Source organism: Citrobacter sp. 506, assembly GCF_050434985.1.
Classification (GTDB): Bacteria; Pseudomonadota; Gammaproteobacteria; order Enterobacterales; family Enterobacteriaceae; genus Citrobacter; species Citrobacter braakii.
Map to the genome: position 1 here is coordinate 285812 of NZ_JBNDJN010000004.1, position 56981 is coordinate 342792.

Annotated in this window: 60 protein-coding genes, 1 other RNA gene and 1 pseudogene (2 of these 62 running past the window's edge); 33 read left to right on the forward strand and 29 right to left on the reverse strand. The window is 51.6% G+C overall.

From position 1 onward, the window contains the following. Positions 1-849: the 3' portion of a serine/threonine transporter SstT gene (gene sstT / locus ABIE10_RS16875; RefSeq protein WP_049283300.1), read on the forward strand. Its footprint begins 396 nt before the window's first position; only the last 849 of its 1245 coding nucleotides appear in the window; its start codon lies off the left edge, out of view; it ends in the stop codon at positions 847-849. 14 nt (positions 850-863) lie between these two features. Here the strand turns inward: sstT and ABIE10_RS16880 are convergent, their stop codons facing one another. The 3 genes from ABIE10_RS16880 to uxaC form a co-directional block, all read right to left on the reverse strand. Beyond that, positions 864-1418, reverse strand: coding sequence for a YgjV family protein (locus tag ABIE10_RS16880; protein WP_016154613.1), 555 nt, complete (start codon positions 1416-1418; stop codon positions 864-866). Between the two features lie 206 nt (positions 1419-1624). Continuing rightward, a complete protein-coding gene (locus ABIE10_RS16885; protein WP_016154614.1) occupies positions 1625-3112 on the reverse strand; it encodes a UxaA family hydrolase in 1488 nt (495 codons plus the stop codon). Positions 3113-3127: 15 nt separating this feature from the next. Continuing rightward, positions 3128-4540, reverse strand: a complete 1413-nt coding sequence (gene uxaC, locus ABIE10_RS16890; protein ID WP_047499643.1) for a glucuronate isomerase — start codon at positions 4538-4540, stop codon at positions 3128-3130. Positions 4541-5012: 472 nt separating this feature from the next. Between uxaC and ABIE10_RS16895 the strand changes: the two genes are divergently transcribed. The 11 genes from ABIE10_RS16895 (at position 5013) to ABIE10_RS16945 (ending at position 12291) form a co-directional block, all read left to right on the forward strand. Then, positions 5013-6314: an MFS transporter gene (locus ABIE10_RS16895; RefSeq protein WP_016154616.1), complete on the forward strand. Its 1302-nt coding sequence runs from the start codon at positions 5013-5015 to the stop codon at positions 6312-6314. 134 nt (positions 6315-6448) lie between these two features. Further along, complete coding sequence (gene exuR, locus ABIE10_RS16900; RefSeq protein WP_047499647.1) at positions 6449-7225, forward strand: transcriptional regulator ExuR; 777 nt, start codon at positions 6449-6451, stop codon at positions 7223-7225. Between the two features lie 348 nt (positions 7226-7573). Beyond that, a complete protein-coding gene (gene yqjA, locus ABIE10_RS16905; RefSeq protein ID WP_216403290.1) occupies positions 7574-8236 on the forward strand; it encodes a DedA family general envelope maintenance protein YqjA in 663 nt (220 codons plus the stop codon). Between the two features lie 18 nt (positions 8237-8254). Further along, positions 8255-8623 (forward strand): EnvZ/OmpR regulon moderator MzrA, encoded by a 369-nt coding sequence (mzrA, locus tag ABIE10_RS16910; RefSeq protein WP_029139667.1) that lies wholly within the window; start codon positions 8255-8257, stop codon positions 8621-8623. Between the two features lie 147 nt (positions 8624-8770). After that, a complete protein-coding gene (locus ABIE10_RS16915; protein ID WP_016154619.1) occupies positions 8771-9139 on the forward strand; it encodes a DUF1090 domain-containing protein in 369 nt (122 codons plus the stop codon). Between the two features lie 33 nt (positions 9140-9172). Next, on the forward strand, positions 9173-9478 hold the full coding sequence (locus tag ABIE10_RS16920) for a DUF883 family protein (RefSeq protein WP_003024832.1): 306 nt from the start codon (positions 9173-9175) through the stop codon (positions 9476-9478). A 2-nt stretch (positions 9479-9480) separates the two neighbouring features. Further along, on the forward strand, positions 9481-9876 hold the full coding sequence (locus ABIE10_RS16925; RefSeq protein ID WP_016157537.1) for a phage holin family protein: 396 nt from the start codon (positions 9481-9483) through the stop codon (positions 9874-9876). Beyond that, the gene (locus ABIE10_RS16930) at positions 9876-10175 is read left to right on the forward strand and encodes a YqjK-like family protein (RefSeq protein WP_003024845.1); all 300 of its coding nucleotides are present in this window, start codon (positions 9876-9878) and stop codon (positions 10173-10175) included. Before ABIE10_RS16925 ends, ABIE10_RS16930 begins: the two co-directional genes overlap by 1 nt. Positions 10176-10349: 174 nt before the next feature. After that, the gene (locus ABIE10_RS16935) at positions 10350-10742 is read left to right on the forward strand and encodes a DoxX family protein (protein ID WP_003024847.1); all 393 of its coding nucleotides are present in this window, start codon (positions 10350-10352) and stop codon (positions 10740-10742) included. A 72-nt stretch (positions 10743-10814) separates the two neighbouring features. Next, positions 10815-11801, forward strand: coding sequence for a glutathionyl-hydroquinone reductase YqjG (gene yqjG, locus ABIE10_RS16940; protein ID WP_200047070.1), 987 nt, complete (start codon positions 10815-10817; stop codon positions 11799-11801). Between the two features lie 124 nt (positions 11802-11925). After that, positions 11926-12291: a DUF805 domain-containing protein gene (locus ABIE10_RS16945; protein WP_019077757.1), complete on the forward strand. Its 366-nt coding sequence runs from the start codon at positions 11926-11928 to the stop codon at positions 12289-12291. A gap of 64 nt (positions 12292-12355) precedes the next feature. Here ABIE10_RS16945 and yhaJ read toward each other — a convergent pair whose 3' ends face one another. Then, positions 12356-13252 (reverse strand): DNA-binding transcriptional regulator YhaJ, encoded by an 897-nt coding sequence (gene yhaJ / locus ABIE10_RS16950; RefSeq protein WP_016154624.1) that lies wholly within the window; start codon positions 13250-13252, stop codon positions 12356-12358. 104 nt (positions 13253-13356) lie between these two features. Between yhaJ and ABIE10_RS16955 the strand changes: the two genes are divergently transcribed. Both ABIE10_RS16955 and ABIE10_RS16960 read left to right on the forward strand, forming a co-directional pair. Beyond that, the gene (locus ABIE10_RS16955) at positions 13357-14058 is read left to right on the forward strand and encodes a pirin family protein (RefSeq protein WP_016157539.1); all 702 of its coding nucleotides are present in this window, start codon (positions 13357-13359) and stop codon (positions 14056-14058) included. A gap of 26 nt (positions 14059-14084) precedes the next feature. Next, positions 14085-14234, forward strand: coding sequence for a hypothetical protein (locus ABIE10_RS16960; protein ID WP_016157540.1), 150 nt, complete (start codon positions 14085-14087; stop codon positions 14232-14234). A 53-nt stretch (positions 14235-14287) separates the two neighbouring features. On the opposite strand, the gene ABIE10_RS16965 is transcribed toward ABIE10_RS16960, so the two are convergent. The 19 genes from ABIE10_RS16965 to garP all read right to left on the reverse strand — a co-directional run bounded on the left by ABIE10_RS16965 (position 14288) and on the right by garP (position 35249). Then, the gene (locus ABIE10_RS16965) at positions 14288-15598 is read right to left on the reverse strand and encodes a serine dehydratase subunit alpha family protein (protein WP_016154627.1); all 1311 of its coding nucleotides are present in this window, start codon (positions 15596-15598) and stop codon (positions 14288-14290) included. A gap of 24 nt (positions 15599-15622) precedes the next feature. Further along, positions 15623-16954: an amino acid permease gene (locus ABIE10_RS16970; RefSeq protein ID WP_016157542.1), complete on the reverse strand. Its 1332-nt coding sequence runs from the start codon at positions 16952-16954 to the stop codon at positions 15623-15625. An 854-nt stretch (positions 16955-17808) separates the two neighbouring features. Then, the gene (gene tdcG / locus ABIE10_RS16975) at positions 17809-19173 is read right to left on the reverse strand and encodes an L-serine ammonia-lyase (RefSeq protein ID WP_103767075.1); all 1365 of its coding nucleotides are present in this window, start codon (positions 19171-19173) and stop codon (positions 17809-17811) included. Positions 19174-19260: 87 nt separating this feature from the next. Further along, a complete protein-coding gene (locus ABIE10_RS16980) occupies positions 19261-19656 on the reverse strand; it encodes an enamine/imine deaminase (RefSeq protein ID WP_016157544.1) in 396 nt (131 codons plus the stop codon). A gap of 13 nt (positions 19657-19669) precedes the next feature. Continuing rightward, entirely contained in the window at positions 19670-21964 is a 2295-nt protein-coding gene (gene pflB, locus ABIE10_RS16985; protein ID WP_016154631.1) for a formate C-acetyltransferase, read from the reverse strand. A 28-nt stretch (positions 21965-21992) separates the two neighbouring features. Next, positions 21993-23201, reverse strand: coding sequence for a propionate kinase (gene tdcD / locus ABIE10_RS16990; protein ID WP_016154632.1), 1209 nt, complete (start codon positions 23199-23201; stop codon positions 21993-21995). A 31-nt stretch (positions 23202-23232) separates the two neighbouring features. Beyond that, a complete protein-coding gene (gene tdcC, locus ABIE10_RS16995; protein WP_016154633.1) occupies positions 23233-24564 on the reverse strand; it encodes a threonine/serine transporter TdcC in 1332 nt (443 codons plus the stop codon). Between the two features lie 22 nt (positions 24565-24586). Further along, positions 24587-25576, reverse strand: coding sequence for a bifunctional threonine ammonia-lyase/L-serine ammonia-lyase TdcB (gene tdcB / locus ABIE10_RS17000; RefSeq protein WP_003828594.1), 990 nt, complete (start codon positions 25574-25576; stop codon positions 24587-24589). A gap of 98 nt (positions 25577-25674) precedes the next feature. Next, positions 25675-26613 carry a transcriptional regulator TdcA gene (gene tdcA, locus ABIE10_RS17005; RefSeq protein ID WP_003828596.1) on the reverse strand — a complete coding sequence of 313 codons (939 nt, stop codon included), beginning with the start codon at positions 26611-26613 and terminating at the stop codon, positions 25675-25677. A 764-nt stretch (positions 26614-27377) separates the two neighbouring features. Continuing rightward, positions 27378-27572, reverse strand: a complete 195-nt coding sequence (locus tag ABIE10_RS17010; RefSeq protein ID WP_142418147.1) for a CPCC family cysteine-rich protein — start codon at positions 27570-27572, stop codon at positions 27378-27380. Positions 27573-27577: 5 nt separating this feature from the next. Next, positions 27578-27832 (reverse strand): pyocin S6 family toxin immunity protein, encoded by a 255-nt coding sequence (locus ABIE10_RS17015; protein WP_047358510.1) that lies wholly within the window; start codon positions 27830-27832, stop codon positions 27578-27580. Further along, positions 27829-28200, reverse strand: a complete 372-nt coding sequence (locus ABIE10_RS17020; RefSeq protein WP_429156375.1) for a colicin E3/pyocin S6 family cytotoxin — start codon at positions 28198-28200, stop codon at positions 27829-27831. Before ABIE10_RS17020 ends, ABIE10_RS17015 begins: the two co-directional genes overlap by 4 nt. Positions 28201-28373: 173 nt before the next feature. Then, on the reverse strand, positions 28374-28634 hold the full coding sequence (locus tag ABIE10_RS17025) for a bacteriocin immunity protein (protein ID WP_200108100.1): 261 nt from the start codon (positions 28632-28634) through the stop codon (positions 28374-28376). Position 28635: 1 nt separating this feature from the next. After that, positions 28636-30264 (reverse strand): S-type pyocin domain-containing protein, encoded by a 1629-nt coding sequence (locus tag ABIE10_RS17030; RefSeq protein ID WP_429156377.1) that lies wholly within the window; start codon positions 30262-30264, stop codon positions 28636-28638. A gap of 324 nt (positions 30265-30588) precedes the next feature. After that, positions 30589-30965: RNase P RNA component class A (gene rnpB / locus ABIE10_RS17035), an RNA gene on the reverse strand. 32 nt (positions 30966-30997) lie between these two features. Further along, positions 30998-32143, reverse strand: a complete 1146-nt coding sequence (garK, locus tag ABIE10_RS17040; protein WP_429156378.1) for a glycerate 2-kinase — start codon at positions 32141-32143, stop codon at positions 30998-31000. 65 nt (positions 32144-32208) lie between these two features. Next, positions 32209-33099 carry a 2-hydroxy-3-oxopropionate reductase gene (gene garR, locus ABIE10_RS17045; RefSeq protein ID WP_016154635.1) on the reverse strand — a complete coding sequence of 297 codons (891 nt, stop codon included), beginning with the start codon at positions 33097-33099 and terminating at the stop codon, positions 32209-32211. Positions 33100-33128: 29 nt separating this feature from the next. Further along, entirely contained in the window at positions 33129-33899 is a 771-nt protein-coding gene (gene garL / locus ABIE10_RS17050) for a 2-dehydro-3-deoxyglucarate aldolase (RefSeq protein ID WP_005131731.1), read from the reverse strand. Between the two features lie 15 nt (positions 33900-33914). Continuing rightward, a complete protein-coding gene (garP, locus tag ABIE10_RS17055; protein ID WP_003024898.1) occupies positions 33915-35249 on the reverse strand; it encodes a galactarate/glucarate/glycerate transporter GarP in 1335 nt (444 codons plus the stop codon). Between the two features lie 403 nt (positions 35250-35652). Here garP and garD point away from each other — a divergent pair, with 403 nt between their 5' ends. Next, entirely contained in the window at positions 35653-37224 is a 1572-nt protein-coding gene (gene garD / locus ABIE10_RS17060; RefSeq protein WP_429156381.1) for a galactarate dehydratase, read from the forward strand. A 59-nt stretch (positions 37225-37283) separates the two neighbouring features. On the opposite strand, the gene ABIE10_RS17065 is transcribed toward garD, so the two are convergent. After that, positions 37284-38093, reverse strand: coding sequence for a DeoR family transcriptional regulator (locus ABIE10_RS17065; protein WP_016157548.1), 810 nt, complete (start codon positions 38091-38093; stop codon positions 37284-37286). A 219-nt stretch (positions 38094-38312) separates the two neighbouring features. On the opposite strand from ABIE10_RS17065, the gene kbaZ reads away from it, so the two are divergent. The 12 genes from kbaZ to ABIE10_RS17125 all read left to right on the forward strand — a co-directional run bounded on the left by kbaZ (position 38313) and on the right by ABIE10_RS17125 (position 48784). Continuing rightward, positions 38313-39638, forward strand: coding sequence for a tagatose-bisphosphate aldolase subunit KbaZ (gene kbaZ, locus ABIE10_RS17070; RefSeq protein ID WP_115190130.1), 1326 nt, complete (start codon positions 38313-38315; stop codon positions 39636-39638). Positions 39639-39657: 19 nt separating this feature from the next. Then, positions 39658-40131, forward strand: a complete 474-nt coding sequence (gene agaV, locus ABIE10_RS17075) for a PTS N-acetylgalactosamine transporter subunit IIB (RefSeq protein ID WP_016157550.1) — start codon at positions 39658-39660, stop codon at positions 40129-40131. A 10-nt stretch (positions 40132-40141) separates the two neighbouring features. Next, positions 40142-40921 (forward strand): PTS N-acetylgalactosamine transporter subunit IIC, encoded by a 780-nt coding sequence (agaW, locus tag ABIE10_RS17080; RefSeq protein WP_003839998.1) that lies wholly within the window; start codon positions 40142-40144, stop codon positions 40919-40921. Continuing rightward, positions 40911-41789, forward strand: a complete 879-nt coding sequence (agaE, locus tag ABIE10_RS17085) for a PTS N-acetylgalactosamine transporter subunit IID (RefSeq protein WP_003024929.1) — start codon at positions 40911-40913, stop codon at positions 41787-41789. The genes agaW and agaE overlap by 11 nt, the downstream gene beginning before the upstream one ends. Positions 41790-41805: 16 nt before the next feature. After that, positions 41806-42240, forward strand: coding sequence for a PTS galactosamine/N-acetylgalactosamine transporter subunit IIA (gene agaF, locus ABIE10_RS17090; protein WP_065554769.1), 435 nt, complete (start codon positions 41806-41808; stop codon positions 42238-42240). Beyond that, positions 42237-43370: an N-acetylglucosamine-6-phosphate deacetylase gene (nagA, locus tag ABIE10_RS17095; RefSeq protein ID WP_429156383.1), complete on the forward strand. Its 1134-nt coding sequence runs from the start codon at positions 42237-42239 to the stop codon at positions 43368-43370. Before agaF ends, nagA begins: the two co-directional genes overlap by 4 nt. Positions 43371-43671: 301 nt before the next feature. Then, a complete protein-coding gene (locus tag ABIE10_RS17100; protein WP_016157554.1) occupies positions 43672-44826 on the forward strand; it encodes an AgaS family sugar isomerase in 1155 nt (384 codons plus the stop codon). 12 nt (positions 44827-44838) lie between these two features. After that, complete coding sequence (gene kbaY / locus ABIE10_RS17105) at positions 44839-45714, forward strand: tagatose-bisphosphate aldolase subunit KbaY (RefSeq protein ID WP_016157555.1); 876 nt, start codon at positions 44839-44841, stop codon at positions 45712-45714. A 184-nt stretch (positions 45715-45898) separates the two neighbouring features. Further along, a complete protein-coding gene (gene agaB, locus ABIE10_RS17110) occupies positions 45899-46375 on the forward strand; it encodes a PTS galactosamine transporter subunit IIB (RefSeq protein WP_047413959.1) in 477 nt (158 codons plus the stop codon). Between the two features lie 54 nt (positions 46376-46429). Continuing rightward, positions 46430-47230: a PTS galactosamine transporter subunit IIC gene (gene agaC / locus ABIE10_RS17115; RefSeq protein WP_049281849.1), complete on the forward strand. Its 801-nt coding sequence runs from the start codon at positions 46430-46432 to the stop codon at positions 47228-47230. Then, positions 47220-48011: a PTS galactosamine transporter subunit IID gene (gene agaD, locus ABIE10_RS17120; RefSeq protein ID WP_047499692.1), complete on the forward strand. Its 792-nt coding sequence runs from the start codon at positions 47220-47222 to the stop codon at positions 48009-48011. The genes agaC and agaD overlap by 11 nt, the downstream gene beginning before the upstream one ends. A gap of 53 nt (positions 48012-48064) precedes the next feature. Then, entirely contained in the window at positions 48065-48784 is a 720-nt protein-coding gene (locus ABIE10_RS17125) for a galactosamine-6-phosphate isomerase (RefSeq protein WP_016157559.1), read from the forward strand. 137 nt (positions 48785-48921) lie between these two features. Here ABIE10_RS17125 and rsmI read toward each other — a convergent pair whose 3' ends face one another. Further along, positions 48922-49785: a 16S rRNA (cytidine(1402)-2'-O)-methyltransferase gene (gene rsmI, locus ABIE10_RS17130; protein ID WP_016154652.1), complete on the reverse strand. Its 864-nt coding sequence runs from the start codon at positions 49783-49785 to the stop codon at positions 48922-48924. A gap of 63 nt (positions 49786-49848) precedes the next feature. Here rsmI and ABIE10_RS17135 point away from each other — a divergent pair, with 63 nt between their 5' ends. Genes ABIE10_RS17135 through dolP form a run of 4 tightly spaced genes read left to right on the forward strand, consistent with a single transcriptional unit; the run spans position 49849 to position 53463 of the window. Beyond that, complete coding sequence (locus ABIE10_RS17135) at positions 49849-51900, forward strand: penicillin-binding protein activator (protein WP_200047078.1); 2052 nt, start codon at positions 49849-49851, stop codon at positions 51898-51900. Beyond that, entirely contained in the window at positions 51858-52253 is a 396-nt protein-coding gene (locus tag ABIE10_RS17140) for a YraN family protein (RefSeq protein WP_019077774.1), read from the forward strand. Before ABIE10_RS17135 ends, ABIE10_RS17140 begins: the two co-directional genes overlap by 43 nt. Before the next feature lie 34 nt (positions 52254-52287). Continuing rightward, complete coding sequence (gene diaA, locus ABIE10_RS17145) at positions 52288-52878, forward strand: DnaA initiator-associating protein DiaA (RefSeq protein WP_003024948.1); 591 nt, start codon at positions 52288-52290, stop codon at positions 52876-52878. Positions 52879-52887: 9 nt separating this feature from the next. Then, the gene (dolP, locus tag ABIE10_RS17150; RefSeq protein ID WP_003024954.1) at positions 52888-53463 is read left to right on the forward strand and encodes a division/outer membrane stress-associated lipid-binding lipoprotein; all 576 of its coding nucleotides are present in this window, start codon (positions 52888-52890) and stop codon (positions 53461-53463) included. Positions 53464-53512: 49 nt separating this feature from the next. Here the strand turns inward: dolP and ABIE10_RS17155 are convergent, their stop codons facing one another. Both ABIE10_RS17155 and ABIE10_RS17160 read right to left on the reverse strand, forming a co-directional pair. Further along, positions 53513-54148 carry an NAD(P)H-binding protein gene (locus ABIE10_RS17155; RefSeq protein WP_016154656.1) on the reverse strand — a complete coding sequence of 212 codons (636 nt, stop codon included), beginning with the start codon at positions 54146-54148 and terminating at the stop codon, positions 53513-53515. A 37-nt stretch (positions 54149-54185) separates the two neighbouring features. Continuing rightward, on the reverse strand, positions 54186-54614 hold the full coding sequence (locus tag ABIE10_RS17160; protein WP_016157562.1) for a YhbP family protein: 429 nt from the start codon (positions 54612-54614) through the stop codon (positions 54186-54188). A gap of 43 nt (positions 54615-54657) precedes the next feature. On the opposite strand from ABIE10_RS17160, the pseudogene ABIE10_RS17165 reads away from it, so the two are divergent. Next, a pseudogene (locus ABIE10_RS17165) lies at positions 54658-54967 on the forward strand (GIY-YIG nuclease family protein). On the opposite strand, the gene ABIE10_RS17170 reads toward ABIE10_RS17165, so the two are convergent. After that, positions 54954-55457: a GNAT family N-acetyltransferase gene (locus tag ABIE10_RS17170; RefSeq protein ID WP_016157563.1), complete on the reverse strand. Its 504-nt coding sequence runs from the start codon at positions 55455-55457 to the stop codon at positions 54954-54956. The pseudogene ABIE10_RS17165 and the gene ABIE10_RS17170 sit on opposite strands and share 14 nt — an antisense overlap. Beyond that, positions 55451-55975, reverse strand: coding sequence for a ubiquinone anaerobic biosynthesis accessory factor UbiT (gene ubiT / locus ABIE10_RS17175; protein ID WP_016154660.1), 525 nt, complete (start codon positions 55973-55975; stop codon positions 55451-55453). The genes ABIE10_RS17170 and ubiT overlap by 7 nt, the downstream gene beginning before the upstream one ends. A gap of 219 nt (positions 55976-56194) precedes the next feature. Here ubiT and ubiU point away from each other — a divergent pair, with 219 nt between their 5' ends. Beyond that, positions 56195-56981, forward strand: partial view of a ubiquinone anaerobic biosynthesis protein UbiU gene (gene ubiU, locus ABIE10_RS17180; protein ID WP_016154661.1) — the 5' portion only. 209 nt of this gene lie beyond the right edge of the window; only the first 787 of its 996 coding nucleotides appear in the window; it begins with the start codon at positions 56195-56197; its stop codon lies off the right edge, out of view.

Here is a 56981-nt window from a genome sequence, read left to right on the forward strand (position 1 = left end):
CTAATGAGCATGGTTTCTAACCCAATTGATGCACTGCTTAACGCCAACTACATCGGCATCCTGGTTTGGGCCGTCGGTCTGGGCTTTGCGCTGCGTCACGGTAATGAAACGACCAAAAATCTGGTCAACGATATGTCCAACGCAGTCACCTTTATGGTGAAGCTGGTGATTCGTTTCGCGCCGATCGGTATCTTCGGCCTGGTCTCCTCCACGCTGGCAACCACCGGTTTCGCCACGCTTTGGGGCTACGCGCAGCTGCTGACCGTGCTGGTAGGCTGTATGCTGCTGGTAGCGTTGGTGGTCAACCCGCTGCTGGTATTCTGGAAAATTCGCCGCAACCCATATCCGTTAGTGCTGGCCTGTCTGCGTGAAAGCGGCGTGTACGCCTTCTTTACCCGTAGCTCCGCGGCAAACATTCCGGTGAATATGGCGCTGTGTGAGAAGCTGAACCTGGATCGTGATACCTATTCGGTTTCTATCCCGCTGGGAGCCACCATCAACATGGCTGGCGCGGCGATCACCATTACCGTGTTGACGCTGGCGGCGGTAAATACGTTGGGTATTCCGGTCGATTTACCGACGGCGCTGTTACTGAGCGTGGTGGCTTCGCTGTGTGCCTGCGGCGCATCGGGCGTGGCGGGAGGTTCTCTGCTGCTGATCCCACTGGCATGTAATATGTTCGGTATCCCGAATGACATCGCCATGCAGGTCGTTGCCGTTGGCTTTATCATCGGCGTATTGCAGGATTCCTGTGAAACGGCGCTGAACTCTTCTACAGACGTCCTGTTTACCGCTGCGGCCTGCCAGGCTGAAGACGAACGTCTGGCAAATAACGCCCTGCGCGGCTAATCTCTGCCCCTCCGTCACCGGACGGAGGGGTTCTCTTCTTGTACGCTTTTTTCAATTTTGAATGGATCAATTCCGCGTTTTTGCATCCGCCGGAAGCGAATAATGTTCAGGCCGTTCATCACCAGAAAACTACCTTCGATCATCGTCCCACCAATCGATCCCAACCAGAAATTATGGATAACCCAACAGGCGGTTGCGCACCACATTACGCAGCGCACGGTCAGCCCCTGGCAGCGAAACAGCGCCCAGGTGCTGGCCAGCGTGCCGATAATCGGCAACAGCTCCATCGCATGCTGTAATTTCGCCAGCCCAAGAACCAGGGTGAGGATAATAAAAACGGTCATTACCCACAGTTTGCGGGTATGCATCGAGACGAGTGTGCGGATGGTGTTTAGCTCTGCACTCATTCCCGCAGGCCAGGCGCCCATCAGAAAAAAATGCACGCCAATGGTGGCGCTGTAGACGGCAAGTTGCAGCCGGAACCGGCGCTCATCTCGATTGAAAAAGGTGGTAATGCCGATCAAAAAGGCGATGACACCTACGCCCTGGGCCAGCCAATACGCGGTCATGGGAGATCCTTGTGAGGAAACGCAAAAACAAACGGCGCTCCATATTATGAAACGCCGTTTTTAAAATCCACTCCATTTCGATTACCCAATAGATTTCGTGCTACCGCAAGGCGGTAAGTTCAGACATCCCCGGGAGCTTACTGGAGTAAGTGACCGGGGTGAATGGACGCAGCCAACGCGGCTGTCACGCGAAAGATGAAGGGTAATTACAATGTTACGCCGCTTTTAAAGATAGCCAGTTCCCGGAAATCGTTGCGCTCGTTGCAAGTTTGCTTGCCATTGGCGAACTCAACGATCGTATCGACAAACTCGCTCAGCAGCTGAGGCATCGCTTTACCGTGGATCAGCTGTCCGGCGTCAAAATCGATCCAGTGTTTTTTCTTGGCCGCCAGCTCGCTGTTGGTCGCAATTTTCACCGTCGGCACAAAACCGCCGTACGGCGTACCGCGGCCGGTGCTGAACAGCACCATATGACAGCCCGCGCCCGCGAGGGCACTGGTAGCAACCGCATCGTTACCCGGCGCGCTCAGTAAGTTCAGGCCGTGTGTCTTCAGGCGTTCGCCGTAGCGCAGTACGTCCACCACCTGGCTGGAGCCCGCTTTTTGCGTGCAGCCCAAAGATTTATCTTCCAGCGTGGTGATCCCGCCCGCTTTGTTGCCCGGCGATGGATTCTCGTAAATCGGCTGGTCGTGAGCAATGAAGTACTGCTTAAAGTCATTGACCATGGTCACCAGCTTGCCGAAGGTTTCTTCGTCACGGCAGTGGTCCATCAGCAACTGCTCGGCACCGAACATTTCCGGTACTTCAGTCAGCACGGTGGTGCCGCCGTTGGCAATCACGTAGTCGGAAAAACGCCCCAGCATCGGGTTGGCGGTAATACCAGACAGGCCGTCAGAGCCGCCGCATTCCAGACCAAACTTCAGCTCGCCCAGCTTACCCGGCTCACGCTTATCGTTACGCATCACGTTGTACAACTGATGGAGATGTTCAATCCCCGCTTCCACTTCGTCTTCCTGATGTTGGCAGACCATAAAGTGAACACGCTCAGGATCGTACTCGCCTAAGGTTTCGCGGAAGGCATCAACCTGGTTGTTTTCACAGCCCAGGCCGACCACCAGCACCGCACCCGCATTCGGGTGGCGCACCATATTTTGCAGCATGGTACGGGTGTTGATGTGGTCGTCACCCAGCTGTGAACAGCCGTAGGTGTGACTGAAAAGATGCACGCCGTCGATACCCTCGGCGTCGTTGGTCTCTTTCAGAAAGCGGGTCTGCATCTGACGCGCCATAGCGTTGACGCAGCCGACCGTCGGCAGGATCCACAGTTCGTTGCGCACGCCGACCTCGCCGTTGGCGCGACGGTAGATCTGTACGTCGCGATCGGCGGGTTGAACAAGCTCTGCCTGAAAATCAGGGTGGTAGCTATACGTGTCCAGGTCGCTCAGATTCGTGCGCGTGTTGTGAGCATGAATATGCTCACCCGCCGCCACGTCCACCAACGTATGACCGATTGGCAAACCGTATTTAATGACGTTTTCGCCTTGCGCAATATCGCATAAAGCGAATTTATGGCCACGAGAAACCGCTTGGCGCAGGATTACCGCTTGCCCATCAACGGTGACTTCGGTTCCTTCAGCCAAATCAGCGAGCGCTACCGCGACGTTATCCAGCGTATGGATCTTGATGTATTGCATACCTTCACCCAGGCCTTAGTTCAGTTCAATGGCGAAATAATCACGCGCATTGTTGAAGCAAATATTTCTGACCATTTCACCCAACAGCTGGATATCTGCCGGCGCTTCACCTGCAGCAACCCAACGGCCAATCATCTGGCACAGGATGCGACGGAAGTATTCATGGCGCGTGTATGACAGGAAGCTACGGCTATCGGTCAGCATGCCGACGAAACGGCTCAGCAGACCGAGCTGGGCCAGCTGCGTCATCTGACGTTCCATACCGTCTTTCTGATCGTTGAACCACCAGCCGGAACCGAACTGCATCTTGCCCGGCATACCTTCGCCCTGGAAGTTGCCGATCATGGTGCCCAGCACTTCGTTATCGCGCGGGTTCAGGCAGTAGAGAATGGTTTTCGGCAGCAGGTTCTGTTCGTTCTGCTTGCTCAGCAGTTTGGACAGCTCTTCGGCCATCGGGCGATCGTTGATGGAGTCGAAGCCGACATCCGCACCCAACAGTTTGAACTGACGCAGGTTGTTATTACGCAGCGCGCCGATGTGGTACTGCTGTACCCATTCACGACGCGCGTATTCCGCACCGAGGAACACCAGCACCGCGGTTTTAAACTGGGCAACTTCATGCTCGCTCAGCGTTTCACCCGCCAGGCGGCGTGCCAGAATGCTATCCAGTTCAGATTCGTTAGATTCAGCAAACAGCACCACGTCCAGCGCGTGGTCAGAGACTTTACAGCCGTGAGCCGCAAAGTGATCCAGACGTTTGGTCAGCGCAGCTTGCAGGTCGCTGAAGCGGCGGATATCCGTGTCAGACACCTCACCGAGCTTCGCCATATAGTCATTAAAGGTCGCCTGCTCAATGTTAAAGGCTTTATCCGGACGCCAGCTCGGCAGCACTTTCACATCAAAGCTTCCGTCTTTAGCAACGGCCGCGTGATGCTCCAGAGAGTCGATCGGGTCATCGGTAGTACCAACCATTTTCACATTCATCTGCTGCATGATGCCGCGCGCGGAGAATTTGTCCTGCGCCAGCAGTTCGTTGCACTGGTTCCAGATTTCGTCAGCCGTTGCCGGAGACAGCAGCTTACCTGTAATACCAAACGGGCGACGTAATTCGAGGTGGGTCCAATGGTACAGCGGGTTACCGATTGTGTGCGGAACCGTGGCGGCCCAGGCGTCAAACTTCTCGCGATCGGACGCATCGCCGGTACACAGGCGCTCAGCGACGCCGTTAGTACGCATCGCACGCCACTTGTAGTGGTCACCCTTCAGCCAGATGTCATACAGGTTATTAAAACGGTAGTTTTCCGCGATTTGTTGCGGTGGCAAATGGCAGTGGTAGTCGAAGATTGGCTGGTCTTTGGCGTAATCATGATACAGACGGCGGGCAAATTCGGTGTCCAACAGGAAATCTTCAGTCATAAACGGGGTCATTATCGTCTTCCTCTCAGCGAGTGCGTCAGATTGCTTATGTTTTGATGTTGACAAAGTTATCACACCAATTTCCATACACTGAAGATATTTTCGTGAGTTAGATCAACAAATGGCGACAAAAAAATTACTCTCAAAGAGGTAAACCACGCGCCAAGCCGCACCAGCACTGGCTTTGCTGAAGCGAAATAATGACCACACGAAGATTCACACTTTTGTGATGGCACTCACCTTTTAAAGCTGTATGACAAGTTATCTTTTTGCCGTCGCGATACATAAGCCGACGGAATGCAAATTACCGATGTATCACCATCGGATTAACCGGTACGGAAACCGAATTAGCACAAATATTGACATGGCAGAGTTCGGGGAGTACCGGCTTTTTTTCGGTTACCCCCTCGTAAAAGAACATCCTCCTCCCTGAACTGGAAGATGACCGCTCGTTCGCGGACATAACAAAACGATGAGGTTTTACATGCGTAAAATTAAAGGGTTACGTTGGTACATGATCGCACTGGTGACGCTTGGCACCGTGCTGGGTTATCTGACACGTAACACTGTGGCGGCAGCTGCGCCAACTCTGATGGAAGAGTTACACATCTCCACCCAACAGTATTCCTATATCATCGCAGCGTATTCTGCTGCTTACACCGTAATGCAACCTGTTGCCGGCTACGTGCTCGATGTGCTCGGCACAAAAATTGGTTACGCGATGTTCGCCGTTCTGTGGGCCGTCTTCTGTGGCGCGACCGCACTGGCTGGTAGCTGGGGTGGACTGGCGCTGGCGCGAGGTGCAGTCGGTGCCGCTGAAGCTGCGATGATCCCTGCGGGTCTGAAAGCCAGCTCTGAATGGTTCCCGGCAAAAGAACGTTCAATCGCCGTGGGTTACTTTAACGTCGGTTCCTCTATCGGCGCGATGATTGCTCCGCCGCTGGTCGTCTGGGCTATCGTCATGCACAGCTGGCAGATGGCCTTCATTATTTCTGGTGCCCTGAGCTTCATTTGGGCCATGTGCTGGTTGGTATTTTACAAACACCCACGCGACCAGAAAAAACTGTCTGATGAAGAACGTGATTACATTCTGAATGGTCAGGAATCACAGCATAAAAACAGCACCGCCAAGAAAATGTCTCTCGGTCAGATCCTGCGTAACCGCCAGTTCTGGGGCATCGCGCTGCCGCGTTTCCTGGCAGAGCCGGCCTGGGGTACCTTCAACGCCTGGATCCCGCTGTTCATGTTTAAAGTCTACGGCTTTAACCTGAAAGAGATTGCGATGTTTGCCTGGATGCCGATGCTGTTTGCTGACCTGGGCTGTATCGTAGGGGGTTACTTACCGCCGCTGTTCCAGCGCTGGTTCGGCGTTAACCTGATCGTTTCCCGTAAAATGGTCGTCACCATGGGCGCATTGCTGATGATTGGCCCAGGGATGATCGGTCTGTTCACCAGCCCGTACATTGCTATCGCCCTGCTGTGCGTCGGCGGCTTTGCTCACCAGGCGCTGTCCGGTGCGCTGATCACGCTCTCTTCTGACGTATTTGGTCGTAATGAAGTGGCAACCGCGAACGGTCTGACCGGTATGTCCGCATGGCTTGCAAGTACGCTGTTTGCGCTGGTCGTTGGCGCGCTGGCTGACACCATCGGCTTCAGCCCGCTGTTCGCCGTACTGGCGGTATTCGACCTGCTCGGCGCGTTAGTCATCTGGACGGTATTGCAGAACAAATCGGCCAGCGAGGTAGAGTCAGCTTCGCAAACTGGCGATCCCGCTGCGCAAAGTTAACCAGACACGATTTAACAAGGTTATGTAATGCTAAGCCGCCAGTCATCTGGCGGCTTTTTTATCGCCGCGAGTGGAGCCGTAATCGCAAAAGTGGTATAACAAATAGAGTCTGCCGTATCATGCCTGGAGCGCATATGGAAATCACCGAACCACGACGTTTGTACCAACAACTTGCCGCTGATCTGAAAGAACGCATTGAGCAGGGTGTCTACCTGGTGGGTGACAAACTCCCCGCCGAGCGCTTTATCGCCGATGAAAAAAATGTCAGCCGCACCGTGGTTCGTGAAGCGATTATCATGCTCGAGGTTGAGGGCTACGTTGAAGTGCGTAAAGGATCGGGGATCCACGTCATTTCAAACCAACCCAAACACTATGTCGCGCCAGATGAAAGTCTGGAGTTCGCCAGCTACGGTCCGTTTGAGCTGCTCCAGGCTCGCCAGCTCATAGAAAGCAACATTGCTGAGTTTGCCGCCACCCAGGTGACCAAACAGGACATCATGAAACTGATGGAAATTCAGGAGAAGTCGCGTAACGAAAAAAGCTTTCGTGACTCCGAGTGGGATCTCCTGTTCCATGTGCAGGTCGCGCTGGCAACACAGAACTCTGCCCTGGCCGCGATTGTTGAAAAAATGTGGACTCAGCGTATTCACAACCCCTACTGGAAGAAGCTGCACGACCACATCGACCTGCGCACGATAGATAACTGGTGCGACGACCATGACCAGATCCTGCGGGCGCTGATTCGCAAAGATCCACACGCCGCCAAACTGGCGATGTGGCAGCATCTTGAGAACACAAAGCAGATGCTGTTTAACGAAACCAGCGATGATTTTGAATTCAACGCAGACCGTTATCTTTTTACCGATAATCCCGTCATTCATCTCGATACGGCAGCTAACGGCGCAAAATAAACAATCTTAACGATGCAGGCGCGACAAAGCGCCTGTTTCTGACGCTTGGTAAGCATTAGGTATAAAGTGTCAGCCTGTGTAAATCCTCTCGCCTCCCTCCATTGCGATAAGCAAAATCACAGGACAACACCCGTAATTTCTATAACGGACTACGTTGACCTTTGTTACAATTAGTTGTTATTTGAATTTTTGTGTTTGAGAGCTTGCTTACTTCACAACTTTACAGGGAATAGTTCAGGCCGTGAATTTGTGTCAGACCGCGATCCATGTAAAAAACACCAATAAAATTGCGGCGTTACAAACTCCAGAATACCGGCATGACGACAACCGATTCTCCAGGAATATTGAATGGAACTACTGACTCAATTATTGAATGCTTTATGGGCTCAGGATTTTGAAACGCTGGCCAATCCCTCCATGATTGGCATGCTCTATTTCGTACTGTTTACCATTTTGTTTCTGGAAAACGGACTGCTGCCAGCAGCCTTTTTACCTGGCGACAGTCTACTGGTACTGGTCGGCGTACTTATCGCTAAAGGCGCGATGGGTTTTCCGCAAACGGTACTGCTGCTCACCACCGCGGCCAGCCTGGGTTGCTGGCTCAGCTATATCCAGGGGAAATGGCTGGGAAATACCCGCACCGTTCAAAACTGGCTGTCTCATCTACCCGCGCACTACCATCAGCGCGCACATCATCTGTTCCATAAGCATGGCTTGTCTGCCCTGTTGGTCGGTCGCTTTATCGCGTTTGTCAGAACATTACTGCCGACCATCGCAGGATTGTCCGGTCTGAACAATGCGCGCTTTCAGTTCTTTAACTGGATGAGCGGACTGCTTTGGGTTCTGATTCTCACAACGCTTGGCTATCTGCTGGGCAAAACGCCAGTGTTTCTCAAATATGAAGATCAGCTGATGTCTTGTCTGATGCTGCTTCCCGTGGTGTTACTGGTGTTTGGTCTGGCAGGTTCACTGGTTGTGCTTTGGAAAAAGAAATACGGGAACCGAGGGTAAATTATGCTGAAATCATGCATAACACTCCGACGACTGGCCTGGACGACTACTTTTATGCTGTTTATCGGCGCGCTGCTCCTGACCTGGTCGGTCATCCGCCAGCAGGAGTCAACGCTTGCCATTCGTGCTGTAAACCAGGGAGCCACCATGCCTGATGGCTTCTCTATCTGGCATCACCTGGACGCCAACGGCATTCGCTTTAAAAGCATTACTCCGCAAAATGACGCGCTGCTGATCACCTTTGATTCCAGCGCGCAAAGCGCAGCCGCAAAGGTCGTGCTGGACCGAACGTTACCGCACGGTTTCGTTATTGCTCAGCAGGATGATGATAATCAGGCGGTACAGTGGTTATCCCGCTTACGTGATACCCCGCACCGTTTTGGTTAATCTCCAGGAATCTGAATTAGATCACTCACTTTGGTGATTTCATCATTTAGCGCCTATGATTAATAAACTGGGTTTATGACCCATTGCTTTATTATTCTGGAGCATCGGCCAAAGCCACAAGGTCGAATCACAATGGAAGGTTCAAGAATGAAATACCGCATCGCTTTAGCAATTAGTCTTTTCGCTCTCAGTGCCGGCAGTTACGCCTCCACCCTCTGTCAGGAAAAAGAACAGGATATTCAGCGGGAGATAAGCTATGCCGAAAAGCACAACAATCAAAACCGCATCAATGGTCTGAACAAAGCGCTGAGCGAAGTTCGGGCAAATTGTACTGACAGCAAACTGCGCGCCGACCATCAGAAAAAAATCGCCGAGCAGAAAAATGAGATAGCCGAGCGTCAACGTGATTTGGCCGAGGCGAAGCAAAAAGGCGATGCGGATAAGATAGCCAAGCGCGAACATAAGCTTGCTGAAGCTCAGCAAGAGCTGAAAGAACTCGAGACACGCGATTACTAAGTACGGTAACTAGCCACTCAACTGGAGAAAACTATGTCGAAAGATAATGCTACGGAAAACCTGCGCGCTGAGCTGAAATCTCTTGCGGATACGCTTGAAGAAGTACTTAGCTCCTCTGGCGATAAGTCGAAGGAAGAGATGAGTAAAATTCGCAGTAAAGCCGAACATGCGTTACGCGAGAGCCGCCATCGTCTGAGCGAAACCAGCGATGTGATTGCTAAACAGACCCGTGAGGCCGCGGCAAAAGCCGATAACTACGTACGCGAAAACCCATGGACAGGCGTCGGCATTGGCGCTGCAGTCGGTGTGGTACTTGGTGTACTGCTGTCGCGCCGTTAATAATGGCAGACTCTCAACACGCACAAGGTCCAGGCAAAGGCGTACTGGGTATTGGACAGCGGATCCTGACGATTCTCGTTGAGATCGTAGAGACGCGGCTGCGGCTGGCCGTCGTTGAGCTGGAAGAGGAAAAAGCCAATCTCATCCAGATCCTGCTGATGCTTGGGCTGACCATGCTGTTCGCGGCGTTTGGTCTGATGAGCCTGATGGTGCTTATCATCTGGGCCATAGACCCGCAGTATCGCCTGAACGCCATGATTGCCACCACCGTTGTGCTGTTGCTTTTAGCGCTTATCGGCGGGCTATGGACGCTGAGTAAAGCGCGTAAAACAACGCTGCTACGCCATACGCGCAATGAACTCGCTAACGACAGGCAGGCCCTGGAGGATGATGCATAATGAGCAGTAAAGTCGAACGTCAACAACGTAAGGCGCAACTGCTTGGACAGATCCAGCAGCAACGGCTGGATCTGTCTGCCACTCGCCGCGACTGGCTTGAAGCCACCGAAGTTTACGATCGTGGCTGGAAGACGCTGCTGAACCTGCGTGGCTGGGTGTTGGTCGGAAGCAGTATTATGGCGGTTCGCACCATCCGTAACCCGAATCTGCTGGTACGCTGGGCTAAACGCGGCTTTAGCGTGTGGAGCATCTGGCGTCTGGTTAAATCGACCATCAGACAACAGCAACTGCGCGGCTAATCACCTCTTCTCCCCCTAACCTCAAATTTTTTGAAAATTTCTGACAGTTTTCCTTGCTAACAATTGTCATTAGCCGCGTTTATGATTCTCTCCATCGACAGCAACGACGCACTCTGCGACGTCGTTGCACAAAAAAACACAATAAGCCGCCTGAGTGGTTTCCTGGAGAGTATGATGAAGAAATTAGAAGATGTTGGTGTACTGGTAGCGCGCATTCTGATGCCAATCCTGTTTATTACCGCAGGTTGGGGAAAAATCACCGGATATGCGGGTACCCAACAGTACATGGAAGCCATGGGCGTCCCAGGATTTATGTTACCGCTGGTTATCCTGCTTGAGTTTGGCGGCGGTCTGGCCATCCTGTTTGGTTTCCTGACCCGTACTACTGCGCTGTTCACCGCGGGCTTCACGCTGCTGACGGCGTTCCTCTTCCACAGCAACTTTGCGGAAGGTGTGAACTCTCTGATGTTTATGAAAAACCTGACCATCGCAGGCGGCTTCCTGCTGCTGGCTATCACCGGTCCGGGCGCATTCAGCATCGACCGTGTACTGAATAAAAAATGGTAAGCGAGCTATACTAAACGCATCAAAAAGCGAGGAGACATCTCCTCGCTTTTGCTATCTGAGGAGGCGAAAATCATGGGACAACTCATTGACGGCGTATGGCATGACACCTGGTATGACACCAAATCAACCGGGGGAAAATTTCAACGCTCTGCATCAGCTTTCCGTAACTGGCTCACTGCGGATAGCGCACCCGGTCCAACGGGCGAAGGGGGTTTCGCCGCCGAAAAAGACCGCTATCATCTCTACGTTTCTCTGGCCTGTCCGTGGGCGCATCGCACGCTGATCTTGCGTAAACTCAAAGGGCTGGAACCGTTTATTTCCGTTTCCGTTGTGCATCCGCTGATGCTGGAAAACGGCTGGACCTTTGATGATAACTTCCCGGCGGCAACCGGCGATACCCTGTATCAGCACGAATTTCTTTATCAACTCTATTTACACGCCGATCCGCACTACAGCGGTCGGGTGACCGTTCCGGTGCTGTGGGACAAAAAGAACCACACCATTGTCAGCAACGAATCTGCAGATATCATCCGTATGTTTAACACTGCGTTTGATGCGCTGGGCGCGAAAGCCGGGGATTACTATCCACCCGCTCTGCAAACTAAAATCGACGAGCTGAACGGCTGGATTTATGACAACGTCAATAACGGCGTGTATAAAGCCGGATTTGCCACCAGTCAGGAAGCCTACGACGACGCCGTAGAAAAAGTCTTTCAATCTCTGGCGCGACTGGAGCAGATCCTTGGGCAACATCGCTACCTGACCGGGGACCAGTTAACAGAGGCCGATATTCGCCTGTGGACCACGCTGGTGCGCTTTGATCCTGTGTATGTGACGCACTTCAAGTGCGACAAACACCGGATTAGCGACTATCTGAACCTGTACGGTTTCCTGCGCGATATCTACCAGATGCCAGGCATTGCGGAGACCGTTAATTTCGATCACATCCGCAATCACTACTTCCGTAGCCACAAAACCATTAACCCGACCGGCATTATTTCTGTCGGACCATGGCAGGACCTCAACGAGCCCCACGGGCGTGATGACCGTTTTGCCTGATTTACACGGGTCCCCTTTGGGGGCCAAATAATTAATACTGCAAATATTTACCAGCATTCCATTCACAGCTATTCTTAATTTGATTGCTTTAAAAACAAGTAATTGAATACAGAACGAGGCAAAAATGGATTGGTATTTAAACGTATTAAAGAACTACTTTGGTTTTGGGGGCCGCGCGCGTCGTAAAGAATACTGGATGTTTGTGCTGGTCAACATCATCTTTACGTTCGTGCTGGGCATTCTGGACAGAATGCTTGGCTGGGAACGCGCCGGAGGGGAAGGCATATTAACGACGATTTATGGGGTTCTGGTCTTTATCCCGTGGTGGGCGGTGCAGTTCCGGCGTTTACATGACACCGACCGTTCGGCCTGGTGGCTACTGGTGCTGCTGATCCCGATCGTAGGCTGGTTGGTAATCATCATTTTCAACTGTCAAAATGGGACTCAGGGGAGCAACCGCTTCGGTGCTGACCCGAAAAAACTGTCCTGATGTAATACACCATCTTGTCGGCCGGATAAGGTGCATTTGCACCGCATCCGGCGTAACAGCCCTGCTATTTACCCGCAAACAGCTTGGGAATTTCCCGCAAACACCAGGATTTCGCTTCGCCCATGCTGTCTCGACGCCAGGCCATAATAATATCAATTTCGCTTGTCGATTCCGGGCTAACCACACGCAACCGACCCGCCGCAATGTCCTCTTCCACCAGCGGGTATGGCATCGTCGCCACGCCAAGACCGGCCAACAGCGCCTGGCGTTTATCTTCTATCGAACTCACCGTCAGACGCGGCTGTTTATCCAGCAGTTGAACCGTCAGCACCGGACGTTCGCGGGCCGTGTCCGCCACCGCGATTCCGCGGTACTTCACGCGGGTGACTTCCGATAACGGTTCCGGCTCCTGATGAATTGGATGATCCGGGGCCGCCACATATACGTTCATCAGCGAGTACAGCTTGCGCGAGTTGATTTCCGAAGATGAGCGAAAATGCATATCCGGCGCAATCACGATATCCGCCCGCCCCTGCTCCAGACGCTCCCACGCCCCGGCCAGAACTTCGGTAATAACGGAAAGCTGGGTATTGGCCTTCCCGGCAAGTCTGTCGATCAGCGGGAAAAACGCCGCCGTCGGCACCAGCGCTTCGGTGACGATGGTCAGATGCGTTTCCCAACCGCGAGCCAGCGCTTCGGCATCGGTGGTCAGCTTATCCGCAGCTTCCAACAGTACACGCCCACGTTCCAGCAGCATACGCCCGACGTTGGTGAATTTTGTGCGATGACCTGAACGGTCGAACAGCACGACGTCCAGCTCTTCCTCCAGCTTCTGCATGGTATAGCTGAGCGCGGAAGGAACGCGCCCCAGTTCGTCCGCCGCGGCGGCAAAGCTGCCACGCCGGTCTATTGCGTCCATGACGCGTAACGCCTCAAGCGTTAAAGCCCTTTCTTTGGCCATCTCGTTCTCATTCAGGAAATTTGAACATACCGGGCAGAATATCTGGCTAACAATGCAGCGTCTAGCCATTTAACATAAAAGGAAGTAAAGAGAGGTCAAGAACTATGATTACTACCCGTACAGCCAAACAATGCGGGCAAGCAGACTACGGCTGGCTGCAGGCCCGTTATACCTTCTCCTTTGGACACTATTTTGATCCTAAACTGCTGGGTTATGCCTCGCTGCGTGTTCTGAACCAGGAAGTTCTGGCACCGGGAGCCTCTTTCCAGCCACGTACCTATCCGAAGGTGGATATCGTCAATCTGATCCTCGAAGGGGAAGCGGAGTATCGCGACAGTGAAGGGAACCATATCCAGGCCAAGGCAGGAGAAGTTTTACTGCTCGCCACACAGCCGGGAATTAGCTACAGCGAACACAATATCAGCAAAGATAAACCGTTAACCCGAATGCAGCTCTGGCTGGATGCCTGCCCGCAGCGCGAAAACGCCTGCGTACAGAAAGCCACGCTGAGTGCCGGTAAGCATCAGTTGCTCGCCTCGCCGGATGGAGAACAAGGCAGCCTGCATCTGCGTCAACAGGTATGGGTGCACCACGTTGAACTGCAACAAGGTGAATCGCTGAGTTTTCAGTTACATGGGCCGCGGGCTTACTTACAGTCGATCCACGGCAGATTCCATGCGGTGACATCTGGCGCCGAAAAGGAAGCGCTCACCTGCGGCGATGGCGCATTTATTCGTGACGAAACTAACATAACGTTAGTCGCCGATACCGCGCTGCGCGCTTTGCTGATAGATTTGCCCGTATAGTCAGGGAAAACAATGGAGTACGACTATTGAGCAAGAAATCATCAAAAAAACGCCAGCCGCAGGTTGAGCCGAAAAAACAGGATACTGTGACCTTCGGCTATGAAGAAATGCTGACAGAGCTGGAAGCGATTGTGGCGGATGCCGAGCTACGGCTGGAAGACGAAGAAGCCGCCTGAAAAGGCGGCTTAGAGTTATGCCGGGGGCGATTCCGCCTTACCCGGCCTGCAGATTAATGTGCCTTACTGGCCATGATCTCAATGATCTGCTTGTCGGTTTCCTGCATCGAGCGACACGCCAGCGCACACAGGTTCGTGATCGATTGCTCCACGTTGTGCGCCACAATCCCTTCATTGCCGGTCACTGCGGTGTCATCCAGCGCCATCAGCACCGCTTTCCACGCCGCAGATGCGCTGGTTGAAACTTTCATCGCGCAGCTGTTTGAGGCGCCATCGCAAATCATTCCGCTCACGTCGCCAATCATGCTGCTGATTGCCATCGCGATAGTGTTGTAGCGACCATCAACAATCCACGCCATCCCCGCCGCGGCGCCCATCGCCGCCGTGGTTGCCGCACACAGTGCAGACAAACGCGGAAGCTGATGATGGATGTAGATAGCGCTCAGGTGAGACAACATCAGCGCACGCGCCAGTTTCTCTTCATCCGCACCAAAGTGCTCAGCCACCACCATTACCGGAACGGTCGCGGTAATCCCCTGATTTCCAGAGCCCGAGTTGCTCATTGCCGGAAGCGTCGCCCCGCCCATTCGCGCATCCGATGCCGCACTGGTGCGGATCAGAATAGAGGTGGAGAGATCGTTCGCCAGCAGGCCACGCGCGCACTGCTTCTCAAGCGTGGTTCCGATGTGCAAGCCCCAGTTACCGCGCAGCCCTTCCTGGGACAGCGCACCGTTCAGTTTCGCCGCATCGAGAATAAAGCGGATTGACTCAAACGGTACCGCGTTCACGAACGCCAGAATCTCTTCCAGCGACGTGTGGGACAATACCGCCAGCGGTGACTCCTGCTCCTCTTCCTGAGCGTTCTGTTCTGTCGTGAACACCACGCCCTTATTGGTCTCAATGTGCACAATGTTGGTATGACCACCAACAATCGTCACGCACGCCCATCCCTCAGCGCTATAAACCTTCGCACGGGAGAAGAGAATGTCCTCGCATGGCTCCTGCAGCATCACCGCGACCTTCCCGGCGGTAAGCATCGCTTTCGCATCGGCAATCGCTTGAGGCGAGGCGTCTTTCAGTACCTCTAAACCGGCGTGGGCATTTCCCCCCAGCGCACCCAGTGCCGCCGCGACAGGCAGCCCAACCATTCCGGTACCTGGCACGGTAACGCCCATGCCGTTTTTCATCAGGTTCGGTGAGACCCACGCATCAATGCGTTCAACCGCGCCGTCCAGCTCAGAGGAGGCGACCGCTGCCGCCAGAGCCAGAGAGATAGGTTCCGTGCAGCCCAGCGCAGGCTTAACTTCTTCCTGCACCGCGCGGATAAAACTATCCCATAATGGATTCAATGTAGTCTCAAACATAACAACAACCTTTGCTCAGATATCTCAGGAAAATGCCAGGAACGGAGAAACGCACAGCAGCAGGCCCGTGACAATAATCAGATACAGGGAAGCGCCTTTGTATTTGTGCAGTGCAGGAACTTTGTAGACCAACCAGGCCGGGATCAGACATCCCACCATGCCGAAGATAGGGCTACAAATAGAAGTGAAGCTCAGTACCGGCGCATTGAGCACAATGGCTCCCCACGCCAGCAGGATAGCGAAAACCATAATGCCGCGCTGAACCAGGGTCTCATTGATTTTCTCGGCTGGCATTTTGCGGCGCAGCACGTTCATCACGATCCCTTGAGTGGCTTCACGGAACCCTAAGTAAACGCCGAAGAAAGCGGTCATTACTGCAAAGATGTTCAGAATAACGCTGACGATTTTCACCCAGCCAGCACCCGCGCCGCTGATAAACTGCGCGGCAATCGCCAGAGCGGAAATGTTCTGCTCATAAGCTTTAACCGCTTCGTCATGGCCCATCGCCAGCGTGAAGGAAACGGCGTAGAAAAAGACGGTCACAAACAGAATACCGAACGCAATATTCATGGCTCGCAGGGCTTTATGGCGTGCCACTTCAATGGATTTATTGCGAGAACGATAGGAGATAACCATCGGGCTTAAGGTCTGAATAAACAGAATCGAGGTCAGGGTAAACGGCAGCGTGATAATCGCGTTTTTGATCAGCAGCGCCATCGGCGGCAGTGAACCTACGTTATATAAATGCCACATCCCAACCATCGACACGCCAAGCGCCGCCACCACCAGCAGCTTGGTCAGTACCATACCGGTGGAGATTTTAAACAGCAGTTTTTCCCCGCGGGACGAGATAGCCACCAGGATGCAAATCAGCACCAGGCCATAGAACGGGCTGTCGGACAGTAAACCTTCAGTAACGCCAAAAGTATGCAGGTAGGAGGCGCTATCGTTGGTGATGGCGGTGGAATAGACGAACATCCAGATAACCAGCATCACAAAATACAACGCACCTAACAGGATGCCCCAGTTCTTACCCAGATAGCCGCTGATTACGCTCGGGTAGTCTTTACACTCTGGGGACTCAGCCAGCGTATTAATAAACAGACGCTGGAACAGATACATGGCTGGGTAGCCGATGATAGAGGAGAGCAAAAACACCCACAGCCCCATCAAACCCACCTGGACGGGAAGAAAAACAATCCCCGCACCAATTGCCATACCGATACTCATAATGACCCAGCCGGTGTCCATGCTGTCGAATTTAATGGCTTCACGCCATTCACTTTCGGTCATTCCCGCCCGACGTGCCGGAGCAGATGCGTCGAGTATTACGCTGTTATTCGTTGCCGTTTCCATAATTTTCCGCTCAATGTGTAGGTAGAGGTTTTTATATTTTTTTCGTACTGCCTCAATGCGATACGCAGTACTACGGTGCAGGTGAGCTATTGGAGTAATGAGGAAATCATACGCGCAGGATCAGAGAAAAACTTCACAAACAAACCCCTGTAATTTCTAAAAGTTAAGAAATATTTTCTCTTTTATTTCCATATAAAGAATTTAATTTCTATATTTGAAGCCGATCACAACAAAAAAGGCGCACTAACATGTAATGCCAGTCAGTTAAGCATTATGGAGAACATGTGATTTCGGCTCAGGGTTCCGTTCACCTCAGTGGTATCACTTTTCTGAAACGCAGATACCCGTGAACGTGCACGGTGCACTGACTTCCAGTGAACTCTGTTTTGCTGTTCAGATAAAAAACGCAGGGGGTCAGGTGTGGGCTGGTCCGGCTGAAAATTGCCGACGTGTTTCCGTAAGGCCGGGAGAACCCGCAGGGATGCGGGTTCAGGGCGCGTTTTGCAGGGACGCTACCTCGCGCCCGGCCCGGTAGCCTGGAGGAATAAACGGAGGGGACCGCGGAGCGGCAATTTTCCCGCCGGGAGCCGGGATTGTTAAGGGTACGGCAATAGTACCCTTAACACGTTCACAGGTCGTATTGTCTCAGAGAAGTGATATCACTAAGGTGAACGTAGCAATACGCCGGAGGCAACAGATTCATTACCTCCGTATGTGCCACTTTCCATTATCGCTACGGCCACTCATCCTCGTTAACTGACAAGCATTACGCACTAACGTGCACCTTTTTTATCAGGTCATATTGATTAATTTATTGCTGAATAGCGCTGCGCTGACCAGGCACGGCTTTTACCTCAGGTACAAACCACTTTAATTGCCAGCCCACCGCGTGAGGTTTCACGGTATTTGTCGTTCATATCTTTGCCCGTTTCATACATGGTCTCGATCACTTTATCGAGCGAAACGCGTGGTTCTGACGTTCGACGTAGCGCCATGCGCGCGGCGTTGACGGCTTTTACTGCGTTGATCGCATTACGTTCAATGCACGGTATTTGCACCTGTCCGGCTACCGGATCGCAGGTCAGCCCCAGGTTATGCTCCATGGCGATTTCCGCTGCGATACAGACCTGCGACGGGCTACCGCCCAGCAGTTCTGTCAGACCGGCAGCCGCCATTGAACAGGCTACGCCAATCTCACCCTGGCAGCCCACCTCAGCACCAGAAATAGAGGCGTTCATCTTATACAGCGCGCCTATCGCCCCCGCGGCCAGCAAATAGCGGGCAATGGAGTTCGCATTCACCGGACGGCGGAACTTGTCGTAATAGGCCAATACGGCGGGAATAATCCCACATGCACCGTTGGTCGGCGCCGTCACAACCCGGCACCCGGCGGCGTTTTCTTCGCTCACGGCCAGCGCAAACATGTTGATCCAGTCAATAACGTTCATCGGATCGCTGGACAGATTATCGCTGGAAACCAGCAACCGACGTAACGCCACGGCGCGACGCGGAACGTTAAGCGGCCCCGGCAGGACGCCTTCGGTGTTCATGCCGCGCTCAATCCCGGCGTGCATGACGTCCCAAATGGCGGCAAAGCCAGCATCGATTTCCTCTTTGCTGCGCATCGCCAGCTCGTTTTGCATCATCAAGCCGGAAACAGACAGCCCATTGCGCTCGCACAGTTTCAGCAGTTCGCTGGCGGAATGAAAATTGTAGGGCACGTGTGCTTCAACATCATGCACCTGCCCAAATTGCTCCTCTTCAATGATAAAACCACCGCCGACGGAGTAATAGGTTTTGCTTAATAGCCTCTCGGTGCTGTTCCACGCGGTGATACGCATGCCATTTTCATGGCGTGGCAGCGTTTCGGTATGAAAGAGAATATTTTCATCTGGAGAGAAATCGACAACATGCGTGCCCTCAGCAACCGGCAAACGTCCGGTACGGGCCACTTCCTGAGTAAAACCAGCGATTGAGTCTATATTAACGTTTTGCGGACTGTTACCGGCCAGCCCCATCATGATCGCGACATCTGTCGCATGACCTTTCCCGGTCAGGGAAAGCGATCCGTAAAGATCGACCACAATATGCGTGGTTCTGGGGAGTTCTCCGCTGCTGACCAACAGATCGATAAAGCTTTTACCTGCGTTCATTGGCCCCACGGTATGGGAGCTGGAAGGTCCAATGCCAATCTTGAAAATATCGAATGCGCTAATCATATCCACACCCTCGGATTGCCGTTCAGTGAAGACCAGGTTTCACACTCATTAAGGATTGGGGCGATCCTGAGATCGCCCCGCAAGGGATTACAGCGTATCGCCACGTACGGCGATGGCTTCAATCTCCAGCTTCACATCCTTTGGTAAGCGGGCGACCTGTACGCAACTGCGCGTGGGGTAGATAGCCTGATGCTCATCAAAGAACTGCTGGTACACCTGGTTAATGGTGGCGAAGTCGTTCAGGTCGGATACGAAAACGGTAGTCTTCACGATATCGCTCACTTTCAAACCTGCGGACTCGACGATCGCTTTCACGTTTTCCAGGCTTTGACGTGCCTGATCGGCCACGTTTTCTGCCACTTCACCGGTCTGTGGACACACCGGGATTTGACCTGACGTCAACACCATGCTGCCCAGATCCACGCCCTGTACGTAAGGCCCAATCGCCCCTGGCGCACATTCGGTTGCAATAACTTTTCTCATAATCCCTCCGGCGTCAGAGCGCCTGGGTGAAAGTACGTGAAATAACATCCTGCTGCTGTTCACGGGTCAACGCGTTGAAGCGCACCGCATAGCCAGACACGCGGATCGTCAGGTTCGGATAGTTTTCCGGGTGCTCAATGGCATCCATCAACATTTCACGGTTCATAACGTTAACGTTCAGATGCTGCCCACCTTCCACATGTGCTTCATGGTGGAAGTAACCGTCCAGCAGACCAACCAGGTTGGTTTTACGCACCCCATCTTCTTTGCCCAGTGCAGCCGGCACAATGGAGAAGGTGTACGAGATACCGTCTTTGGCATAGGTAAACGGCAGTTTGGCCACCGAGGTTAATGACGCAACCGCGCCCTTACGATCGCGACCGTGCATCGGGTTAGCCCCCGGCGCAAACGGCGTACCTGCGCGACGTCCGTCCGGTGTGTTACCGGTTTTCTGTCCGTACACCACGTTGGAGGTGATGGTCAGGATGGACTGCGTCGGCACCGCGTTACGGTAGGTTGGCAACACCTTAATTTTCTTCATGAAACGTTCGACCAGGTCGCAAGCAATGCTGTCTACTCGCTCGTCGTTGTTGCCGTATTGCGGATAGTCGCCTTCGATTTCGAAATCGACAGCCAGACCGTTTTCATCACGAATCGGTTTCACGCGGGCGTATTTGATAGCCGACAGAGAATCCGCCGCCACGGACAGACCCGCCATACCACAAGCCATCGTGCGATAGACATCACGATCGTGCAGCGCCATCAGCGAAGCTTCATAGCTGTACTTGTCGTGCATATAGTGGATGATGTTCAGCGCGCTGATGTACTGCACGGCCAGCCAGTCCATAAAGTGGTCCAGGCTCTCCATCACCGTATCGTAATCCAGCACGTCATCCATCAGCGGTGCCGTTTTCGGCCCAACCTGAATTTTCAGCTTCTCATCCACGCCGCCGTTGATTGCGTACAGCAACGTTTTGGCGAGGTTGGCACGCGCACCGAAGAACTGCATTTGTTTGCCGATAACCATCGGGCTTACGCAGCAGGCAATGGCATAGTCATCGCTGTCAAAGTCGGCACGCATCAAATCGTCGTTTTCATACTGCAAAGACGAGGTGATGATAGACACCTGGGCGGCGTACTTTTTGAAGGCAATCGGCAGCGCTTCAGACCACAGCACCGTCAGGTTCGGCTCAGGCGCCGGTCCCATGGTGTGCAGCGTATGCAAGTAGCGGAACGAGTTTTTCGTCACCAGCGTGCGGCCATCCAGCCCCATGCCGCCGATAACTTCAGTCGCCCAGATAGGGTCGCCTGAGAACAGGGTGTCGAATTCCGGCGTGCGCAGGAAGCGCACCATACGGATCTTCATAATGAAGTGGTCGATCAGCTCCTGCGCCTGCTGCTCGTTTAAGATTCCCGCTTTAAAATCGCGCTCAATGTAGATGTCGAGGAACGATGCGGTACGGCCCAGCGACATTGCGCCGCCGTTCTGAGATTTCACCGCAGCCAGGTAAGCAAAGTAAACCCACTGCACCGCTTCCTGCGCATTACGCGCCGGACGGGAGATATCGCAGCCGTACTTCGCTGCCATTTCCTGCATCTGCAGCAGGGCGCGACGGTGCTCAGACAGCTCTTCGCGCAGGCGAATCGTGGCTTCAAGATTCTGGCCCCACTCCAGGTTCGACTGGAGATCGGCAAACTGCAGTTCACGCTCGCGTACCAGGTAGCGGATACCGTACAGCGCGACGCGGCGATAGTCGCCGATGATACGACCACGGCCATAGCCATCCGGCAGACCGGTCAGCACGCCGGATTTACGGCAGCGTAGCATATCCGGAGAGTAGGCGTCGAATACGCCCTGGTTATGGGTTTTACGCAGTTCAGTAAACTGGTATTCAAAATCAGCATCCATCTCACGACCATAAGCATCAAAAGAGCTTTTGATCATGTTGATGCCGCCAAACGGATGCAGAGCACGCTTGAGCGGCTTATCTGTTTGCAGACCAACGATTTTTTCCAGTTCTTGTTCAATATAACCCGCATCATGTGCGGTTATCGTGGTGGCAATATTGGTATCGAAATCAACCGGCGCGTGCGTCGAGTTTTCAATACGGATGCCCGCCATGACTTTTTCCCACAATGCAGTGGTCGCTGGCGTTGCTTCGGCGAGGAAAGATTCATCCCCTTCATAAGGCGTATAGTTGTGCTGAATAAAATCACGGACATTAATTTCTTCTTTCCAGTCCGTACCTTTAAAGCCATTCCAGGCTTCGGCATACAGCATATCGCTGGTATCGATATTTACCTTCATGAAAAATAATCTCTCTGCTGAAAATTAATTATGCAAATTCTACTGGTATATTAATTTTGCCTAACGCAATGGCATCACGCGCAATCATTTTCTCTTCATTTGTGGGAATAACCGCACAAATAACACGAGCATCTTTATTAGAGATAATTCTTTCGCCATGGGAATTTGGCAGGCTATTCATCTCGCTGTCGATATTCACCCCTAAAACGGCGAGATGCTCGATAACCAGACGACGAATTAATACCGAGTTCTCACCTATTCCACCGGTGAAAATAATCCCATCAAGACGATGCAGCGAAGCGGCATGTCCGGCGATATGGCGCGCGATACGATGCACAAACGTTTTAATCGCCAGCTGCGCACGCTCATGTCCCTCGTGCCAGGCTTTTTCTAACGTACGTAAGTCAGAGGACAAACCGGAAATACCCAGTAAACCGGACTCTTTATTCACAACGCGCTCAAGGTCGCTCAGCGTCTGGTTGGTTTCGCTGGCAATCCACGCCATGGCGCCGAAATCGACGTCACCGCTGCGTGTGCCCATCATCAGTCCTTCCAACGGCGTCATGCCCATTGAGGTATCAACGCTCTGCCCGTTACGCACCGCGCAGATTGACGCGCCGTTCCCCAGGTGAGCCACAACCAGACCGGAGTCATCACTCTGCAGCTCAAGAAGCTCATGCGCTCGCTGAGATACATAGCGGTGCGACGTACCGTGGAAGCCATAACGACGAACGCCTAACTCCTCAAAATATTTCCACGGTAGACCGTAAAGATAGGCCTCTGGGGCCATCGTCTGGTGGAAGCTGGTATCAAATACCGCAACCTGCTGCACGCCTGGGAAAAGGTGCTGTGCGGATTCAATCCCACTGAGGTTCGCATAATTATGTAACGGTGCTAAAGGCGATACCCGGCGAATATTATCGATAACGTCGTCAGTAATAATTGCTGATTCGGTAAAGATATTTCCACCGTGGGCAATGCGGTGGCCAATTAAGGCCACGCTGTCCATTAAATTACGTTTTTCCAGTTCAACGGCGATTGCTTTTAATGCGTCTTCGTAGCTGTGGTGAGCCAGCTTAGCTGGCTCTCCTCCATTAATTGCTATGAACGCATTTTCAGAGTTAATACCGTCCGCGATTCCCGCCATTAAAACTTCACAGTTCGCTGCATCCAGCACTGAGAATTTAATGGAAGACGAACCACAGTTAATAACCAGTACTACCGGAAACTCATTCATTTCACTACTCCGCTCATCCTGAGCTTAAGGATTAAAACAGTTTGTAGACAATGTTCAGGATAGTCAGCAGACCAATCACGGTAACAAACACGTTATCCAGACGGCCACGGTATTTCGCCAGTGACGGCGCTTTACGGATGGCATACATCGGCAGCAGGCAGAGCAGAGAGGCAATAATCGGCGCGCCCATTGCTTCAATCAGGTCCAGGATGTTCGGGTTGGCGTAAGCCACAACCCAGGTGGAGCCCATGATGAAGATCATGCTGATGGTATTAAGTTTGCCAGCGGAAACCTTAGTTTTATCGCCTTTGTAACCAAACTTCAGCACCAGACCGTTCAGACCTTCCAGCGTGCCCAGGTAGTGGCCGAAGAAAGATTTGAAGATAGCTACCAGTGCGATGATTGAAGCGCCGTACTCCAGAACGGTCGCGAAGGTGGACTTCGAACCGGACAGTGAAGCGAAGTGGTTCGCCAGGTAAGACAGTACTGGAATGTTCTGCGCTTTCGCATCCGCCATGTTTGCCGGAGAGAGCGTGAACAGGCAGCTAAAGGCAAAGAACATCACCACGGCAACCATCAGCATACTGGCGCGGGAGATGATTTTTGAACATTTCTGCTCGGTAAATTCGCGACCGTAATCTTTCTCATACTCTTCACGTTTAGAGACCACGAAGGAAGAAACGATTGGTGAGAAGTTGAAAGAGAACACCATGATGGAAATACCCAGCCACACGGTAACCAGGATGCCGTCATGGCCAGTCAGAGCGATATTGCTGAGATCAACCTGATCGATAACCGCAGAGTTCCAGTAAGGAATCAGAGACAGAGAGATCAGCACCAGGCTGGCAATAAACGGCCATACCAGGTAGCTCATCACTTTAACCATCAGATCCTTACCAAACCAGATGACGAATGCCATCAACAGCAGCAGGAACAGTGCCACGAAGCCACGGTTTAACGCTGGCATCTGCAACTGGTTTTCCCAAAAGGTCATAAAGGTGTTGGTAATGGTGACGCCATAAATCCACAGCAGCGGACAAATTGCAAAGAAGTAGAGGAACGTGATAACCACGCCGCCCGTTTTACCAAAGTGCTCTTCAACCGTTTCTGTGATGTTACCGGAAGGGTTAGAACCGGAAAGACACAGGCGTGCCAGCGCACGGTGGCAATAGAAGGCGATGGGGTATGCTAACACCAGCATTATCAGAATGGGGATCAGTCCGCCAAAACCTGCGCGGATAGGGAAGAACAGCACCCCGGCGCCGATGGCTGTACCAAATAAACCCAGTGTCCAGGTGGTGTCCGATTTGCGCCAGGACGACTGTTTTGTCTGGCTGGATACAATGCTATCAGTAGTACTCATATCCTATCCTCAACGAAGTATATTAAGCGTCAACTAAACCAGTAATTTGAGATACACGAGAAAGGTCGATATTACCGCCAGAAATAATGCTGACTGTTTTTCTGTTCTGGATATAGCTATCTAATTTCCCGCTTAATAATGCTGCGCAAGCCAGCGCGCCGGCACCTTCAGTCACAACTTTATTTCGCTGAATTAATGCCACCATGCTGTTGCGAATTTCATCTTCGCTGACCAGGACAATGTCATCCACCAACTCACGAACAATTTCATACGTTAAAGTACCCGGGCGGGAAACGTCACAACCATCCGCCAGGGTGCCGGTCGTTCGGTGCGTGGTTATTTCTCCAGCGTGGAAAGAAGCCGCCATGCCATGAACATTTTCAGACTGTACGCCAATAATTTTAATAGTCGGGTTAATAGATTTAATTGCCACTGCAATACCAGCAATCAGTCCGCCACCGCCAATTGGCACAATCACGTTATCGACATCGTACAGATCTTCCAGAATTTCCAGACCAATAGTGCCCTGACCAGCAATCACTTTCGGGTCATCATAGGGTGGAATAAAGATACGGCCTTCAGTTTCCACAATCTCGCTAACCTTAGCGATGGTGTCGTTGAAGTTGTCGCCGTGCAGCACAACCTCTGCGGAATAATCGCAGGTTGCAGCAACTTTAGACTTCGGCGCGCCTTTCGGCATGACCACTTTGCCGTCGATTCCGAGCATGGCGCAGGAGAGAGAAACCCCTTGCGCATGGTTACCTGCAGAGCAAGCCACCACGCCCTTACATCTTTCAGCTTCGGTTAATGAACTGAGCTTGTTAAACGCACCACGGATTTTAAATGAACCGGTACGCTGCATATTTTCAAACTTGAGGAAAATTTCCCCTTTGCAACGTTCACTAAAATAGTTAGAGCGAGGCATTCCCGTTTTATAAATTTTCCCCGCCAGTCTTTTTTTCGCTTCGAGGATATCTTCAATTGCAACTGGGAGATCGTATGTAATGTGCATTAGAACCTCTTACTAGGGTATTAAAGTAAATAGATAGCCGTGACCATTGTCAGAAATAGACAGATGGCGTTGATTTCGTGTTAAAACAAATTCAATCTTTAGTCAATTTCAATTAATTGCCTTCGTCTCCGACAATTATATGATGAATACTCTTTGGCTAATTCCACCAAAATAGATGCTGCTTTTTTAATTCGATAATTTTTCGACCATACGGCGGCATAACGCGCGACGGGTAAGGTTTCTTCTACCGGGATAGTAATAAACTGGTTTGAGCCAAATGGTGTGGTCATATCGCAGGGAATTACTGTTAAGAAATCAGCATTGAGAACAAGATTATAAATCGTAACGACGGAGTCTGTTTTAACGATGTTTTCACTGCTGATGCCATTATTTTGTAACGTGGTTAGAAGTTCACTGTAGTACCCCATATTCGTTTGTGGCAACACCCACTGTTCGTTTTTCAACGCGCTCAGCGAGGTGATGCCGGTGCATGTTCGGGACTTGCTGGCAACCAGGATGAAGTCTGACTCAAAGAGCGGTTCAACATGCAGATCGTGCAGTTTCATCTCATCACTCAGCGTACCGATCGCGAAGTCCAGACGCCCGTCACGAATCGCAGGTAAGAACGAGGAGAGCTGAGCTTCATACATGGAAACCTGCGCTTTCGGGAACACTTCTTTGAATTTTTTAATCATGCCGGACATGATGGTGAAGGCAATCAGTGAAGGAAAGCCAAACGACACATCAACGACCGCATTGCTCGTCATGCTGTTCATCTCATCAACCATGTTCTTCATTTCACGGGTAATAGATTCAGACCATGAGAGCATAACCTGACCTGCCTGAGTTAAAGTCACACCAGTATTTTTGCGTACGACTAACTCAATACCGAAATAAGCTTCTACATCATTAATGATTTTGCTGACAGCCGGTTGAGTTAAACCTAATTCTTTTGCAGCTGAGCCGATAGAACCACTTCTAATGACTTCCTGAAAGACCACTAAGTGCTGTGTTTTAGGGAGTGTAATAGTATTCATATCGACCTGCGCTAATTACTTTGTTGACGGCAGGAAGTGTACCAAATTAAGCGAACGAGGATATGTGCTACCACTCACAAATCCCCTTGACTTACATTTTGTAAGACTATTATTTAAATTGAAATCACTTAATAATCATATAGATATGAAATATCGATCTCACTTTATCCTGACTTTAATCAAAAAAAGATGGGGGGATAACGATTTTTTATGGCTATAACAACACCATTTCTCCTGCTATTTCTTAAAACCACGAAAGGCTATATTTCAATCAATTACAGAGTAATTACCAGGCAAAACAGCGCTTAAATTTAATAAGCAACTTATCAAATATAATTATATTTTATCGTTTATAGTGGTCAAATAACGTTATGCATCACGTTTTTTAGCCTTATTTGTTTGTAAAGAAACATTGCATTTATTAATATTTAAACCAAAACACACAAAGCACTATCAAATGCAACATTACATTAACAGTGGTTTTGTACGATTTATCAGCCAGTAATTTTGTGATGGCGATCGATTGCGTTCGATTATTCTCGATAAAAACGTATCGCGCAGCGTTTTGTGCTAGTCATCACAAAAAATGAAATATCCCGCAAGACATTGCCTTAGATAAAAGAAGTTCAGCGCGTAAATAAAGGTCAAATAACGATGAGATGAATGGGAAATAAAGGCCTGATTCGTGGTGAACCAACTACAACAAAGAAAGGCCAGGACAAAGCCCAGCCGATGGAATCTACATATTCATGCTCGAGGCAATGTTAACTTACTTTGCGGCCTTGTCGGAATGCTTCACGCGCTTCGTTCAAACTCATAACATTTGCTCCCCCTTTGTAGTCAGGCTCTTCTGTTTGAATAGGATCATCTTCCCATGTGCAAACGGGGCAAATCTCATAGCTCCCTTCTTCGGGAAATTCATATTTTCCACAGCAAGGGCAAGAGTGTGCCAGATCCATCATTTTCAAACCTCGCCACCTGAAATCTGGTAGTCAAGATCGTCCTGGTAGAATTCTTTACCTAAAATCCTTTCAATGGCTCTAACTTTTTGTTCGGTTAGATTCCATCCCCCAAGCCCAGCAACAAAGTCGTTATAGTCTTCTTCACTCCACTCCATAACGTGGCTAACTTCAGGAAGTTTTTCTTTAGGCACTTCAACCTCAAAAATAAGTAGCTCATCTACACGATCAAATGCATCAACAGTATAAATAATTGTCATTTTTCTACCCTTCTTGTTGGATCTGCTGGTTTCGTCTGCACCCCTGATACAGGATCAAATTCCCCGAGATGGTTACGACCTGAGCGATCATACATTTCAACTGTACCGTGCTGTGAATCCCACTCAAAAATACGCCCTTTAGAATCCTTCCATCTTGAACGTAACGTTCCCCCACCTTTTACTGGTGTTCTTTTCTTCGCCGTTTTAGCGTCCGGAAATGCGGGTAATGGCGGTTTACCACGTGGAGCCACGTGATACTTATGATCTGCATTCAGATAAACATAAATCGGGTCAAACTTCCCGGCAGGGTGTACCAGAATATAATCCCTGAATGGGCGTTCTCCCGGTGCTGGCGTTTCCGTTGACACGGGCTGTTGATTTCACTTTCAGGGTAAACCAACGCGTTCGGAGGGACGTATAGGTGGTCTTGATTACCGGTATTTGAAGGTGATACATATCACTCTTTGGGAGACAAATAAAGCAGGTTATCAGACAAAATAAAGGCCGGAACAAAGCCCAGCCATTCACTCGCAATAAGGATTTACTCATCGCGAAAACCGGGCTTGCCATTGGCTTTACGCCACATTTTGACCTGTTGGACTACACCCTCGGGGCTATCATCCTGCCCGTCTTCAGGGTAGAAGATAAGGTCAGATCCAGCGGGGTGCTCAGCCAACCTTCTGAATTCTCTTACCAGCTTGTTTCCTTCCTCCTCAGTTTCAGTATCGGCTAAGCAAATTTTACGCACTAATTCTAAAAACTCTCTTTCCGTGTAGTCTGAAATGGATTTCTGATCAAACACTTTATTCCCCTTTAGCTGATGAATGAATTTCAATATGGCGTTTTGACGTAGTTACTCCCATGTTATCTACATTGTACACTTCACCTCCTTGGCTTATCGGGGTGATATGGTGCAACTCGTAACGCTCTCGGCCTCCGACAGAATCTTGTTCCCTGGTAAATGGGGAGTTTCCTTTCTGGATATGTGTCAAGTTATTAGACCTAAATTGTCGGCTCAGTTCTGGATCTTTTGAAACCTCCAGCCAGAAAGCCTGCCTGAAGTCGTCAAAATTGGAGAAGGTGCGTCCACGCAGTTTGTCAGCAATCTGAGACGGGATAGGCGAACCGTTACCCTGACCCGCATCAGCTAACCAGGTGCCAGAAATCTTTTGCCCCTTGCCTGTGACTTGCCCTGGCAGATTGCGAATATAAACATAAATCGGGTCAAACGTCCCGGCAGGGTGTACCAGAATATAATCCCTGAATGGGCGTTCTCCCGGTGCTGGCGTTTCTGTTGACCACGGGCTGTTGATTTCACTTTCAGGGTAAACCAGCACACTCGGAGGGACGTATACATTGTCCCGATTCCCGGTATTGGAAGGAGATTCATACCCAGGATCGTCTGGTGTCCAAACAATCGTTGGCTTACTTGCGCCATCCTCCCAGAACTCATAGTTCCCGGTGGTACTGTTCTTCTGAAGCATTCGAACCGGAACTTTGTCCTGCCCACCTCCGGCGCTGACATGAAAACCTTTCGGCCTTATCATCCCGTTTTGCTCTGCTTCCCAGCGAAAGCGAACGCGCGTTGGAACATCTTCTTTATTCCGTGCGGCCTGCTCAAGCCGCATTTTATCGATGTAGTCCTGTTCGCCGCTGTTGAGTTTTGGCGAGTAGAATATGCCAAACAGAAAAACGGTGGTGGGGTTGGGGACTATCCAACGGCCAGCAGCAGAAAGATTTCCCCCGATTTTTTGCAATGCTGTATATCCGGCTTCGGTCGCTGCACCCGTAGTTATCCCGGTCGTTGTCGCTATTCCTGCCGCCGCTGCGGCTTTGGTTGTGTCCGGTGAGTTGAAGAGACGTTTGTACCAGGGGGGATTATCTTCCAGTGGTGGGGTTGGTTCGTCTGGTTTGTGTTTCTTTGCTACCTGCGCGTGCTGAACAGGCTCTTCCTTGGTTTGTTCTGTCTGAGGCGCAGCACGGTAATAGCCTGCATGACCAAAATTATCGAGTCGCTCTTGCTCTGTACCAGCATCGGTGCAGCCTTCACCACGAAGACAGGATTTCGCGTAAACAGCAACAGGCAATGGCGCAACAATGGCGGAAGATGACGGGGAGGATGAACTCGGTACAACTGCACCCATTGCTGTGTTCGATGTTCTGGTTCCAGCCCCTCTGCGTGTTTCGTAGGTTTGCACCATTATTTGCGGAATAATTTTTGCCTTGCAAGGGCAACTGCTGAAACTGTCCAGACTACCCGCAACCAGACGCCCCTCGGTGGTTATCCATGATATTCCACCAATAATGTGATAAGTATTGTCGTCTTTACCACACGTTACCTTGTCGCCCATACGGGCTACTGGCGTGCCGTTGGTTCGTCTGTTTGGCGCTCCCTCCAGAACCTTACCACCACAGGTGGTGGGATCGTACATGTGTAGAATGTATCCCTTTGCCATAAGTCCTTTTGCTTGTTATTCATTTCTTCCAGAACGGCCATTGTACGAATAACATTCATATTTCAGAAGTGGTTTTTCCTCAAAATGAAACTGTGTTCCACAATATTTATTGTTGTGAATAATTCGCTGATATTCATTCGGCTTGTGAACTGTCGAATGTTTTAATCGCTGCACATTTTTTTGACTTCGTGACGTAGGTAAATGTCGTTGCGGCGGAGCGTATGAGGGATGTTGCAACCGTTGGTGTATCCCATGTCAGCTTCTGAGCGTCTGAGATACACCAACGTATTGTTTTTAAAGAGGTGAAGCTGACCGATAAGCCGGGTTCTGTCGTGGACAGTCATTCATCTAGGCCAGCAATCGCTCACTGGCTCAAGCAGCCTACCCGGGTTCAGTACGGGCCGTACCTTGTGAACCCCTATTTGGCCTTGCTCCGGGTGGAGTTTACCGTGCCACGGACTGTTACCAGCCGCGCGGTGCGCTCTTACCGCACCCTTTCACCCTTACCTGATCCCACTTGCGTGGGCCATCGGCGGTTTGCTCTCTGTTGCACTGGTCGTGGGTTTCCCCCCCAGGCGTTACCTGGCACCCTGCCCTATGGAGCCCGGACTTTCCTCCCCTCCGCCCGTCTCCCCCGAAGAGGACGACGACGAAGCGGCGACTGTCTGGTCAGCTTCGGCGCGCAGTATAGAGGGTTTGCGGGGCATTGTCACCCCGCACTGTGCATTCCTATCGCCAACGTGGCGGCGATGTTTCTTGAAGCGCGATAAATATTATCAAATGCCCCACGAAAGGCCTCTTCCAGCGTGCTGATGGTGGTTAATACGCTAAACACCGCATCGATACCATATTGATGCACCACCTCCACATCGCGCGTCAGGCTGCCGCCAATACCAATTACCGGCTTGTGGTACTTCTTCGCGACATTCGCCACACCCACCGGCACTTTGCCGTGAATGCTCTGGCTGTCAATCCGCCCTTCTCCGGTCACCACCAGCGTACAGTCATGAATATGCTCTTCCAGATTGAGCGCCTGGGTCACAATCTCAATACCACTGCGCAGCTCCGCACCTAAAAAAGCCATTAATGCGGCACCCATTCCGCCAGCCGCACCAGAGCCAGGAACGTCTTTCACATCAACCCGCAGCGATTTTTTAATGATGTCGGCATAGTGAGACAGATTGCGGTCCAGTTCGATAATACGTTCTTCCGTCGCCCCTTTCTGCGGGCCAAAAATGCGCGAAGCGCCAGTATCACCGGTGAGTGGATTGGTCACATCGCAGGCCACGCGAATTGAGCAGTTTTTTAAGCGCGGATCCAGGCCCGATATATCGATGGTGTTCAGACTCCCCAGGCTTCCACCACCGCTGCCAATCTCTGTCCCGTTGGCGTCGCAGAGTTTCGCCCCCAGCGCCTGCACCATACCCGCGCCGCCGTCGTTGGTCGCACTACCGCCAATACCAATAATGATGCTCTGCGCACCGCTATCCAGCGCCTGCAAAATCAACTCCCCGGTGCCACGCGACGTGGTGACTAACGGGTTACGCTTTTCAGGTGGAACCAACGCCAGACCGCTGGCTGCCGCCATTTCGATAAACGCGGTTTTACCATCTCCAGACATGCCCCAGCAGGCATTCACTTTTTCGCCCAGCGGCCCTGTCACCCACGCTGAATGTTCACTCCCCTGCGTAGCGGCAATCATGGCTTCGACCGTTCCTTCACCACCATCGGCAACCGGGACAGAAACATATTGCGCATCGGGGAAAATTTCCCGAAATCCTTTTTCTATTGCCTGAGCTACCTCGGTGGCAGAAAGGCTTTCTTTATAAGAGTCTGGGGCAATTACGATTTTCATAGTTATGTAGCCTGACAGTGCCGCGCAAGGCAAGAAATACAGGGCGCGCATCCGCGCCCTTCTTGTTAGCGAGTGACTTCCACTTTCGCCAGTTTTTCGTAGTAGCATGCGAGTGCGCTATGATCGGCGGTGCCCAGCCCATCAGCGCGTAGCGCCTGCATCATCTCCATGACTGCAGCAGTCAGCGGTAACTGAGCGCCAACGCCATGAGAGGTATCCAGCGCGTTCGCCAGATCTTTAATATGCAGGTCGATACGGAAACCCGGCTTAAAGTTTCTGTCCATAACCATTGGCGCTTTCGCATCCAGTACGGTGCTTCCCGCCAGCCCACCACGAATCGCCTGATACACCAGATCCGGGTTTACGCCCGCTTTGGTTGCCAGCGTCAGCGCTTCGGACATCGCCGCAATGTTCAGCGCCACAATCACCTGATTCGCCAGCTTGGTGACGTTACCCGCGCCGATGTCACCAGTATGTACCACGGAACCTGCCATCGCCTTCATCAGATCGTAATATTTGTCAAAAATCGCTTTATCACCGCCAACCATCACCGACAGAGTACCGTCGATAGCTTTCGGTTCGCCGCCGCTTACCGGCGCGTCCAGCATATCCACGCCTTTCGCTTTCAGCGCGTCGCTGATTTCACGGCTGGCTAACGGCGCGATGGAGCTCATGTCGATCAGCACTGTCCCCGGTTTCGCCCCTTCAATAATGCCGCCCTCTCCCAGCGCCACTTCTTTCACATGCGGAGAATTCGGCAGCATGGTGATGATCACATCGCACTGCTCGGCAATATCTTTCGCCGTGGCGGCGGTTTCTGCGCCTGCGGCAATCACTTCCGCAATGGATTCCGGGTTACGGTCAGCAACCACCAGCGAGTAACCTGCCTTGAGGAGGTTTTTACTCATTGGTTTACCCATAATACCGAGGCCAATAAAACCAACTTTCATTGTCATGTCTTTATCTCTCTCTACTGTCGAGGGGGTTATTTCTTAAAAGAATCAGCCAATTTTTGCGTAGCTGAACGGAACACGCCAAGATCGCTGCCAACGGCAACAAACGTCGCGCCCCACTCCAGATAACGACGCGCATCCGCCTCTACCGGGGCCAGAATGCCGCTTGGTTTGCCGTGTGCTTTCGCGCGGGCAAAAATATGCTGAATAGCTTTCTGCACATCAGGATGTGACGCATTGCCGAGGTGGCCTAACGCCGCAGCCAGATCGCTTGGGCCGACGAAGACCCCGTCGACGCCTTCTGTCGCCGCGATTGCGTCAACGTTATCGACGCCCTGCTGACTTTCGATCTGCACGATGATGGTGATGTTCTTATTCGACTGCGCAAAATAGTCCGGTACGGTGCCAAACATATTGGCGCGATGGGATACGGACACGCCGCGAATACCTTCCGGCGGATAGCGGGTCGACGCCACGGCGTTCACCGCCTCTTCTTCCGTCTCCACGAACGGGATCAGGAAGTTGTAAAATCCGATATCCAGCAGGCGTTTGATAATTACCGGCTCGTTGGTCGGTACGCGCACTACCGGCGCGCTGGCGCTGCCTTTCAGCGCCATCAATTGCGGGATAAACGTCGATATGTCGTTCGGCGCGTGTTCGCCGTCCAGCACCAGCCAGTCAAAACCCGCCAGGCCTAAAACTTCGGTACTGATTGGGCTGGCTAATGCAGACCAGCAGCCAATCTGAATCTGTTGCGCCGCGAGAGCCGCTTTAAACTTATTCGGAAAAATCGTGTTATTCATCGCTTACACCTTTGTTTATTTCTGCAATTCCATACGTTTAATGTCACCGACAATAAACAGGTAGCAAACCATTGCCATCAGCGCCGAACACCCTACAAACATCAGCGCAGCATTAAATGAGTGCAGCTCGCTCACCAGATACCCAATCACCAGCGGGGTGACGATGGAAGCCACATTGCCAAATACGTTAAATACCCCACCGCACAGACCGACAATCTCTTTCGGCGCAGTATCGGAAATCACCGGCCACCCCAGCGCCCCGAAGCCTTTACCGAAGAACGCCAGCGCCATCAGCGCCACCACCAGGGTGGTGTTATCAGTGTAGTTACACAGAATAATGGTCGAGGCGAGCAGCATTCCGAGCACAATCGGCAGCTTACGTGCCAGAGTGATGCTGAAGCCACGTTTAATCAGATAATCAGAGAACACGCCGCCGAGTACGCCACCGGCAAATCCGCACAGCGCAGGAATCGAAGCCACCAGGCCCACTTTCAGGATCGACATGCCTTTTTCCTGTACCAAGTAAATCGGGAACCAGGTGAGGAAAAACCAGGTAATTGTGTTGATAAAATACTGTCCGAAGAACACGCCGAGCATCATACGGTTAGTGAGCAACTGCTTGATATAATGCAGTTTAGGACCGCCTGACTTCACATCACCCGGCTTTTTATGGTCCATATCCACGACCGCGCCGTTTTCAGAGATAAACTTCAGCTCTTCTTGCGACATACGCGGGTGATCGGTTGGGTTATGAATAAACTTTACCCACAGTCCGGTGAGCACAAAACCAATCACGCCCATCACGGTAAAGACATGTTCCCAGCCCCAGGCGAAGGTCAGCCAGCCCAGCAGCGGTGAAAACAGCGCCAGAGAGAAATACTGTGCGGAGTTAAAAATTGCGGACGCAGTACCGCGCTCTTTCGTCGGGAACCAGGCCGCCACGATCCGGGCATTCGCCGGGAAGGACGGCGCTTCCGAGAAGCCCAGCATAAAGCGCATGATGAACATTGAAATACCCGCCCAGGCCAGCGGGAACATGTCGACAAAGCCCTGCAGGAAGGTAAACAGCGACCAGAAGAACAGGCTGTAGGTATAGACTTTCTTTGAACCGAACTTATCCAGCAGCCAGCCGCCGGGGATTTGCATTAACAGGTAAGCCCAGCCGAAAGCGGAGAAAATGTACCCCATTGAGATGGCACTGAGCTGTAACTCTTTCGCCACTTCCGTGCCGGCAATTGACAGCGTTGCACGGTCCGCATAGTTAACGGCTGTAACGATAAATATTATCAACAATATTAAGTAACGGGTGTGCGTGCCTTTCTTTTTCTCGACAACTGTATCCAGAATCATTCTAATTACCTCGGGTACATTAAATTTTTATTATTATTGGGTAGATATTCCTGGTGATAAATTACTGATAATAAGAATGCATAATAATTTATCAGACGCTATGAAACCGTGATTTAGTATAATCAGCAGCGCCACGTTAATCATTGTGCAAGCGCTCATTAAACATGCGTTATTTAAATAATGTTTTGGGCATATGCACATATGCATGGGCGCTAATGCACACATTTACGTATTGCTACCCCTGGTGGGGCGGCCTTGCTGAGTTTAAGTGATCATCATCACATTCTTGGCGATAAACTCCTGACATTCTTATTTCACGATACCGAATCTTTATTACTTATAATTAGATTCAAAATATAAATATCCACACTATTATCACCACCTTGTTGGAGAATACTGGACAATGGCCGACATCGAAATCAGACAAGAATCGCCAACGGCGTTTTATATTAAAGTTCACGAAACAGATAATGTGGCGATAATTGTCAATGACAATGGTCTGAAAGCTGGGACGCGTTTTCCAGACGGACTGGAACTCATTGAACATATTCCTCAGGGACATAAAGTGGCGCTCCTGGATATTCCTGTTCGCGGCGAAATCGTGCGTTATGGCGAAGTGATAGGCTATGCCGTTCGCGATATCCCACGCGGCAGTTGGATTGATGAATCAATGGTTGAGCTACCCAAGGCCCCGCCGCTGGAGACGCTGCCGCTGGCAACCAAAGTGCCAGAACCGCTGCCGCCTCTTGAAGGTTACACCTTCGAAGGTTATCGCAATGCAGACGGTAGTGTCGGCACCAAGAATCTGCTCGGTATTTCCACCAGTGTGCACTGCGTGGCGGGCGTGGTGGATTATGTGGTGAAAATCATTGAGCGCGATCTGCTGCCAAAATACCCGAACGTTGACGGCGTGGTCGGACTCAATCATCTGTACGGCTGCGGCGTGGCGATTAATGCCCCAGCCGCCATCGTGCCGATTCGTACCATTCACAATATTGCGCTAAATCCGAACTTTGGCGGTGAAGTGATGGTCATTGGACTCGGCTGCGAAAAACTGCAGCCAGAGCGCCTGCTGGAAGGCACGCACGACGTGAAAAGTATTCCGGTCGACAGCGCCAGCATCGTCAGCCTGCAGGATGAAAAACACGTTGGCTTTCAATCGATGGTTGCCGATATTTTGCAGGTGGCCGAACGCCATCTGGCAAAACTCAATCAACGCCAGCGTGAGACCTGCCCGGCGTCAGAACTGGTGGTCGGCATGCAGTGCGGCGGCAGCGATGCGTTTTCCGGCGTGACGGCCAACCCGGCGGTCGGTTATGCCTCCGACCTGTTAGTACGCTGCGGCGCCACCGTAATGTTCTCTGAGGTTACCGAAGTGCGCGATGCCATCCATCTTCTGACCCCACGTGCGATTAACGAAGAAGTAGGTAAACGCCTGCTCGAAGAGATGGCCTGGTACGATAACTACCTTGATATGGGCAAAACGGATCGCAGCGCCAACCCTTCTCCTGGCAACAAGAAAGGCGGTCTGGCAAACGTGGTGGAAAAAGCGCTGGGTTCTATTGCCAAGTCTGGCAAGAGCGCGATTGTCGAAGTCTTGTCGCCGGGTCAACGCCCAACCAAACGTGGCCTGATTTACGCGGCTACACCCGCCAGCGATTTTGTCTGCGGTACGCAGCAGGTCGCTTCCGGGATCACCGTGCAGGTGTTCACCACCGGTCGCGGTACGCCGTACGGCCTGATGGCCGTGCCGGTGATAAAAATGGCGACCCGAACCGAGCTGGCCAACCGTTGGTTTGACCTGATGGACATCAACGCAGGCACCATCGCCACCGGGGAAGAAAGCATTGAAGACGTGGGTCTGAAACTGTTCGAGTTTATTCTCGACGTCGCCAGTGGGCGTAAGAAAACCTTCTCGGATCAATGGGGACTGCATAACCAACTGGCGGTGTTTAACCCGGCGCCAGTGACCTGATTCCTGAAAGCTAAATTCGATTACAGGTCGGGGAGTTCGCAAACTTCCCGACTTTTTTATCAGATACTCACCAGAACAACCTCAATCCCATGTTTACGTAAACCTTCCAGACTATCCTCTGGAATACCTTCATCAACAATAATCATATCAATCCGCTGGGTATCAATGATCTTATGCAGGCTGGAGCGGTTAAACTTCGTCGAGTCAGTAACGACAATGATACGCTCAGCCACTTCACACATCCGACGGTTGAGACGCGCTTCATCTTCGTTGTGTGTGCTAACACCACGCTCTAAATCGATGGCATCAACGCCAAGAAACAGCATGTCGAAGTGATAATTTTGTAGCGATTGCTCTGCCTGATCGCCATAAAATGATTGCGACTGACGACGCAAATGGCCGCCGGTCATCAGCAGCTCAACCCCTTCGGCTTCCAGTAACGCATTGGCGACATTCATACCGTTGGTCATAGCAATGACGTTGGTTTGCTGGCGCATCAGGCGGGCAATTTCATACGTCGTGGTACCGGAGTCGAGAATCACGCGGTGCCCCGGTTTGATCAACTCCGCGGCGGCTCTGGCAATACTACGTTTTACCGCCGTATTGAGTGAGCTCTTATCTTCAACAGAAGGCTCCACAACAAGCGCATTGCTTTCGCAAATCAGCGCTCCACCATAGGCGCGTACCGCAATCCCCTGTTTTTCCAGAAAGGCGAGGTCGTTACGAATAGTGACCGTGGAGACGCCAAAAAATAAAGAAAGATCGTTAACCTGAACGCTTCCCTGCTGCCGTAATCGCTGGATGATCTGCTCACGTCTTTCGCTAGTGCCGATAACGCGCTTGTCTGCAGAGGACTCGGTGTTACTCATATGAAATCCTTTAGTTGAATCTTTCGTTTTATTTCGTTTTTTCTATTAACGCCTTTCTTTTACGTGAATGCAAGCCCCGTAAACGGGTAAGAGCCAGACAGACTTACGCTGAAACCTTTCATTGCGTTTCTTTTGTGAAACAGATCGGAAAACCATTATCTTTCGTTTTATTTTTATACCACCATGATGCAGTATTAAATGAAACAAAACGAAAGAGTGATGTCGCAGTTACCTGACCTGGAGAGGAAAGTGAAACATCTAACTAAAATGGTCGAGCAGCATAAATGGGGGAAGGCAAACGGGATTTATGCCGTTTGTTCCGCACATCCAATCGTACTGGAAGCCGCAATACGCTACGCCCATGCCAATCATACACCGCTGCTGATCGAAGCAACCTCTAATCAGGTTGACCAGTTTGGCGGCTATACGGGGATGACACCAGCCGATTTTCGCAGTTTTGTCTGCCGTTTAGCCGACTCGCTTAATTTTTCTCAGGATATGCTGATTTTCGGCGGGGACCATCTTGGGCCAAACCGTTGGCAAAATCTGCCAGCAGAAGAGGCAATGGCCAACGCTGACGATCTGATCAAGAGCTATGTCGCCGCAGGCTTTAAAAAGATCCACCTCGATTGCAGCATGTCGTGTACTAACGACCCGGTTCCCCTGACTGATGAAATCGTCGCCGAGCGCGCCGCACGCCTGGCAAAAGTAGCCGAAGAAACCTGTATGGCACATTTTGGTGAGTCTGACCTGGTCTATGTGATCGGCACAGAAGTTCCGGTTCCTGGTGGCGCTCACGAAGCGTTAACCGAACTGGCGGTAACAACGCCGGATGCCGCACGTGCAACGTTACAGGCCCATTATCACGCCTTTGAAAAGCGCGGGCTGGAAGGTATCTGGCCGCGTATTATCGCCCTGGTGGTACAACCTGGCGTTGAATTCGACCACACACACATCATTGATTATCAACCGCAGAAAGCCGTGGCACTCAGCAAAATGGTGGAAGACTACGACACGCTGGTTTTTGAAGCGCATTCTACCGATTACCAAACGCCACAGTCCTTGCGCCAACTGGTGATAGATCACTTCGCCATTCTGAAAGTGGGACCCGCGCTGACCTTCGCCCTACGTGAAGCACTGTTTTCGTTAGCCGCTATTGAAGAAGAATTGCTGCCAGCAAAAGCCAGTTCAGGCCTGCGACATGTGCTGGAAAGCGTGATGCTGGATCGACCAGAATACTGGCAGAGCCACTATCACGGCGATGGCAACGCGCGCCGTTTGGCCCGCGGTTATAGCTACTCCGATCGGGTTCGTTACTACTGGCCGGACAACCAGATTGATGAAGCATTCGAACGTCTGGTGCGTAATCTGGCGGATGACCCCATTCCACTGCCGCTAATTAGCCAGTATTTACCCTTGCAGTACGTAAAAGTGCGCGGGGGAGATCTCAGCGCCACACCGCGAGAACTCATCATTAACCATATTCAGGACATACTGCAGCAATATCACTGCGCCTGCCTGGGTGCTCCAGATCGTAACGAATAACAAAAAAGAGAAAAATACCATGCCAAACATTGTATTAAGTCGCATTGATGAACGTCTGATTCACGGTCAGGTTGGTGTGCAATGGGTCGGATTTGCGGGGGCAAATCTGGTGCTGGTCGCTAATGATGAAGTGGCTGAAGACCCAGTACAGCAAAACCTGATGGAAATGGTACTGGCAGAAGGGATCGCCGTACGCTTCTGGTCACTACAAAAAGTGATCGACAATATTCACCGTGCCGCCGATCGCCAGAAAATTCTGCTGGTTTGCAAATCGCCTGCGGATTTCTTCCGTCTGGTTGAAGGCGGTGTTCCTGTTAACCGTATCAACGTTGGCAATATGCACTATGCCAACGGCAAGCAACAAATCGCCAAAACGGTTTCTGTAGACGCTGCCGATATTACGGCGTTCAACGGGCTAAAAGCCGCTGGGGTGGAGTGCTTCGTTCAGGGCGTTCCAACAGAAGCCGCCCAGGACCTCTATAAACTTCTCTGAGGTATTCACAATGGAAATTAGTCTGTTGCAGGCTTTTGCGTTGGGTATTCTCGCCTTTATTGCAGGCCTGGATATGTTCAACGGGTTAACGCACATGCACCGCCCGGTTGTTCTCGGGCCGCTGGTCGGCCTGATTCTGGGCGATCTGCATACCGGTATTTTGACAGGTGGTACGCTGGAACTGGTGTGGATGGGCCTGGCCCCGCTGGCTGGGGCTCAGCCGCCAAACGTGATTATCGGCACTATCGTGGGAACCACGTTTGCCATAACGACAGGAGTAAAACCCGAAGTTGCCGTAGGAGTGGCGGTACCGTTCGCCGTAGCGGTACAGATGGGGATTACCTTCCTGTTCTCTGTGATGTCAGGGGTGATGGCTCGGTGCGATCGCATGGCAGCAAATGCCGATACCGCAGGAATTGAGCGGGTCAACTATTTGGCGTTGCTGGCGCTGGGGACCTTCTATTTTTTATGCGCGTTCCTGCCGATTTACTTTGGTGCGGAACATGCCAAAACCGCTATAGATGTTCTGCCGACTCGTCTGATTGACGGCCTCGGCGTGGCAGGCGGCATCATGCCAGCTATCGGCTTCGCCGTACTGCTGAAAATCATGATGAAAAACGTCTATATCCCCTACTTCATCCTGGGTTTTGTAGCCGCAGCCTGGCTCAAACTCCCTGTTCTGGCGATCGCAGCAGCAGCACTGGCAATGGCGCTGATCGATTTTCTGCGTAAATCACCTGAACCTACAGCTCCCGCAGCACAAAAAGAGGAATTCGAAGATGGCATCTAATCAAACGGCTCTGCCGAACGTTTCCGAAACCGAAGAAACGCTGCTGTCCGGCACCAATGAAAACGTCTACGAAGACCAGAATATCGGTGCTGAGCTGACGAAAAAAGATATCAACCGTGTTGCCTGGCGTTCAATGTTATTACAAGCCTCTTTTAACTACGAACGTATGCAGGCATCAGGATGGTTGTACGGCCTGTTACCTGCACTGAAAAAGATCCATACCAACAAGCGCGATCTGGCGCGTTCGATGAAAGGCCATATGGGCTTCTTCAACACGCACCCGTTCCTGGTCACGTTTGTTATCGGGATTATCCTTGCGATGGAACGCTCCAAGCAGGATGTCAACAGTATTCAAAGCACCAAGATTGCTGTAGGTGCTCCACTTGGCGGTATTGGTGATGCCATGTTCTGGTTAACGTTATTGCCTATTTGCGGTGGTATCGGGGCCAGTCTGGCGCTGCAAGGTTCTATTCTTGGCGCAGTTGTCTTTATTGTTATGTTTAACGTGGTTCATCTTGGTCTGCGCTTTGGGCTAGCACACTATGCTTATCGAATGGGCGTTGCTGCCATCCCGCTAATAAAAGCTAACACCAAAAAGGTTGGACATGCTGCATCCATCGTTGGGATGACGGTGATCGGCGCGCTGGTAGCGACCTATGTTCGCCTGAGCACTACGCTGGAAATTACTGCTGGCGACGCGGTTGTGAAACTGCAAACAGACGTTATAGACAAATTGATGCCAGCATTTTTACCGCTGGTCTACACATTGACTATGTTCTGGCTGGTCCGTCGTGGCTGGAGTCCTCTTCGTCTTATCGCCATTACCGTGGTGCTTGGCGTCGTAGGTAAGTTCTGTCACTTCCTGTAAATATAAGGGGTTGTAGATGTTAGGTATTATTTTGACGGGCCATGGCGGGTTTGCCAGCGGAATGGAAAAAGCGATGAAACAGATTTTGGGTGAACAGACTCAGTTCATCGCCATCGACTTTCCGGAAACCTCAACCACAGCCTTACTCACCTCGCAACTTGAACAGGCAGTGAGTGAACTGGATGCTCAGCAAGACATCGTGTTTCTAACAGACCTGTTGGGCGGGACGCCATTTCGCGTAGCTTCTACGCTGGCCATGCAAAGGCAAGGTACTGAAGTGATCACCGGTACCAATCTACAACTGCTACTGGAGATGGTGCTGGAGCGCGACGGCCTGAGCAGCGAAGCGTTTCGTGTGCAGGCGTTGGAGTGCGGACACAGGGGTTTAACCAGTCTGGTGGACGAGCTGGGACGCTGTCGCGAGGAAAAACCCGTTGAGGAAGGGATATGACAAAGCGATTGCGCGCCAGGCGTCTACTAACCGAACAGGGATGGCTGGATGATCATCAGTTACATATTGAAGACGGTATCATTGCAGCAATAGAGCCAATCCCATCCGGTGTTATGGAGCGCGACGCTGAACTGCTTTGTCCAGCTTACATTGATACCCACGTACATGGTGGTGCAGGCGTCGATGTGATGGATGAGGCACCGGATACGCTCGACAAACTGGCGATGCACAAAGCGCGTGAAGGGGTAGCCAACTGGCTACCCACTACCGTCACCGCTCCACTACCGGATATTCACAGTGCGCTGGAGCGTATTGCCCGTCGCTACCATTGCGGCGGGCCTGGCGCACAGGTGCTGGGCAGTTATCTTGAAGGCCCATATTTTACGCCGCAGAACAAAGGGGCGCACCCGCCTGAGCTTTTCAGGGAACTGGAGCTCAGTGAACTGGCTGAACTGATTACGGTTTCCCAGCACACATTGCGCGTCGTTGCGCTGGCACCAGAAAAAACTGGCGCATTGCAGGCTATCGAATATCTGAAGCGGCGTAACGTTCGAGTGATGCTGGGCCACAGCGCAGCCACCTGGGAACAAACCCGCGCGGCCTTTGATGCAGGTGCTGATGGATTGGTTCACTGCTATAACGGTATGACTGGGTTACATCACCGGGAGCCCGGTATGGTTGGCGCAGGGTTAACCGACCCTCGCGCCTGGCTGGAGCTTATCGCTGACGGACACCATGTCCACCCGGCGGCCATGAAGCTGTGCTGCTGTTGCGCGAAAGAGAGACTGGTGCTGATCACAGATGCCATGCAGGCAGCAGGAATGCCTGACGGGCGCTATTCGCTCTGCGGTGAGCAAGTGGAAATGCGCAGCGGAATTGTGCGTACCACGTCCGGTGGCCTGGCTGGCAGCACGCTCTCGGTTGATGCAGCCGTACGAAATATGATCGAGTTCACCGGGATAACGGCAGAAGAGGCAATTCATATGGCCTCTCTCCACCCTGCACGTCTGTTGGGAATCGATCGCCAACTGGGATCATTAGCTGTGGGTAAACGTGCCGACGCGATCGCGCTTAATAGCGGGCTGCATTTACAACAGATCTGGATTCAGGGTCAGGCTCTCCCCCTTTGACCTTTCATTTTGTCTTGTGTTGGCCTGCGATCCTTGATCGCAAGGCCTTTCTTTTCCTTTCGCTTAAGGAAATACTCAACCACCTTACAACAACTCTTATCTTTATAGATCAATAAGATAATTACATCCCTCGCTCTCACGATCACAGTTTTCTTTTTATTTCATTTCAGCTTATTGACCTTTCGATTTCTTTTCTATAGATTTTAATTAATAGATTAATTGAGCAAGTGAAACGAAACGAAAGATAGCGATATTTTCGCCAGCGTCTTATGTGGATTTTACAAGACTAAGGACTTAAGTTATGCCAGAAACCTATACCCCCGTTACTGCGGTAACGGGCACCTGGACCGAAGAAGAGATCCGTCAACAACCTGCCAGTTGGATCCGTTCTCTCACCAATATCGACAATATTCGATCCGCCATTGATAGCTTTCTTGCGCCATTGTTGCGCAAAAACGATCTGCGGATCGTACTAACCGGGGCCGGGACCTCAGCATTCATTGGCGACATCATCGCCCCGTGGCTGGCAAGCTACACCGGAAAAAACATCACTGCCGTTCCGACCACTGACCTGGTCACCAATCCGATGGATTATCTGAATCCCGCACATCCACTGCTGCTAGTTTCTTTCGCTCGCTCAGGTAACAGCCCAGAAAGCGTTGCTGCAGTAGAACTGGCTAATCAGTTTGTATCTGAGTGTTATCACCTGCCAATCACCTGTAACGAAGCTGGTTGCCTGTATCAAAACGCAGTCGCAAGCGACAATGCCTTTGCTCTGTTAATGCCCGCAGAGACACATGACCGTGGTTTTGCCATGACCAGCAGCATTACCACCATGATGGCCAGTTGCCTGGCAGTATTCGCCCCAGAGAAAATCAATAGTCAGACCTTCCGCGACGTAGCCGATCGGTGCCAGGCGATCCTGACTTCACTGGGCGATTTCAGCGACGGTGTGTTCGGCAATGATCCGTGGAAACGGATCGTCTACCTTGGTAGCGGTGGATTACAGGGAGCTGCGCGTGAATCGGCACTGAAAGTTCTGGAACTGACTGCGGGTAAACTGGCTGCATTTTATGACTCCCCGACTGGCTTTCGTCACGGTCCAAAGTCGCTGGTTGATAACGAAACGCTGGTAGTGGTTTTTGTTTCCAGCCACCCCTATACACGTCAGTACGATCTCGATCTGTTGGCAGAGTTACGCCGAGATCGTCAGGCGCTACGAGTTGTCGCAATTGCCGCACAAACCCATGAAGTGATTGAAGCTGGCCCACATATTCTGCTGCCGCCAGCACGCTCTTTCATTGATATGGAATTAGCGTTCTGCTTCCTGATCTACGCCCAGGTCTTTGCTTTGACGCAATCCATTAACATCGGCAATACACCGGATACGCCTTCTGCCAGCGGCACTGTGAACCGCGTTGTACAGGGCGTTGTTATTCATCCCTGGAACGCCTAAAAGGATCGTTATATGAGCATTATTTCCACAAAATATCTCCTGCTGGATGCACAAAAAAAAGGCTACGCCGTACCCGCCTTCAACATTCACAACGCCGAGACGATCCAGGCGATCCTTGAAGTATGCAATGAAATGCGATCGCCGGTGATCCTCGCCGGAACCCCAGGTACCTTTAAGCATATTGCACTGGAAGAGATCTATGCACTGTGCAGCGCTTATTCCACCAGCTACGACATGCCGCTGGCGTTACATCTCGATCATCATGAGTCTCTGGACGATATTCGCCGCAAAGTAAATGCAGGAGTACGCAGCGCAATGATCGACGGCAGCCATTTCCCGTTTGAAGAAAACGTGAAGCTGGTGAAATCCGTTGTAGATTTTTGCCATGCCAAAGATTGCAGCGTCGAAGCAGAGTTAGGTCGCCTCGGCGGTGTTGAAGATGACATGAGCGTGGATGCCGAAAGCGCCTTCCTCACCGATCCACAAGAAGCCAAACAGTTTGTTGAGCGTACCGGCGTAGACAGCCTTGCAGTCGCCATTGGTACGGCTCACGGCCTCTACACCAAAACGCCTAAAATCGATTTCCAACGGCTGGGTGAAATTCGTGAAGTAGTCGACGTTCCACTGGTACTACATGGCGCAAGCGATGTCCCTGACGAATACGTCCGCCGCACGATCGAACTTGGTGTGTGCAAAGTTAACGTTGCTACCGAGCTGAAGATTGCCTTTGCCGATGCAGTCAAAGCGTGGTTTGCGGAAAATCCACAAGGTAATGATCCCCGTTATTATATGCGGGTCGGTATGGATGCGATGAAAGAAGTGGTGCGTAGCAAAATTAATGTATGCGGCTCAGCAAACAAATTGATGGCTGTCCGCGAATTATCGTGACCATCGTTATATTTCTTTTTTATTCTTGAGTGCTATCTGCATAATGTCTGTTAGCACTCTTATTCGAATAATAGAGATATATAGCATTTAAATTACGCTGAATAAATTCATAAACTTGATACTGCAATAATAATATATTTCAATAATCAATGTAATTCAATCTTTTTATGGTGAGGATTAAAATATGAGTGGTCCAAAAATTCTGTTAACCCGCATTGATAACCGATTAGTACATGGACAGGTTGGCGTCACATGGACATCCACAATTGGTGCTAACTTGTTGGTCGTTATTGATGATGACGTTGCTCAAGATGAGATTCAGCAGAAATTAATGAGCATCACTGCTGAAACTTACGGTTTTGGCATCCGCTTTTTTTCCATAGATAAAACCATAAACGTTATCGGTAAGGCCGCACCACATCAGAAAATTTTTCTTATTTGTCGGACGCCACAAACAGTAAGAAGATTGCTCGAAGGAGGTATTCAACTGAACGATGTCAATGTCGGAAATATGCATTTCTCTGAAGGCAAAAAACAGATAAGCAGCAAAGTTTACGTTAATGAACAAGATCTTGATGACCTGCATTTTATAAAAAAACAGGGTGTTAATATTTTTATTCAGGATGTCCCCGGAGATCAAAAAGAACAGATTCCTGATTAAAAGGTTAAACAACTTTTTCATAATAAAAGGATTTATTTTCTTGAGGTGATATATATGCATGAAATAACCCTTATTCAGGGTATATCCCTGGCTGCATTAGTTTTCTTTCTTGGAATCGACTTTTGGCTGGAAGCCCTATTTTTGTTCAGGCCCATTATCGTATGTACGCTAACTGGTGCAATTCTCGGTGATATTCATATTGGCCTCATCACCGGTGGTTTGACCGAGCTGGCATTTGCTGGCCTGACGCCAGCGGGCGGCGTTCAGCCACCTAACCCGATAATGGCCGGTCTGATGACTACCGTTATCGCCTGGTCAACCGGCGTGGATGCCAAAACGGCCATCGGTCTTGGTTTGCCCTTCAGCCTTCTAATGCAATACGTAATATTGTTCTTTTACTCAGCATTCTCTCTGTTTATGGCAAAAGCCGATAACTGTGCGAAAGAAGCAAACACAAGCACATTTACGCGTCTGAACTGGCTGACAACACTGATTGTTGCTTCTTCATACGCCATCATCGCCTTCCTGTGTACGTATCTGGCACAGGGCGCTATGCAGTCACTGGTAAAAGCCATGCCCGCCTGGTTAACACATGGATTTGAAGTGGCGGGGGGCATTTTGCCTGCTGTTGGTTTTGGTTTGTTGCTCCGCGTGATGTTCAAAGCACAGTACATACCTTACCTGATTGCTGGCTTCCTCTTCGTCTGCTACATCCAGGTTAACAACCTACTGCCCGTCGCCGTATTGGGCGCAGGCTTTGCCGTATATGAATTTTTCAATGCGAAAGCCAAACAGCAGGCTCAACTTGCCACTAATAAAAACAATGAAGAAGGGGACTATAGCAATGGGATCTGAAATCAGTAAAAAAGACATTACTCGCCTTGGCTTTCGCTCGTCATTTCTTCAGGCCAGCTTTAACTATGAAAGGATGCAGGCAGGTGGTTTTACCTGGGCTATGCTCCCGGTACTAAAAAAAATTTATAAGGATGATAAAGCCGGTCTAAGCGCGGCGATGAAAGATCATTTAGAATTTATCAATACCCACCCTAATCTGGTCGGTTTTCTGATGGGATTATTGATCTCAATGGAAGAAAAGGGGGAAAACCGCGACACAATTAAAGGCTTGAAAGTGGCGCTATTTGGACCTATCGCCGGGATCGGCGATGCCATTTTCTGGTTCACCTTACTGCCTATTATGGCGGGGATATGTTCATCTTTCGCCAGCCAGGGAAACATACTGGGACCAATTTTGTTTTTCGCCGTTTATTTGATGATCTTTTTCTTGCGCGTCGGCTGGACGCATGTCGGTTACTCGGTAGGTGTTAAAGCTATCGACAAAGTACGAGAAAATTCGCAGATGATCGCCCGTTCAGCAACGATCCTCGGGATCACAGTTATTGGCGGACTTATCGCATCCTATGTGCACATTAACGTTGTAACTTCTTTTGCAATCGACAGTACCCACAGCGTGGCATTACAGCAGGATTTTTTCGATAAAGTATTCCCGAATATTTTACCGATGGGCTACACGTTACTGATGTACTACCTGTTGCGGGTGAAAAAAGCACATCCAGTACTGTTAATCGGCGTGACGTTTGTACTGTCAATTATCTCTTCAGCACTCGGCATACTTTAAACGAAATAAGGGTGAAGCAGCCTGCAACACCCTACTTCAAAAGGACTCGAAAAATGCAATATATTCAGTATTGCGACAATTATGACGTATTGAGCGATCGCGCCAGCGAACAGTTAATTACGCTGATACAGAATAAACCTGATGCAACTATCTGTCTGGCAACAGGAGGCACCCCCCTTCTCACATATCGCTACTTTGTCGAGAAAATTAACCAACGTAATATCGATTTTAATCGAGTGGTTTTCGTGAAATTGGATGAGTGGGTCGGTATTCCGTTGAACTCTCCTGCAACGTGTGAATCTTTCCTGCAACAACACATCGCTCAACCGCTGGGTTTACGAGCTGAACAGTTGGTTGGTTTTCAATCTGAAAATGTTAACGAGCAGGAGTGCGAGCGCATCACAGAGATAATTGCCAGCCGAGGCGGCCTCGATTTATGTCTGCTCGGAATAGGTAAAAATGGCCATTTGGGGTTGAATGAACCTACAGAGCTCCTGGAGCCGTTTTGCCATATCAGCGTACTTGAGGAGAAAACGCGCCATCATGACATGTTAAAAACAGCTGGTAGTCGTGTGACTCACGGCATTACGCTGGGATTGAAAGACATCCTGAATGCAAAAGAGATTTTGTTGCTGATAGCAGGTGAAGGGAAGCACGATGCGGTAGAAAAATACCTAGCCGCCTCCGTTACTACTACTATTCCTGCTTCATTTTTATGGTTGCACCGCAATGTCAGTTGCCTGATTGACGGCTCACAATATCCTGATAAATAAAATTTACAGCAACCGCCACATCCCCCTGACGCAGCAACGCGTTGCAGTTTGCCTTTTAACTGCAACGCTTTCAGCGATTTCTTCCGACATTTCTTCCGACATTTCTTCCGACAAGCCGGTGATTAATGCAGGCCTTCTTACTCCCCCTGCTGTTCCAGCGCGTACTTATACAGCGCATTCTTCTTCACGCCGTGGATCTCAGCGGCCAGTGCGGCGGCCTTTTTCAGCGGCAGCTCTGCCTGCAATAAGGCCAACGTACGCAGCGCATCAGCCGGAAGGTCGTCTTCTTGCGCTTTGTGTCCTTCGACAATCAGCACCATTTCGCCTTTTCGACGGTTTTCATCTTCCTTGACCCACGCCAGCAGTTCGCCGACCGGCGCACCGTGAATAGTTTCCCAGGTTTTGGTCAACTCACGCGCCAACACCACGTAGCGGGATTCGCCCCAGACAGCAACCATGTCTTCCAGGCTATCCAGCAAACGGTGGGTGGATTCATAAAAAATAAGCGTACGCGGTTCAGCCTCAATGGCTTTCATCGCATCACGACGCCCTTTCGATTTGGCAGGCAGAAAACCTTCATAGCAAAAGCGGTCTGAAGGCAGACCTGCAGCGCTCAGGGCAGCAATCGCCGCGCAAGGGCCTGGCAGGGGAACAACGCGGATCCCTGCTTCGCGGCAGGTCCGTACCAGATGGTAGCCAGGATCGTTAATCAGCGGCGTTCCGGCATCGGAAACCAGCGCAATGTTTTGCCCTTCTTTAAGCTTCGCCACCAGCGTTTCGGCCTTTTGTTGCTCGTTGTGGTCATGTAAAGCGAACAAACGCGCGTTAATCGCGAAGTGTTGTAACAAGAGTCCTGTATGACGAGTGTCTTCAGCGGCAATCAAATCAACGGCTTGTAAAACTTCGAGCGCTCGTTGGGTAATATCAGCCAAATTTCCTATAGGAGTAGGTACAATAAAGAGTTGGCCTTGAGAATTATCCGCCGATTCGTGTTGTTTCATTGTGTCGTCCGTATTGCCGATTTAATATTGAGCATTGAGTAAAAAAATATCACTGGATACAGTATGGTACCCTCAACATTTTCTCGTTTGAAAGCCGCACGCGCGCTACCAGTCATTCTGGCAGCACTGATTTTCGCAGGCTGTGGCACCCAGGCGCCAGACCAGAGTGCAGCCCATATGCAGGGCACTGCGCAGGCTGATTCCGGCTTTTATCTGCAACAAATGCAGCAAAGCTCAGATGATAGCAAGACCAACTGGCAATTACTCGCCATTCGTGCACTGCTGAAAGAAGGCAAGAGCCAACAGGCTATCGAGTTGTTCAACCAGCTACCACAGAAGTTAAGCGATACCCAGCGTCGTGAGCAGTCACTGCTGGCCGTCGAAATTAAGCTCGCGCAGAAAGATGTCGCTGGCGCACAGACCCTGCTGGATAAGCTAACCCCCGCCGATTTTGATCAAAACCAGCAGGCGAGATACTGGCAGGCGCAAATCGACGTCAACCAGGGTCGTCCATCACTGACGTTACTGCGCGCGCTGATCGCCCAGGAACCGCTGCTGGCCGCGAACGCTAAGCAGAAAAACATGGATGCCACCTGGCAGGCTCTGTCATCCATGACCCAGGAGCAAGCGCAGGCGTTGGTCATCAATGCGGATGAAAACGTGCTGCAAGGCTGGTTGGATCTCCAGCGCGTCTGGTTCGATAACCGTAACGATCCAGACATGATGAAAGCCGGTATTGCTGACTGGCAGAAACGTTATCCACAAAACCCGGGGGCAAAACTATTGCCAACGCAGTTGGTTAACGTGCAGAGCTTTAAACCCGCTTCCACCAGCAAAATTGCTCTGCTGCTGCCGCTGAACGGTCAGGCCGCTGTATTTGGCCGTACTATTCAGCAAGGCTTTGAAGCTGCGAAAAATATGGGTACTCAACCCGTAGCGGCCCCTGCTGTTACCGCGCCTGCTGCGGATACAGCGGCTGCGACGACCACGGAACAGCCGCAAACGACTGACGGTGTTGCCAGTCCGGCTCAGGCGTCAGTAAGCGATCTGACCAACGAGACGCCAGCACAGCCAGAAGCTACAGCTCCACAACCAACAGCGCCTGCGCAGCCAACAACCGCCAGCGCACCAGCGAATCCGTCCGCGGAGCTGAAAATCTACGACACGTCATCACTGCCGCTGAATCAGATCCTGACTCAGGTTCAGCAGGATGGCGCCAGCATCGTGGTTGGCCCACTGTTGAAGAACAATGTTGAAGAGCTGATGAAAAGCAACACGCCATTAAACGTCCTGGCGCTTAATCAGCCGGAGTCGGTGAAAAACCTGCCGAACGTCTGCTACTTCGCTCTGTCGCCAGAAGATGAAGCGCGCGACGCAGCACGCCACATTCGCGATCAAGGAAAACAGACGCCGCTGTTGTTGATCCCGCGGAGTTCGTTAGGCGATCGCGTTGCCAACGCCTTTGCACAGGAGTGGCAAAAACTGGGTGGCGGCGTGGTGCTGCAGCAGAAGTTCGGCTCCACCGCTGAGCTGAAAATGGGCGTCAACGGCGGCTCGGGGATTTCCCTGACGGGCAGCCCGGTGGCCTCTTCTGTACCCGCGCAGCCTGGCGTGACGATTGGCGGTCTGACCATCCCGGCAGCACCTACCGATGCGCAAATCACCGGCGGCAGCGGTCGTGTTGATGCCGTATATATTCTGGCAACGCCGGAAGAAATTGCATTTATAAAGCCGATGATCGCCATGCGCAACGGTAGCCAGAGCGGTGCCACGCTGTACGCCAGCTCCCGTAGCGCGCAGGGAACTGCCGGCCCGGATTTCCGTCTGGAGATGGAAGGCTTGCAGTACAGCGAAATTCCGATGCTGGCAGGCGCTAACGCCCCTCTCATGCAGCAGGCGCTGGGCGCGGTTCGTAACGACTACTCGCTGGCACGTATGTACGCGATGGGCGTCGATGCCTGGTCGCTTGCCAACCACTTCTCGCAAATGCGTCAGGTGCAGGGTTTCGAAATTAACGGCAACACCGGAGCCTTAACCGCAACGCAGGATTGTGTGATTAACAGGAAGTTATCATGGCTCAAATACCAGCAAGGACAAGTCGTCCCCGCCAGTTAACGAGTAAACAGACCGGTGACGCGTGGGAATCCACCGCGCGTGACTGGCTGCAGAGCAAGGGACTGCATTTTATCGCCGCCAACGTGCATGAGCGTGGCGGCGAAATCGACCTGATAATGCGTGAAGGCAACACCACCGTATTTGTTGAGGTTCGCTATCGGCGCTCAGCCCAGTTTGGCGGTGCAGCGGCGAGTGTGACCCGGAGCAAACAACACAAATTATTACAGACTGCCCGCTTGTGGCTTGCGCGCCACAATGGAAGTTTTGATACTGTGGATTGCCGGTTCGATGTGTTAGCCTTCACCGGAAATGATGTTGAGTGGTTTAAGGACGCGTTCAACGACCGCTCATAGTTGAAGATTCAGAGCCTGGTTCTTAAGGATTAGCGTGTTAGATAGAATTAAAGTCTGCTTTACAGAAAGCATTCAAACTCAGATAGCTGCGGCTGAAGCACTTCCGGATGCGATCTCCCGTGCAGCCATGACGCTGGTTCAGTCCCTGCTCAATGGCAACAAAATTCTCTGTTGTGGTAATGGGACGTCCGCTGCCAACGCACAGCATTTTGCTGCCAGCATGATCAATCGTTTTGAAACAGAGCGCCCAAGTTTACCTGCGATTGCACTAAATACTGATAATGTGGTCTTAACTGCGATTGCCAACGATCGCCTGCACGACGAAGTTTATGCAAAACAAGTCCGTGCGCTGGGACATGCAGGTGATGTTCTGCTGGCAATCTCTACGCGTGGTAATAGCCGCGATATCGTAAAAGCCGTTGAAGCCGCCGTGACACGCGACATGACAATTGTCGCACTGACCGGGTATGACGGAGGGGAGCTGGCCGGGTTACTGGGGCCGCAGGATGTTGAAATCCGTATCCCTTCACACCACAGCGCCCGCGTTCAGGAAATGCATATGCTGACGGTCAACTGCCTTTGCGATCTCATCGATAACACGCTTTTCCCTCACCAGGATGATTAAGGAGTACACATGAAGGCATTTTCGCCGCTTGCTGTGATTATCGCTGCCCTGCTACTGCAAGGCTGTGTCGCTGCCGCCGTTGTCGGAACTGCTGCTGTCGGCACCAAAGCCGCGACGGATCCTCGCAGTGTTGGCACCCAGGTAGATGACGGAACCCTGGAATTACGCGTCAATACCGCGTTGTCGAAAGATGCCCAGATCAAGAAAGAGGCGCGTATCAACGTGAGCGCGTATCAGGGTAAAGTGCTGCTGGTCGGTCAGTCGCCAAATAGCGAACTGTCTGCGCGGGCAAAACAGATTGCGATGGGTGTAGAAGGTACCACTGAGGTCTTTAACGAGATCCGTCAGGGTCAGCCAATCGGCCTGGGCGATGCGTCTAACGATACCTGGATAACCACTAAAGTACGTTCCCAGTTGCTGACCAGCGATCAGGTGAAATCCTCTAACGTGAAAGTCACCACCGAAAACGGGGAAGTGTTCCTGTTGGGTCTGGTGACTGAACGTGAAGCGAAGGCTGCGGCAGACATCGCCAGCCGGGTAAGCGGCGTGAAACGCGTCACGACGGCTTTTACGTTTATTAAGTAAGACTGCTACAAATGCCGGATGGGGACGCCAGAGCGTCCTCTCCGGCATTTTATTTGGCTCTTTCGCGCAGTTCGGAAGAGGTCAGGATCGAAACGCCCTCATGTCCAGGCGCCAGTGCCTCCGCCAGCATAGCCCTGGCTACATCACGCGCCTCAATCGACTTCCAGTTCCCCGGCAGCAGCCGAAATAACGGCGCTAAAAACCTCTCATTCGCCCGCTGTTTATCCCGCTCTCCGAGTAACATTGAAGGCCGAACAATCGTCAGCCGCGGCCAATTTTGCGCGATCAGCGCCTGCTCCATTTCCCCTTTCACCCGGTTATAAAAAAACGGTGAATTGGCATTGGCACCCATCGAACTGACCACCAGCATATGCTGAGCGCCCAACCGACGCCCCGTCAGGGCCGTGTCCACCACCAGCGTATAGTCAGCATGGATAAACGCTTCTTTGCTACCCGCTTCTCGCCGGGTGGTTCCCAGACAACAAAAGACAATATCTACCGGATCGGTGACCTGCGCCAGCGCATCGGTTAGCTGCGGATCATAGGGATTATAGACGCCAGCCGTATCAGCCAGCGGTCGACGCGTCGGTGCCGTGATGGCATTGACCCGGGGTTCATTGAGCAGCATACGCAGCAAATTTCCGCCTACCAGCCCCGTTGCGCCTGTTATTAACACCTGACTCATCGCTAATCTTCCCCTGACTCTTTAATCACTCTATTAACTATAGATCACGTTGCCAGTGCATTTTTTTACCAAAGCCCAGCGTGTTGTCCGTGAATTTGACTTCATCCAGTCGAATCTCCCACACGGGCGCAGGCAGCATTCTGGCGACCGGGAAACGGCGGTTGTAGGCGTTACGCGCGGCTTCACTCTCCTGCCCTTCAAGACGCCGGATTTCCCCTTTAAACTGTACGCCACGAATCAGGGCGACCGTTTTGGGCTGACCATTTACCGTGCCGGCAATCGGCGCGCGCGGCCCGGACATCTGCGCATGGCGCGTTTTCTCTTCGGTCAGCACATAGAACACCATCTTCTGCGCATCAAACAGGTAAAACGCATTGGCGCACCATAATTCACCGTCATGATGTACACACCAGGTCACGACGTGCTGCTTTGCCAGCCAGCGGGTCACCGCAGTCAGTGTTTCCATTTCTGTTCTCTTTTATACTGTAGGCCTGAAAATTATCACGTCGATGGTGACAATGACACCCTGGTATCTGTACCTGATCCGTACTGCGGACAACGCCTTATACACCGGAATAACCACCGATGTGCAGCGCCGCTATAAGCAGCATCAAAGTGGGAAAGGCGCGAAGGCGCTGCGCGGAAAGGGGGAACTCACGTTGGCATTTGCGGCTCAGGTCGGCGACCGTTCGCTGGCCCTGCGCTTAGAATATCGCGTCAAACAGCTTACAAAGCGGCAGAAAGAGCGCCTTGTTGAAGGCGAAGGGCTTGAGGCACTACTGAGCAGCCTGCAAACCCCCGGCGCTTAAAAACGATTGAAGTAGTCGTGGTATTCCACAAGGCCCGTCACACCCTCCAGCGCATCGTCCGCCAGGCGATGAACCTGGAACGCGCTTTCGGTACCCGGCCAGCGGCAACGCAGGTCATGATGGGCAGCCAGCTCAAAACCAAAGCGGCTGTACAGCGCCGGATCGCCCAGCGTAACCACCGCGGCGTAACCAAACTCGTTCAGGGAATCGAGTCCTTCATAGACCAGCTGACGCGCCAGGCCCTGTCCACGGTAGTTTTCATCCACCGCGAGCGGCGCCATGCCGACCCATTGCAGGTCTTCGCCCTGGACATCGACAGGGCTGAACGCGACGTAACCCACTACCTGACCTTCGTCATCGGTAGCAACCAGACCCAGCGTTATGAAACCGTCTTCACGCAGGTCGTGCACTAATTTCGCTTCCGCATCGCTCTCAAATGAACGACGCAGCAATGCATCAATACCTGGGGCATCAATGGGAATTTCAACTCGAATCAGCATGGCTCACCTACCGAAGTCTGTTTGGTTTCTGGCGACGTTTTCATTCCCGCCTCAACAAAATCCGCCAACTGCATCAGCATGACGCGCAACGCTTTAGGCATCTGATCCAGTTCGATGGCGTCCATCAGATTTTTAACATACAGCCCTAATTCTGTATCACCTTCAATCACCAGGCGACGCTGGAAGAACAGCGTATCCGGATCCTGCTTACGCGCCGCGATCATCAGGAGATCGCTGGCATCCGCGCTAAAACTCACATCCGCCTCTGCATTCTGGCTGACGATAAGTTTATCGTTCTCAACAGAGGTATACCATTTAAGGCCAATGTCACGCACATGAATGCTCAGCCAGCGACCGTCGAGAAACTCCAGCTCCCCATCGGCCAGCGCCTGACTAAACTGCCAGCTCAGGACCTGCTCCAGAACCTGGCGCTTCAGCGCAAAGGGCGTCAGTTTAACCGGTACACTCATCAGAGAAGGACCAAAATGTACTAAGCGTGAACGCAGTTTATCCAACACGAGCTTTACTCCCTGTTTCAATTATCCTGCTATTTTGCCATATCAAATAAACGACATAGCGGCATAAATCAACAATTCGCTACGAAATTGTTACCTCTTATTGGTATCACCAATACGACTTTAACTGCCTCAAATCAAAAATTGTCTCAGCAAGGTTAACTAAAATCCCTCTTCGTTAACATTTCTGCGCCCTTTACGGCGCAACGTTCAGGATAAATTATGGAGCTGCTCTGCCCTGCCGGAAACCTCCCGGCGCTTAAGGCGGCCATCGAGAACGGCGCTGATGCGGTCTACATCGGGCTGAAAGATGATACCAACGCCCGTCATTTCGCCGGCCTTAATTTTACCGAGAAAAAATTGCAGGAAGCGGTGAGTTTTGTCCATCAGCACCGCCGTAAGCTGCACATCGCGATTAACACCTTTGCGCATCCGGATGGTTACGCGCGCTGGCAACGTGCCGTAGATATGGCGGCGCAACTGGGTGCGGATGCGCTGATCCTCGCCGACCTCGCCATGCTTGAGTATGCCGCAGAGCGCTACCCGCATATTGAGCGTCATGTCTCTGTTCAGGCATCCGCAACCAATGAAGAGGCGATTAATTTCTATCATCGCAACTTTGATGTCGCCCGCGTGGTGCTGCCGCGCGTACTGTCTATTCACCAGGTGAAGCAACTCGCTCGCGTCACGCCAGTTCCCCTGGAAGTGTTCGCCTTTGGCAGTCTGTGCATTATGGCGGAAGGCCGCTGCTATCTTTCATCCTATCTGACGGGCGAGTCTCCTAATACGGTTGGCGCCTGCTCTCCTGCCCGTTTTGTTCGCTGGCAGCAGACCCAACAAGGGCTGGAATCCCGTCTTAATGAAGTGCTGATCGACCGCTATCAGGACGGAGAAAACGCCGGTTATCCGACGCTGTGTAAAGGCCGCTATCTGGTTGATGGCGAGCGCTATCATGCGCTGGAAGAACCCACCAGCCTGAATACGCTGGAGCTGCTGCCAGAACTGCTGG

Bases quoted from the DNA above. Each gene is read 5' to 3' on its own strand.
- ABIE10_RS16880 (WP_016154613.1), bottom strand. From the start codon at position 1,418: ATGACCGCGTATTGGCTGGCCCAGGGCGTAGGTGTCATCGCCTTTTTG.
- ABIE10_RS16885 (WP_016154614.1), bottom strand. From the start codon at position 3,112: ATGCAATACATCAAGATCCATACGCTGGATAACGTCGCGGTAGCGCTC.
- uxaC (WP_047499643.1), bottom strand. From the start codon at position 4,540: ATGACCCCGTTTATGACTGAAGATTTCCTGTTGGACACCGAATTTGCC.
- ABIE10_RS16895 (WP_016154616.1), top strand. From the start codon at position 5,013: ATGCGTAAAATTAAAGGGTTACGTTGGTACATGATCGCACTGGTGACG.
- exuR (WP_047499647.1), top strand. From the start codon at position 6,449: ATGGAAATCACCGAACCACGACGTTTGTACCAACAACTTGCCGCTGAT.
- yqjA (WP_216403290.1), top strand. From the start codon at position 7,574: ATGGAACTACTGACTCAATTATTGAATGCTTTATGGGCTCAGGATTTT.
- ABIE10_RS16915 (WP_016154619.1), top strand. From the start codon at position 8,771: ATGAAATACCGCATCGCTTTAGCAATTAGTCTTTTCGCTCTCAGTGCC.
- ABIE10_RS16920 (WP_003024832.1), top strand. From the start codon at position 9,173: ATGTCGAAAGATAATGCTACGGAAAACCTGCGCGCTGAGCTGAAATCT.
- ABIE10_RS16925 (WP_016157537.1), top strand. From the start codon at position 9,481: ATGGCAGACTCTCAACACGCACAAGGTCCAGGCAAAGGCGTACTGGGT.
- ABIE10_RS16930 (WP_003024845.1), top strand. From the start codon at position 9,876: ATGAGCAGTAAAGTCGAACGTCAACAACGTAAGGCGCAACTGCTTGGA.
- ABIE10_RS16935 (WP_003024847.1), top strand. From the start codon at position 10,350: ATGAAGAAATTAGAAGATGTTGGTGTACTGGTAGCGCGCATTCTGATG.
- yqjG (WP_200047070.1), top strand. From the start codon at position 10,815: ATGGGACAACTCATTGACGGCGTATGGCATGACACCTGGTATGACACC.
- ABIE10_RS16945 (WP_019077757.1), top strand. From the start codon at position 11,926: ATGGATTGGTATTTAAACGTATTAAAGAACTACTTTGGTTTTGGGGGC.
- yhaJ (WP_016154624.1), bottom strand. From the start codon at position 13,252: ATGGCCAAAGAAAGGGCTTTAACGCTTGAGGCGTTACGCGTCATGGAC.
- ABIE10_RS16955 (WP_016157539.1), top strand. From the start codon at position 13,357: ATGATTACTACCCGTACAGCCAAACAATGCGGGCAAGCAGACTACGGC.
- ABIE10_RS16965 (WP_016154627.1), bottom strand. From the start codon at position 15,598: ATGTTTGAGACTACATTGAATCCATTATGGGATAGTTTTATCCGCGCG.
- ABIE10_RS16970 (WP_016157542.1), bottom strand. From the start codon at position 16,954: ATGGAAACGGCAACGAATAACAGCGTAATACTCGACGCATCTGCTCCG.
- tdcG (WP_103767075.1), bottom strand. From the start codon at position 19,173: ATGATTAGCGCATTCGATATTTTCAAGATTGGCATTGGACCTTCCAGC.
- ABIE10_RS16980 (WP_016157544.1), bottom strand. From the start codon at position 19,656: ATGAGAAAAGTTATTGCAACCGAATGTGCGCCAGGGGCGATTGGGCCT.
- pflB (WP_016154631.1), bottom strand. From the start codon at position 21,964: ATGAAGGTAAATATCGATACCAGCGATATGCTGTATGCCGAAGCCTGG.
- tdcD (WP_016154632.1), bottom strand. From the start codon at position 23,201: ATGAATGAGTTTCCGGTAGTACTGGTTATTAACTGTGGTTCGTCTTCC.
- tdcC (WP_016154633.1), bottom strand. From the start codon at position 24,564: ATGAGTACTACTGATAGCATTGTATCCAGCCAGACAAAACAGTCGTCC.
- tdcB (WP_003828594.1), bottom strand. From the start codon at position 25,576: ATGCACATTACATACGATCTCCCAGTTGCAATTGAAGATATCCTCGAA.
- tdcA (WP_003828596.1), bottom strand. From the start codon at position 26,613: ATGAATACTATTACACTCCCTAAAACACAGCACTTAGTGGTCTTTCAG.
- ABIE10_RS17010 (WP_142418147.1), bottom strand. From the start codon at position 27,572: ATGGATCTGGCACACTCTTGCCCTTGCTGTGGAAAATATGAATTTCCC.
- ABIE10_RS17015 (WP_047358510.1), bottom strand. From the start codon at position 27,832: ATGACAATTATTTATACTGTTGATGCATTTGATCGTGTAGATGAGCTA.
- ABIE10_RS17030 (WP_429156377.1), bottom strand. From the start codon at position 30,264: ATGTACGATCCCACCACCTGTGGTGGTAAGGTTCTGGAGGGAGCGCCA.
- garK (WP_429156378.1), bottom strand. From the start codon at position 32,143: ATGAAAATCGTAATTGCCCCAGACTCTTATAAAGAAAGCCTTTCTGCC.
- garR (WP_016154635.1), bottom strand. From the start codon at position 33,099: ATGACAATGAAAGTTGGTTTTATTGGCCTCGGTATTATGGGTAAACCA.
- garL (WP_005131731.1), bottom strand. From the start codon at position 33,899: ATGAATAACACGATTTTTCCGAATAAGTTTAAAGCGGCTCTCGCGGCG.
- garP (WP_003024898.1), bottom strand. From the start codon at position 35,249: ATGATTCTGGATACAGTTGTCGAGAAAAAGAAAGGCACGCACACCCGT.
- garD (WP_429156381.1), top strand. From the start codon at position 35,653: ATGGCCGACATCGAAATCAGACAAGAATCGCCAACGGCGTTTTATATT.
- ABIE10_RS17065 (WP_016157548.1), bottom strand. From the start codon at position 38,093: ATGAGTAACACCGAGTCCTCTGCAGACAAGCGCGTTATCGGCACTAGC.
- kbaZ (WP_115190130.1), top strand. From the start codon at position 38,313: ATGTCGCAGTTACCTGACCTGGAGAGGAAAGTGAAACATCTAACTAAA.
- agaV (WP_016157550.1), top strand. From the start codon at position 39,658: ATGCCAAACATTGTATTAAGTCGCATTGATGAACGTCTGATTCACGGT.
- agaW (WP_003839998.1), top strand. From the start codon at position 40,142: ATGGAAATTAGTCTGTTGCAGGCTTTTGCGTTGGGTATTCTCGCCTTT.
- agaE (WP_003024929.1), top strand. From the start codon at position 40,911: ATGGCATCTAATCAAACGGCTCTGCCGAACGTTTCCGAAACCGAAGAA.
- agaF (WP_065554769.1), top strand. From the start codon at position 41,806: ATGTTAGGTATTATTTTGACGGGCCATGGCGGGTTTGCCAGCGGAATG.
- nagA (WP_429156383.1), top strand. From the start codon at position 42,237: ATGACAAAGCGATTGCGCGCCAGGCGTCTACTAACCGAACAGGGATGG.
- ABIE10_RS17100 (WP_016157554.1), top strand. From the start codon at position 43,672: ATGCCAGAAACCTATACCCCCGTTACTGCGGTAACGGGCACCTGGACC.
- kbaY (WP_016157555.1), top strand. From the start codon at position 44,839: ATGAGCATTATTTCCACAAAATATCTCCTGCTGGATGCACAAAAAAAA.
- agaB (WP_047413959.1), top strand. From the start codon at position 45,899: ATGAGTGGTCCAAAAATTCTGTTAACCCGCATTGATAACCGATTAGTA.
- agaC (WP_049281849.1), top strand. From the start codon at position 46,430: ATGCATGAAATAACCCTTATTCAGGGTATATCCCTGGCTGCATTAGTT.
- agaD (WP_047499692.1), top strand. From the start codon at position 47,220: ATGGGATCTGAAATCAGTAAAAAAGACATTACTCGCCTTGGCTTTCGC.
- ABIE10_RS17125 (WP_016157559.1), top strand. From the start codon at position 48,065: ATGCAATATATTCAGTATTGCGACAATTATGACGTATTGAGCGATCGC.
- rsmI (WP_016154652.1), bottom strand. From the start codon at position 49,785: ATGAAACAACACGAATCGGCGGATAATTCTCAAGGCCAACTCTTTATT.
- ABIE10_RS17135 (WP_200047078.1), top strand. From the start codon at position 49,849: ATGGTACCCTCAACATTTTCTCGTTTGAAAGCCGCACGCGCGCTACCA.
- ABIE10_RS17140 (WP_019077774.1), top strand. From the start codon at position 51,858: ATGGCTCAAATACCAGCAAGGACAAGTCGTCCCCGCCAGTTAACGAGT.
- dolP (WP_003024954.1), top strand. From the start codon at position 52,888: ATGAAGGCATTTTCGCCGCTTGCTGTGATTATCGCTGCCCTGCTACTG.
- ABIE10_RS17155 (WP_016154656.1), bottom strand. From the start codon at position 54,148: ATGAGTCAGGTGTTAATAACAGGCGCAACGGGGCTGGTAGGCGGAAAT.
- ABIE10_RS17160 (WP_016157562.1), bottom strand. From the start codon at position 54,614: ATGGAAACACTGACTGCGGTGACCCGCTGGCTGGCAAAGCAGCACGTC.
- ABIE10_RS17170 (WP_016157563.1), bottom strand. From the start codon at position 55,457: ATGCTGATTCGAGTTGAAATTCCCATTGATGCCCCAGGTATTGATGCA.